General features: G+C 67.7%; 46 protein-coding genes, 1 tRNA gene and 5 pseudogenes (2 of these 52 running past the window's edge). 17 read left to right on the plus strand and 35 right to left on the minus strand.

The features are described from left to right. The 5 genes from PKO50_RS28990 to PKO50_RS29010 form a co-directional block, all read right to left on the minus strand. Positions 1 to 507 carry the 5' portion of an amidase gene (locus tag PKO50_RS28990; protein WP_275627949.1) on the minus strand. The gene continues 951 nt to the left of window position 1, outside the view, so 507 of the gene's 1,458 nt are visible here — the first part of the coding sequence; the start codon lies at positions 505 to 507; its stop codon lies beyond the left edge, outside the window. A gap of 155 nt (positions 508 to 662) precedes the next feature. Then, entirely contained in the window at positions 663 to 1,697 is a 1,035-nt protein-coding gene (locus PKO50_RS28995) for an extracellular solute-binding protein (protein ID WP_275627950.1), read from the minus strand. A 25-nt stretch (positions 1,698 to 1,722) separates the two neighbouring features. After that, positions 1,723 to 2,529: an ABC transporter permease gene (locus PKO50_RS29000; RefSeq protein ID WP_089391024.1), complete on the minus strand. Its 807-nt coding sequence runs from the start codon at positions 2,527 to 2,529 to the stop codon at positions 1,723 to 1,725. Next, positions 2,529 to 3,455 carry an ABC transporter permease gene (locus PKO50_RS29005; protein ID WP_089391025.1) on the minus strand — a complete coding sequence of 309 codons (927 nt, stop codon included), beginning with the start codon at positions 3,453 to 3,455 and terminating at the stop codon, positions 2,529 to 2,531. The genes PKO50_RS29000 and PKO50_RS29005 overlap by 1 nt, the downstream gene beginning before the upstream one ends. A 15-nt stretch (positions 3,456 to 3,470) precedes the next feature. Next, positions 3,471 to 4,589: an ABC transporter ATP-binding protein gene (locus PKO50_RS29010; RefSeq protein WP_275627951.1), complete on the minus strand. Its 1,119-nt coding sequence runs from the start codon at positions 4,587 to 4,589 to the stop codon at positions 3,471 to 3,473. Between the two features lie 215 nt (positions 4,590 to 4,804). Between PKO50_RS29010 and PKO50_RS29015 the strand changes: the two genes are divergently transcribed. Continuing rightward, positions 4,805 to 5,707 carry a LysR substrate-binding domain-containing protein gene (locus tag PKO50_RS29015; RefSeq protein WP_275627952.1) on the plus strand — a complete coding sequence of 301 codons (903 nt, stop codon included), beginning with the start codon at positions 4,805 to 4,807 and terminating at the stop codon, positions 5,705 to 5,707. 715 nt (positions 5,708 to 6,422) lie between these two features. Here PKO50_RS29015 and PKO50_RS29020 read toward each other — a convergent pair. From PKO50_RS29020 to trxA, 4 genes are all read right to left on the minus strand, one after another. Continuing rightward, entirely contained in the window at positions 6,423 to 7,391 is a 969-nt protein-coding gene (locus PKO50_RS29020) for a CDP-6-deoxy-delta-3,4-glucoseen reductase (RefSeq protein WP_275627953.1), read from the minus strand. 76 nt (positions 7,392 to 7,467) lie between these two features. After that, entirely contained in the window at positions 7,468 to 8,934 is a 1,467-nt protein-coding gene (gene ubiD / locus PKO50_RS29025; RefSeq protein ID WP_275627954.1) for a 4-hydroxy-3-polyprenylbenzoate decarboxylase, read from the minus strand. A 105-nt stretch (positions 8,935 to 9,039) separates the two neighbouring features. Further along, the gene (gene rho, locus PKO50_RS29030; protein WP_089391030.1) at positions 9,040 to 10,302 is read right to left on the minus strand and encodes a transcription termination factor Rho; all 1,263 of its coding nucleotides are present in this window, start codon (positions 10,300 to 10,302) and stop codon (positions 9,040 to 9,042) included. Positions 10,303 to 10,548: 246 nt separating this feature from the next. After that, on the minus strand, positions 10,549 to 10,875 hold the full coding sequence (gene trxA, locus PKO50_RS29035) for a thioredoxin TrxA (RefSeq protein ID WP_009615069.1): 327 nt from the start codon (positions 10,873 to 10,875) through the stop codon (positions 10,549 to 10,551). Between the two features lie 194 nt (positions 10,876 to 11,069). On the opposite strand from trxA, the gene ppx reads away from it, so the two are divergent. Next, entirely contained in the window at positions 11,070 to 12,572 is a 1,503-nt protein-coding gene (gene ppx / locus PKO50_RS29040; RefSeq protein ID WP_275627955.1) for an exopolyphosphatase, read from the plus strand. Between the two features lie 708 nt (positions 12,573 to 13,280). Here ppx and ppk1 read toward each other — a convergent pair. Together ppk1 and hemB are read right to left on the minus strand one after the other, a co-directional pair. Further along, positions 13,281 to 15,476 carry a polyphosphate kinase 1 gene (gene ppk1, locus PKO50_RS29045; RefSeq protein WP_109937082.1) on the minus strand — a complete coding sequence of 732 codons (2,196 nt, stop codon included), beginning with the start codon at positions 15,474 to 15,476 and terminating at the stop codon, positions 13,281 to 13,283. 22 nt (positions 15,477 to 15,498) lie between these two features. Next, a pseudogene (gene hemB / locus PKO50_RS29050) lies at positions 15,499 to 16,511 on the minus strand (porphobilinogen synthase). A 243-nt stretch (positions 16,512 to 16,754) separates the two neighbouring features. Between hemB and PKO50_RS29055 the strand changes: the two are divergent. After that, positions 16,755 to 17,318: a DedA family protein gene (locus PKO50_RS29055; protein ID WP_275630542.1), complete on the plus strand. Its 564-nt coding sequence runs from the start codon at positions 16,755 to 16,757 to the stop codon at positions 17,316 to 17,318. On the opposite strand, the gene PKO50_RS29060 is transcribed toward PKO50_RS29055, so the two are convergent. Further along, complete coding sequence (locus PKO50_RS29060; protein ID WP_275627956.1) at positions 17,319 to 18,557, minus strand: sterol desaturase family protein; 1,239 nt, start codon at positions 18,555 to 18,557, stop codon at positions 17,319 to 17,321. It lies immediately after the preceding gene. 140 nt (positions 18,558 to 18,697) lie between these two features. Between PKO50_RS29060 and elbB the strand changes: the two genes are divergently transcribed. Beyond that, the gene (gene elbB, locus PKO50_RS29065) at positions 18,698 to 19,351 is read left to right on the plus strand and encodes an isoprenoid biosynthesis glyoxalase ElbB (RefSeq protein WP_109932143.1); all 654 of its coding nucleotides are present in this window, start codon (positions 18,698 to 18,700) and stop codon (positions 19,349 to 19,351) included. Between the two features lie 98 nt (positions 19,352 to 19,449). On the opposite strand, the pseudogene PKO50_RS29070 reads toward elbB, so the two are convergent. The 6 genes and pseudogenes from PKO50_RS29070 to PKO50_RS29095 all read right to left on the minus strand — a co-directional run bounded on the left by PKO50_RS29070 (position 19,450) and on the right by PKO50_RS29095 (position 26,140). Next, positions 19,450 to 19,901: pseudogene (locus tag PKO50_RS29070) on the minus strand (YaiI/YqxD family protein). 68 nt (positions 19,902 to 19,969) lie between these two features. Then, entirely contained in the window at positions 19,970 to 21,865 is a 1,896-nt protein-coding gene (locus PKO50_RS29075) for a cytochrome c/FTR1 family iron permease (protein ID WP_275627957.1), read from the minus strand. Positions 21,866 to 21,942: 77 nt separating this feature from the next. After that, positions 21,943 to 22,572, minus strand: coding sequence for a LysE family transporter (locus PKO50_RS29080; RefSeq protein ID WP_275627958.1), 630 nt, complete (start codon positions 22,570 to 22,572; stop codon positions 21,943 to 21,945). Between the two features lie 299 nt (positions 22,573 to 22,871). Beyond that, a complete protein-coding gene (locus PKO50_RS29085) occupies positions 22,872 to 23,630 on the minus strand; it encodes a TerC family protein (protein ID WP_089391040.1) in 759 nt (252 codons plus the stop codon). Between the two features lie 36 nt (positions 23,631 to 23,666). Next, a complete protein-coding gene (locus PKO50_RS29090) occupies positions 23,667 to 24,227 on the minus strand; it encodes a mechanosensitive ion channel family protein (RefSeq protein ID WP_109932133.1) in 561 nt (186 codons plus the stop codon). Next, positions 24,227 to 26,140 (minus strand): ATP-binding cassette domain-containing protein, encoded by a 1,914-nt coding sequence (locus PKO50_RS29095; RefSeq protein ID WP_109932131.1) that lies wholly within the window; start codon positions 26,138 to 26,140, stop codon positions 24,227 to 24,229. The genes PKO50_RS29090 and PKO50_RS29095 overlap by 1 nt, the downstream gene beginning before the upstream one ends. Before the next feature lie 47 nt (positions 26,141 to 26,187). Here PKO50_RS29095 and PKO50_RS29100 point away from each other — a divergent pair, with 47 nt between their 5' ends. Then, the gene (locus PKO50_RS29100; protein WP_275627959.1) at positions 26,188 to 26,661 is read left to right on the plus strand and encodes a TIGR02444 family protein; all 474 of its coding nucleotides are present in this window, start codon (positions 26,188 to 26,190) and stop codon (positions 26,659 to 26,661) included. Here PKO50_RS29100 and PKO50_RS29105 read toward each other — a convergent pair. From PKO50_RS29105 to PKO50_RS29115, 3 genes are all read right to left on the minus strand, one after another. After that, positions 26,658 to 27,893, minus strand: a complete 1,236-nt coding sequence (locus PKO50_RS29105) for an AlgP family protein (protein ID WP_275627960.1) — start codon at positions 27,891 to 27,893, stop codon at positions 26,658 to 26,660. The genes PKO50_RS29100 and PKO50_RS29105 overlap by 4 nt on opposite strands. A gap of 322 nt (positions 27,894 to 28,215) precedes the next feature. Next, the gene (gene rsd / locus PKO50_RS29110; RefSeq protein WP_109932126.1) at positions 28,216 to 28,683 is read right to left on the minus strand and encodes a sigma D regulator; all 468 of its coding nucleotides are present in this window, start codon (positions 28,681 to 28,683) and stop codon (positions 28,216 to 28,218) included. Between the two features lie 246 nt (positions 28,684 to 28,929). Next, entirely contained in the window at positions 28,930 to 29,412 is a 483-nt protein-coding gene (locus tag PKO50_RS29115; protein WP_109932124.1) for a disulfide bond formation protein B, read from the minus strand. A 114-nt stretch (positions 29,413 to 29,526) separates the two neighbouring features. On the opposite strand from PKO50_RS29115, the gene PKO50_RS29120 reads away from it, so the two are divergent. Continuing rightward, a complete protein-coding gene (locus tag PKO50_RS29120) occupies positions 29,527 to 30,615 on the plus strand; it encodes a PQQ-dependent sugar dehydrogenase (protein WP_275627961.1) in 1,089 nt (362 codons plus the stop codon). Between the two features lie 63 nt (positions 30,616 to 30,678). Here PKO50_RS29120 and PKO50_RS29125 read toward each other — a convergent pair whose 3' ends face one another. From PKO50_RS29125 to PKO50_RS29150, 6 genes and pseudogenes are all read right to left on the minus strand, one after another. Beyond that, positions 30,679 to 31,917 (minus strand): heme biosynthesis HemY N-terminal domain-containing protein, encoded by a 1,239-nt coding sequence (locus PKO50_RS29125; RefSeq protein WP_109932120.1) that lies wholly within the window; start codon positions 31,915 to 31,917, stop codon positions 30,679 to 30,681. Further along, positions 31,914 to 33,029, minus strand: coding sequence for a uroporphyrinogen-III C-methyltransferase (locus PKO50_RS29130; RefSeq protein WP_109932118.1), 1,116 nt, complete (start codon positions 33,027 to 33,029; stop codon positions 31,914 to 31,916). The genes PKO50_RS29125 and PKO50_RS29130 overlap by 4 nt, the downstream gene beginning before the upstream one ends. Positions 33,030 to 33,051: 22 nt before the next feature. Then, positions 33,052 to 33,816, minus strand: coding sequence for a uroporphyrinogen-III synthase (locus PKO50_RS29135; protein WP_109932117.1), 765 nt, complete (start codon positions 33,814 to 33,816; stop codon positions 33,052 to 33,054). After that, a complete protein-coding gene (gene hemC / locus PKO50_RS29140; RefSeq protein WP_089391051.1) occupies positions 33,813 to 34,754 on the minus strand; it encodes a hydroxymethylbilane synthase in 942 nt (313 codons plus the stop codon). Before hemC ends, PKO50_RS29135 begins: the two co-directional genes overlap by 4 nt. Positions 34,755 to 35,042: 288 nt before the next feature. Next, positions 35,043 to 35,789 carry an alginate biosynthesis regulator AlgR gene (gene algR / locus PKO50_RS29145; RefSeq protein WP_043269670.1) on the minus strand — a complete coding sequence of 249 codons (747 nt, stop codon included), beginning with the start codon at positions 35,787 to 35,789 and terminating at the stop codon, positions 35,043 to 35,045. A 4-nt stretch (positions 35,790 to 35,793) separates the two neighbouring features. Next, positions 35,794 to 36,863: pseudogene (locus PKO50_RS29150) on the minus strand (sensor histidine kinase). Positions 36,864 to 37,095: 232 nt separating this feature from the next. Here PKO50_RS29150 and argH point away from each other — a divergent pair. Next, a complete protein-coding gene (gene argH, locus PKO50_RS29155) occupies positions 37,096 to 38,490 on the plus strand; it encodes an argininosuccinate lyase (protein WP_109932113.1) in 1,395 nt (464 codons plus the stop codon). A gap of 611 nt (positions 38,491 to 39,101) precedes the next feature. Here argH and PKO50_RS29160 read toward each other — a convergent pair. The 4 genes from PKO50_RS29160 to gabD all read right to left on the minus strand — a co-directional run bounded on the left by PKO50_RS29160 (position 39,102) and on the right by gabD (position 45,067). Then, positions 39,102 to 40,331, minus strand: coding sequence for an HDOD domain-containing protein (locus PKO50_RS29160; protein WP_275627962.1), 1,230 nt, complete (start codon positions 40,329 to 40,331; stop codon positions 39,102 to 39,104). A gap of 270 nt (positions 40,332 to 40,601) precedes the next feature. Beyond that, entirely contained in the window at positions 40,602 to 42,023 is a 1,422-nt protein-coding gene (locus PKO50_RS29165) for an IS1182 family transposase (protein ID WP_275627963.1), read from the minus strand. A 115-nt stretch (positions 42,024 to 42,138) separates the two neighbouring features. Continuing rightward, positions 42,139 to 43,419 carry a 4-aminobutyrate--2-oxoglutarate transaminase gene (gene gabT / locus PKO50_RS29170; protein WP_089391056.1) on the minus strand — a complete coding sequence of 427 codons (1,281 nt, stop codon included), beginning with the start codon at positions 43,417 to 43,419 and terminating at the stop codon, positions 42,139 to 42,141. 196 nt (positions 43,420 to 43,615) lie between these two features. Next, positions 43,616 to 45,067 carry an NADP-dependent succinate-semialdehyde dehydrogenase gene (gene gabD, locus PKO50_RS29175; RefSeq protein ID WP_275627964.1) on the minus strand — a complete coding sequence of 484 codons (1,452 nt, stop codon included), beginning with the start codon at positions 45,065 to 45,067 and terminating at the stop codon, positions 43,616 to 43,618. Positions 45,068 to 45,677: 610 nt separating this feature from the next. Here gabD and PKO50_RS29180 point away from each other — a divergent pair. Together PKO50_RS29180 and PKO50_RS29185 are read left to right on the plus strand one after the other, a co-directional pair. Further along, positions 45,678 to 45,754 (plus strand) — tRNA-Arg (locus PKO50_RS29180). Between the two features lie 168 nt (positions 45,755 to 45,922). Next, positions 45,923 to 47,424: pseudogene (locus tag PKO50_RS29185) on the plus strand (Fic family protein). 130 nt (positions 47,425 to 47,554) lie between these two features. Here the strand turns inward: PKO50_RS29185 and PKO50_RS29190 are convergent. The 3 genes from PKO50_RS29190 to yecR form a co-directional block, all read right to left on the minus strand. Continuing rightward, positions 47,555 to 48,199 carry an NAD-dependent DNA ligase gene (locus PKO50_RS29190; RefSeq protein WP_275630543.1) on the minus strand — a complete coding sequence of 215 codons (645 nt, stop codon included), beginning with the start codon at positions 48,197 to 48,199 and terminating at the stop codon, positions 47,555 to 47,557. Next, positions 48,192 to 48,593 carry a hypothetical protein gene (locus tag PKO50_RS29195; protein WP_275627965.1) on the minus strand — a complete coding sequence of 134 codons (402 nt, stop codon included), beginning with the start codon at positions 48,591 to 48,593 and terminating at the stop codon, positions 48,192 to 48,194. The genes PKO50_RS29190 and PKO50_RS29195 overlap by 8 nt, the downstream gene beginning before the upstream one ends. 100 nt (positions 48,594 to 48,693) lie before the next feature. Further along, positions 48,694 to 49,185, minus strand: a complete 492-nt coding sequence (gene yecR / locus PKO50_RS29200) for a YecR family lipoprotein (protein WP_275627966.1) — start codon at positions 49,183 to 49,185, stop codon at positions 48,694 to 48,696. Between the two features lie 221 nt (positions 49,186 to 49,406). Here yecR and PKO50_RS29205 point away from each other — a divergent pair, with 221 nt between their 5' ends. The 7 genes and pseudogenes from PKO50_RS29205 (at position 49,407) to PKO50_RS29235 (ending at position 54,774) form a co-directional block, all read left to right on the plus strand. After that, positions 49,407 to 49,997: an amino acid synthesis family protein gene (locus PKO50_RS29205; RefSeq protein ID WP_089391074.1), complete on the plus strand. Its 591-nt coding sequence runs from the start codon at positions 49,407 to 49,409 to the stop codon at positions 49,995 to 49,997. A 26-nt stretch (positions 49,998 to 50,023) separates the two neighbouring features. Continuing rightward, positions 50,024 to 50,857 (plus strand): alpha/beta fold hydrolase, encoded by an 834-nt coding sequence (locus tag PKO50_RS29210; RefSeq protein WP_109935094.1) that lies wholly within the window; start codon positions 50,024 to 50,026, stop codon positions 50,855 to 50,857. Beyond that, positions 50,854 to 52,335 carry an aldehyde dehydrogenase gene (locus PKO50_RS29215; RefSeq protein ID WP_089391076.1) on the plus strand — a complete coding sequence of 494 codons (1,482 nt, stop codon included), beginning with the start codon at positions 50,854 to 50,856 and terminating at the stop codon, positions 52,333 to 52,335. Before PKO50_RS29210 ends, PKO50_RS29215 begins: the two co-directional genes overlap by 4 nt. A 10-nt stretch (positions 52,336 to 52,345) precedes the next feature. Next, positions 52,346 to 52,830: pseudogene (locus PKO50_RS29220) on the plus strand (flavin reductase family protein). Between the two features lie 190 nt (positions 52,831 to 53,020). After that, on the plus strand, positions 53,021 to 53,410 hold the full coding sequence (locus tag PKO50_RS29225; RefSeq protein ID WP_089391078.1) for a carboxymuconolactone decarboxylase family protein: 390 nt from the start codon (positions 53,021 to 53,023) through the stop codon (positions 53,408 to 53,410). A 43-nt stretch (positions 53,411 to 53,453) separates the two neighbouring features. After that, a complete protein-coding gene (locus tag PKO50_RS29230) occupies positions 53,454 to 54,206 on the plus strand; it encodes a GntR family transcriptional regulator (RefSeq protein ID WP_089391079.1) in 753 nt (250 codons plus the stop codon). A gap of 4 nt (positions 54,207 to 54,210) precedes the next feature. Next, positions 54,211 to 54,774 (plus strand): NUDIX hydrolase, encoded by a 564-nt coding sequence (locus tag PKO50_RS29235; RefSeq protein WP_275627967.1) that lies wholly within the window; start codon positions 54,211 to 54,213, stop codon positions 54,772 to 54,774. Positions 54,775 to 54,964: 190 nt separating this feature from the next. Here the strand turns inward: PKO50_RS29235 and PKO50_RS29240 are convergent, their stop codons facing one another. After that, on the minus strand, positions 54,965 to 55,258 hold the full coding sequence (locus tag PKO50_RS29240) for a DUF1330 domain-containing protein (RefSeq protein WP_275627968.1): 294 nt from the start codon (positions 55,256 to 55,258) through the stop codon (positions 54,965 to 54,967). A gap of 77 nt (positions 55,259 to 55,335) precedes the next feature. On the opposite strand from PKO50_RS29240, the gene ribBA reads away from it, so the two are divergent. Further along, positions 55,336 to 56,073: the 5' portion of a bifunctional 3,4-dihydroxy-2-butanone-4-phosphate synthase/GTP cyclohydrolase II gene (gene ribBA / locus PKO50_RS29245; protein ID WP_275627969.1), read on the plus strand. It continues 393 nt past the right edge of the window; the window shows 738 of its 1,131 coding nt (coding positions 1-738); the start codon lies at positions 55,336 to 55,338; its stop codon lies beyond the right edge, outside the window.

A 56,073-nucleotide genomic window follows, 5' to 3' on the forward strand; every position in this document is an offset into this window, starting at 1 on the left:
GGCCGCCGCCGCGCCGCCGCTGCTGCCGCCGGCGGTGCGGGCCGGGTCGTAGGCGCAACCGGTGGAACCGAACAGCGGGTTGTAGCTCTGCGAGCCGAGGCCGAATTCCGGGGTGTTGCTCTTGCCGATGAGGATCGCCCCGGCGGCGCGGATGCGCTCGACCATGATGCCGTCGCGCTCGGGCACGTAGTCGCGGTACAGCGGCGAGCCGAGGGTGGTGCGGATGCCCTTGGTCAGCGACAGGTCCTTGATGGCGTGGGGCAGGCCGTGCATCCAGCCGCGGTACTCGCCGCGGGCCAGCTCGGCGTCGCGCGCGTCGGCCTGGGCCAGCAGCGCTTCGGCCGGTTGCAGGCTGACCAGGGCGTTGACCGCCGGGTTGAAGCGCTCGATGTGCGCCAGGTAGTCGCCCATCACCTCGCGGCAGGACACCTGGCGCAGGCGGATGAGCTGCGCCAGTTCGTGGGCCTGGAGCTGGACGAGGGGGCTGAGGTTGGGGTTCTGGCTCATGTGGCGCGGCCTTTTGTCTTCTGGGTTCCCGCGTTCGCGGGAATGACGGAACGATTCAGGGGATGGAGCTTTGACGGGACGAGCGAAGCCACGGCGCCTTCCGGCGCCCTGCCCCACCCCGTCACCCCCGCGAACGCGGGGGCCAGCGCCTTCGGTCAGCGCATCAGGTTGGTCCACAGCCGGTCGGCCAGGCGGATGGCGCCCTCGCCGCAGGTCTTGCTGAAGACCACCTTGGTGCCCTCGGGGATGTGCAGCTCGGGCGCATCCTTCAGGCTCGGGTCGAGGAAGGCGTCGGTGCCCTTGATCGGGCTCTGGTGCTTGAGGAAGTTCTGCGTCAGCGCCGAGTTCTCCGGCTGGCTCATGAAGGCGATGAACTGCCGGGCCGCCTCGGGGTTCTTGCTGCCCTTGGGGATCACCAGGTTATCCACCCAGGCCATCACGCCTTCCTTGGGGTACAGGTATTTCAGGCTCGGTTTCATCTCCCGGGCGCGCAGCGAGGAACCGCCCCAGAACAGCGACATCGAGGTTTCCCCGGAGGCGAGGTTCTCGCGCACCGAGCCGGCCTTGGAGCTGTAGGTCTTGACGAAGGGCTTCTGCGCCTTGAGCAGGTTCAGCACCTGCTGCACCTGTTTCGGGTCCTCGCTGCACAGCGGGATGCCCAGGTAGAGGCTGGCGGTGTCCATCACCTCGTTGACCGAGTCGAGCATGTTGATCTTGCCCTGCAGCTCCTGCGGCGGCTGGAACAGCAGCGAGTAGCTGTCGGCCGGGCCCTTGTAGGTGGCGGTGTCGTAGACCACGCTGGTGGTGCCCCAGATGAAGGGCACCGAGTAGCCGCCCTCCGGGTCCCAGGTGGGTTTGCGCAGGTTGTCGACGATGTTCGCGTAGTACGGCTGCTGGGCCGGGTCGAAGCGCTCCAGCAGGTTCTCGTGGACCAGGATCGGCACGAACTGGTGCGAGGGGATGGCCACGTCGTAGCCACTGCCGCCCTGCTTGAGCTTGGCCAGCAGGGTCTCGTTGGAGTCGTAGGAATCCACCGTGACCTTGATGCCGGTCTGCTTCTCGAACTTCTCCAGGATCTGCGGCGAGAAGTAGCCGCTCCAGCTGATGACGTTGACCTGGCCGGCGGCGTTGGCCGCGCCGGCCAGGCCCAGCGACAGGGTGGCGGCGATGACTGCGATCGACTTGCTCATGTTGACTCCCGTAGTGGCGTGGCGCTCAGGCTTTGGCTTTGCCGAGCAGGTAGGAAAGGCTGACGAAGAACACGGATACCCCGAGGATCAGCGTCGACACCGCGTTGACGTCGGGGGTGACGCCCATCCGCAGCAGGCCGAAGATGAAGATCGGCAAGGTGGTGGTGCCGGCCTGGGAGACCATCATCGAGATCACGAAGTTATCCAGCGAGACGATGAAGGCCAGCATCAGCCCGGAGAAGATCCCCGGCATCAGCAGCGGCAGGGTGACCTTGCGGAAGGTCCGCCAGGGCCCGGCGTAGAGGTCGGCGGCGGCCTGCTCCAGGGACAGGTCCATGTCCTCCAGGCGGGCGCGGATCGGCAGGTAGGCGAAGGGAATGCAGAACACCGTGTGGGCGATGATCAGGTTGCCATAGCCCAGCGACACGCCGAGGCTGGAGAACAGCGCCAGGGTGGCGACGCCGACCACGATCTCCGGCAGCACCAGCGGCAGCATGATGGTGCCCATGGACAGGCGCATGCCCTTGAACTTCGCCCCGCGCGAGGTGCCCAGCGCGGCCAGGGTGGCGATGGCGGTGGCGATCGCGCTGGCGCACACGGCGATCAGCAGGCTGTTGCCGGCCGCGCTGCGCAGCGCCTGGTTGGCGAAGGCGGCGCGGTACCAGTCGAGGCTGAAGCCGGTCCACACGGTGGCGGACTGGTTGGCGTTGAACGAGTAGATCACCAGCACCACGATGGGCGCGTAGAGGTACAGGTAGAACAGCAGGCTGAAACCGCCGAAGCCGGGGAAGTCCTGCACGCCGAGACGGCGCTTGCGCAACAGGGCCAGCATCACACACCTCCCCGGGCCACGCGCAGGCGCTCGGCGCGCATGGCGTAGAAGGTCAGGGCGAGCATCACCGCCGCCATCAGCACCAGCGACAGGGCGGCGCCGAAGGGCCAGTTACGGGCGTCGGCGAACTGCCGGAAGATCAGGTTACCGAGCATCATCTTGGTGCCGCCGCCGAGCAGCTCGGGGGCGATCATCGCGCCCAGGCAGGGCACGAAGGTGAGGATGGCGCCGGCCAGGATGCCCGGCCGGGCGATCGGCAGGACCACCTTGCGCAGGGTGCGCAGGCGCCCGGCGTAGAGGTCCTGGGCGGCTTCCAGCAGGCGCATGTCCATCTTCTCCAGGGTCGAATAGATCGGCAGCACCACGAAGGGCGCGTAGGTGTAGACCAGGCCCAGCAGCACCGCGCCGTCGCTGTACAGCAGCGGCAGCGGCTGGTGGATCAGGCCCAGGCCCATGAGGCCGTTGTTGATCACCCCGGTACCGCGCAGCAGGAGGATCCAGGCGTAGGTGCGGATCAGCAGGTTGGCCCAGAACGGCACGGTGATCAGGAAGATCAGCAGGCCGCGGCGGCTGGCCGGCTGCATGGCCAGCCACACCGCCACCGGGAAGCCCACCAGCAGGGTGATGGCGGTGGTGGCCGCGGCGATGCCCAGCGAGCGCAGTGCGATGACCAGGTAGGAATCGGCGAAGGCCAGGCTGTCGTCCAGCTGGCGCTCGAACAGCAGCGAGACGTAGGCGTCGCTGCTGAACACGTGGTTGACGCCGCCATAGGGGTTGGCCTGCATCAGCGAGTAGGCGACGACGATGAGGATCGGCACCACCAGGAACAGGCCGATGGCCAGCAGCGCCGGCGACACGCCGAGCAGGTTGCCCAGGGCCCGGCGCCGCTCCAGGGCGTTGCCGGGGCGTACGGTGAGGGAAGACATGGCGCGCTCCTCGGCTCAGTCCAGCAGGACGCTGGCGCTGTCGCGGTCGAACTGCAGGCCCAGGCGCTCGCCCGGGGCGAAGCGCTGGCTCTGCCCGGCGCTGTTGGGCGTGCGCACGCGCAGGCGGGTGCCGTCGGCGAGGCTGACCTGGTACTGCAGGTCGGTGCCCAGGTAGATCTGCTCGGCGAGGGTGCAGGGCGTGGCCTGCGGGTCCTCGGCGTCGACCAGGCGCAGGCGCTCGGGGCGGATCGACAGCGTCACCTCGGCGCCCGGGCGCAGGCCCTCGCGGCTCGCCGCGCGCAGCGTGCGGCCGCCGGGGATGCGGAACAGCGCCTGGCCGTCGGCGATCTCGTCGACCTGCGCCGGGAGGAAGTTGGTCTCGCCGATGAAGTCGGCGACGAAGCGGTTGCGCGGCTGCTCGTAGATGTCCGCCGGGCGCCCGACCTGCTGCACCTCGCCCTCGGCCAGCACGGCGATGCGGTCGGACATGGTCAGGGCTTCTTCCTGGTCGTGGGTGACGAAGATGAAGGTGATCCCGGTCTTGGCCTGGATCGCCTTGAGCTCCTCGCGCATGGCTTGGCGCAGCTTCAGGTCCAGGGCCGAGAGCGGCTCGTCGAGCAGCAGCACCTTGGGGTGCGGGGCCAGCGCGCGGGCCAGGGCCACGCGTTGCTGCTGGCCGCCGGAAAGCTGGGTGGGGCGGCGTTCGGCGAAGCGCTCCATCTGCACCAGGGCGAGCATCTCGCGCACCCGCTCGGCGACCGCCGCCTTGCCCAGGCGCTGGCCCATGGGGTGCGATTCCAGGCCGAAGGCCAGGTTCTGCGCGATGGTCATGTGCGGGAACAGCGCGTAGTGCTGGAACACCGTGTTGACCGGGCGATCGTAGGGCGCGCGGTCGGCGATGTTCTCGCCGTAGAGGAGGATCTCGCCGGCGGTGGGGAACTCGAAGCCGGCGATCATCCGCAGCAGGGTGGTCTTGCCGCAGCCGGAGGGCCCGAGCAGGGTGAAGAATTCGTTGTCGCGGATGTCCAGGTCGACGCTCTTCAGCGCCACCGGGCCGCTGTCCGGGTCGCCGTAGACCTTGCGCACCGATCGAATGGAGACGGCGGCCGTCTGCAGGCCGTGCAGGGCACTCATGGATGTACCTCCGGTTCCCTCCCCCGCTGGCGCTGGTGCGCACGGGGACTTGTATTTGTTGTGGCAGGAATGGGGAAAGCGCTGCAGCGTGTGCCGGTGACCGGCTGGTTTTATGGTGAGGCTGCTGGGGCCGAGTGTGGCCAGATTGCAGTTGAGCAAAAAGCTCAATTTTCTTACATTCGCTATTAAATAAATTAACAGCCTGCGAGCCGCCCATGTCCCTGCCCCGCCTGCCGCCGCTCAACGCCGTGCGCGCCTTCGAGGCGGCGGCGCGCCTGGGCAGCTACGTCGCCGCCTCGAAGGCGCTGCACGTGACCCAGCCGGCCATCGGCCGCCACGTGCGCCTGCTGGAGGACTGGCTGGGCGTGCAGCTGCTGGAGCGCACGCCGCGCGGGGTCAGCCTGACGCCCGCCGGCCAGCGCTACTACGCGAAGATAGCCACGGCGCTGCAGCAGATCGCCGAGGCCAGCCGCGAACTGGCCCCCGGCGGCTCGGCGCGCTGGCTGAAGATCCTGGTGGTGCCGGCCTTCGCCAAGCGCTGGCTGATGCCGCACCTGGAAGCCCTGCGCCAGCAGCGCCCGGGGCTGAAGGTGGCGATCGAGCCGAACCCGACCTTCACCGAGGTGGACGGCAACAGCGCCGACCTGGGCATCGTCTACGGCATGCCCGGGCAGTACCCGCAGAGCTGCGCCACCCTGCTCCACCCGCAGGTGTTCCCGGTGTGCTCGCCGGCCTACCTGGCGGCCCACGGCCCGCTGGGCAGCGCCGAAGAGCTGGTGCGCCACGAACTGATCCACGTCCACGACGGCGAATGGTGGAACGCCTGGTTCGCCGCCAACCAGTTGGACATCCGCGTCAGCCCCGACGTGCTCTACGTCAGCAACGACCACGCGCTGTCCATGGCCGAGGCCGGCGCCGGCATCGCCCTGGCCAACGACGTGCTGGTGCGCAGGGAGCTGGAGTCCGGCGCGCTGGTGCGGCCGCTGCCGAACCAGGTGCGCCTGGAGAGCTACCAGCTGCTGATCCCGCCGGGGCCGAGCAGCGCCGACATCGAGTGGTTCGGCGAGTGGCTGGCGCAAACCCTTGCCGCGGAGTTTCCTTCGGCATTGCCGTTGTAGGCGCGCCCTGCGCGCGGAATCGCGGGCAGGGCCCGCTCCTACAGGTTGCTGTGAGGCATGGCATCCCACCCGTAGGAGCGGAGCTTCTCCGCGATAACCGTCATCTCCGGCGCCATTCGCGGATGAGATCCGCTCCTACGGATTGCCCCAGCACCGTGCCCCATGTAGGAGCGCGCCCTGCGCGCAAATCGCGGGCAGGGCCCGCTCCTACAGGTTGCTGTGAGGTATGGCATTCCCACCCGTAGGAGCGGAGCTTCTCCGCGATAACCGTCATCTCCGGCGCCATTCGCGGATGAGATCCGCTCCTACGGATTGCCCCAGCACCGTGCCCCATGTAGGAGCGCGCCCTGCGCGCGAATCGCGGGCAGTGCCCGCTCCTACAGGTTGCTGTGAGGCATGGCATTCCCACCCGTAGGAGCGGAGCTTCTCCGCGATAACCGTCATCTCCGGCGCCATTCGCGGATGAGATCCTACGGATTGCCCCAGCACCGTGCCCCATGTAGGAGCGCGCCCTGCGCGCGAATCGCGGGCAGGGCCCGCTCCTACAGGTTGCTGTGAGGCATGGCATTCCCACCCGTAGGAGCGGAGCTTCTCCGCGATAACCGTCATCTCCGGTGCGATTCGCGGATGAGATCCGCTCCTACGGATTGCCCCAGCACCGTGCCCCATGTAGGAGCGCGCCCTGCGCGCGAATCGCGGGCAGGGCCCGCTTGCCTTAATCCCGTGGCGCGTAGGCGAACACGTCGGCGCGCATCTGGTGGGCGTCCATGCCGGCGGCCACCAGGGCGTCGAGGGTGGCGTAGACCATCGCCGGCGAGCCGCTGGCGTAGACCGTCAGGCGGCCCAGGTCGGGGAAGTCCTCGCACACCGCCTCGTGCAGCAGGCCGCAGCGGCCCTGCCAGCCGCACAGGTCGCTGACCACCTTGTGCAGGTGCAGGTTGGCCAGGCCCTTCCATTCGTCCCAGTGCGGCAGCGCGTAGAAGTCCTCGGGCCGGCGCACGCCCCAGTACAGGTGCACCGGATGGGCGAAGCCCTGGGCGCGGCAGTGCTCGATCAGGCTGTGCATCTGCGCCATGCCGGTGCCGGCGGCGATCAGCACCAGCGGGCCGTCGGGCAGCTCGGCCAGGTGGGCGTCGCCGAAGGGCAGCTGCACGCGGGCGATGCGCTCGCGCTGCAGTTGCCCGAGCAGTTCGATGGCGCTGTTCTCCCGCGCCAGGATGTGCAACTCCAGGTCGCGCCCCTCGTGGGGCGCCGAGGCCAGGGAGAAAGCCGAGCTGTTGCCGTCGCCCCGCTCTACCAGCAGGTACTGCCCGGCGTGGTAGCGCGGCGGCTTGCCGGCCGGGGCGCGCAGGCGCACGCGCCAGACGTCGCCGCCCACCGCCTCGCAGAGGGTCAGCTGGCAGGCCAGCTTGCGCACCGGCAGCTCGCCGGGGGCGAGCACGCCATCCCAGAGCAGCACGCAGTCTTCCAGCGGCTCGGCCAGGCAGGTGAACAGCTCGCCGTGGTCGCGCACCTCGCCGTCCTGGCGCACGCTGCCTTCCACCAGCAGCGCGGCGCAGACGTGGCAGTTGCCGTTGCGGCAGCTCTGCGGGCAGTCGAAGCCCAGGCGCCGCGCGCCGTCGAGGATGCGCTCGCCCGGGCGCAGTTCGAGCTGGGCGCCGGAGGGTTGCAGGGTCACACGCACGGCTTCGCCTCCCTGTCGCGAACCTGCGCGGCCGGACATTCGCGAGCAGGCTCGCTCCTACGAAGGGCGCCGTGCATCAGTCGATCCCCAGGCTGGCCCACAGCTCGTCGACGCGGCGCGTCACCGCCTCGTCCTTGACGATGGCGCGGCCCCACTCGCGGCTGGTCTCGCCGGGCCACTTGTGGGTGGCGTCCAGGCCCATCTTCGAGCCCAGGCCGGAGATCGGCGAGGCGAAGTCGAGGTAGTCGATCGGCGTGTTGTCGATCATCACGGTGTCGCGCTTGGGGTCCATGCGCGTGGTTATCGCCCAGATCACGTCGTTCCAGTCCCGCGCATCGATGTCATCGTCCGTGACTATGACGAACTTGGTGTACATGAACTGTCGCAGGAACGACCACACGCCCAGCATTACGCGCTTGGCGTGGCCGGGGTACTGCTTCTTCATGGTCACCACCGCCATGCGGTACGAGCAGCCTTCGGGCGGCAGGTAGAAGTCGGTGATCTCGGGGAACTGCTTCTGCAGGATGGGCACGAAGACTTCGTTCAGCGCCACCCCGAGGATCGCCGGCTCGTCCGGCGGGCGGCCGGTGTAGGTGCTGTGGTAGATCGGCTTGCGGCGGCGGGTGATGCGCTCGACGGTGAACACCGGGAAGCGGTCCACCTCGTTGTAGTAGCCGGTGTGGTCGCCGTAGGGGCCCTCGTCGGCCAGCTCGCCGGGGTGGATCACCCCTTCCAGGACGATCTCGGCGCTGGCCGGCACCTGCAGGTCGCTGCCGATGCACTTCACCAGCTCGGTGCGGTGGCCGCGCAGCAGGCCGGCGAAGGCGTATTCGGAGAGGGTGTCGGGCACCGGCGTCACGGCGCCGAGGATGGTCGCCGGGTCCGCGCCCAGGGCCACTGCCACCGGGTAGGGCCGGTCCGGGTGCTTCTGGCACCACTCGCGGTAGTCCAGGGCGCCGCCGCGGTGGCTGAGCCAGCGCATGATGACCTTGTTGCGGCCGATCACCTGCTGGCGGTAGATGCCCAGGTTCTGCCGTTCCTTGTTCGGCCCGCGGGTGACGGTCAGGCCCCAGGTGATCAGCGGCGCGACGTCGCCGGGCCAGCAGGTCTGCACCGGCAGCCTGCCCAGGTCGACGGCCTCGCCTTCCTCGATGACTTCCTGGCAGGGCGCGTCCTTGAGCACCTTGGGCGCCATGCTGATGACCTTCCTGAAGATCGGCAGCTTGCTCCAGGCATCCTTCAGGCCCTTGGGCGGCTCCGGCTCCTTGAGGAAGGCCAGCAGCTTGCCGATCTCACGCAGCTCGGAAACGTCCTCGGCGCCCATGCCCAGGGCCACGCGCTCGGGGGTGCCGAACAGGTTGCCGAGCACGGGCACGTCGAAGCCGGTGGGGTTCTCGAACAGCAGGGCCGGGCCCTTGGCGCGCAGGGTGCGGTCGCACACCTCGGTCATTTCCAGCACCGGGGACACCGGCACCTGGATGCGCTTGAGCTGGCCGCGCTGCTCCAGGGCGGCGATGAACTCGCGCAGGTCGCGATACTGCATGGAAGTCTCGATGGCGTAGGCGAAGATGCGACAGTTTAGCCTTTAACACCACTTCGCAGAAACACGAAGGCCGGGTTTCCCCGGCCTCGTGGCAGACAACGGCGCTTACTTGCTGCGCTTCATCGAGTCGAAGAACTCGTCGTTGGTCTTGGTCTGCTTGAGCTTGTCCAGCAGGAATTCCACCGCGGCGATCTCGTCCATGGGGTGCAGGATCTTGCGCAGGATCCACATGCGCTGCAGTTCTTCCTCGCCGGTCAGCAGTTCTTCGCGACGGGTGCCCGAGCGGTTGATGTTGATCGCCGGGAACACGCGTTTTTCCGAGATGCGACGGTCGAGGATCAGCTCCGAGTTACCGGTGCCCTTGAATTCCTCGTAGATCACCTCGTCCATCTTCGAGCCGGTTTCGATCAGCGCGGTGGCGAGGATGGTCAGCGAACCGCCTTCCTCGATGTTGCGCGCGGCGCCGAAGAAGCGCTTGGGCTTCTCCAGGGCGTGGGCGTCGACACCGCCGGTGAGCACCTTGCCGGAGCTGGGGATCACGGTGTTGTAGGCACGCGCCAGGCGGGTGATGGAGTCGAGCAGGATGATCACGTCCTTCTTGTGCTCGACCAGGCGCTTGGCCTTCTCGATCACCATCTCGGCGACCTGCACGTGGCGGGTCGGCGGTTCGTCGAAGGTGGAGGCGACCACTTCGCCGCGCACGGTGCGCTGCATCTCGGTCACTTCTTCCGGGCGCTCGTCGATCAGCAGGACGATCAGGTGGCACTCGGGGTTGTTGCGGGTGATGTTGGCCGCGATGTTCTGCAGCATGATGGTCTTGCCGGCCTTCGGCGGGGCGACGATCAGGCCGCGCTGGCCCTTGCCGATCGGCGCGCAGAGGTCGATCACCCGGCCGGTGAGGTCCTCGGTGGAGCCGTTGCCGGCCTCCATGGTCAGGCGCTTGGTCGGGAACAGCGGGGTCAGGTTCTCGAACAGGATCTTGTTCTTCGCGTTCTCCGGGCGATCGAAGTTGATCGAGTCGACCTTGAGCAGGGCGAAGTAGCGCTCACCTTCCTTCGGCGGGCGAATCTTGCCGACGATGGTGTCCCCGGTGCGCAGGTTGAAGCGGCGGATCTGGCTGGGCGAGACGTAGATGTCATCGGGGCCTGCCAGGTACGAGGAGTCGGCGGAGCGCAGGAAGCCGAAGCCATCCTGGAGAATCTCCAGCACGCCGTCGCCGGAGATTTCCTCGCCGCTTTTCGCGTGCTTCTTCAGCAGCGCGAAGATGATGTCCTGCTTGCGCGAACGGGCCATGTTTTCCAGGCCCATGGCATCGGACATTTCCAGCAATTCGGCAATCGGCTTTTGCTTGAGTTCGGTCAGATTCATAAGAAGGAGGTGTTAGATAGATATGAGAAAAGGGGAAACAAGCATGTGAGCTCGTTAATGCCGTGCCGCAGAGTGACGACAGGATCGCTTGGAAATTCGAATAGGAAGTGCGTCGGCGACGGCTTGCAGGGGACAACGTAAAACAACGTTGCAGGCCCGAATGTAACACCCGGGCCAGGGGGCGTCTAGGGGATGGAATGAAAAAAACCCCGCATCGTGCGGGGCTTTTCCGGGGGCTGTCTCGACTCAGATGTTGCTGTCGAGGAAGGCCGCCAGTTGCGACTTGGACAGCGCGCCGACCTTGGTGGCCTCGACGTTGCCGCCCTTGAACAGCATCAGCGTCGGAATGCCGCGCACGCCGTACTTCGGCGGGGTTTCCTGGTTCTCGTCGATGTTCAGCTTGCAGACTTTCAGCTTGCCCTGATAGTCCTTGGCGATCTCGTCCAGTACCGGCGCGATCATCTTGCACGGGCCGCACCACTCGGCCCAGTAGTCCACCAGCACAGGACCATCGGCCTTCAGCACGTCCTGCTCGAAGCTGGCATCGGTAACGCTGACGATATGTTCGCTCATGAAATCTCTCCGTGGGAATCGGATGCGAAAAAAAGTGGGCCCATCATAGCCCGCCTTGGCCGCCTTCCGAAAGGCGCAGGCGATTGAGTGTCGCTATCGCCGGCCCCGGCGAAACCGATCGACGGCCCGGCGTTCGTTGGCACCGGAGGGCTATCGTGGCAGGATGTCGGGGTTAACGAATGGACCTTTCCAAGATGCCCCATACCCCCGCCAAGACCTTCCCGCTGATCGCCGCCCTGGACCTGGGCTCCAACAGCTTCCACATGGTTCTGGCCAAGGCCGATCATGGCGAGATCCGCATCCTCGAGCGGCTCGGCGAGAAGGTCCAGCTGGCCGCCGGCATCGGCGAGGACCGCCTGCTCAACGAAGAATCCATGCAGCGCGGCCTGGACTGCCTGCGGCGCTTCGCCCAGCTGATCAACGGCATGCCGCCGGGCTCGGTGCGGGTGGTCGGCACCAACGCCCTGCGCGAGGCGCGCAACCGCAACGACTTCACCCGCCGCGCCGAGGAAATCCTCGGGCACCCGGTGGAGGTCATCTCCGGCCGCGAGGAAGCGCGCCTGATCTACCTGGGCGTGTCGCACACCCTGCCGGACACCGCCGGGCGCCGCCTGGTGGCCGACATCGGCGGCGGCAGCACCGAGTTCATCATCGGCCAGCGCTTCGAGTCGCAGCTGCGCGAGAGCCTGCAGATGGGCTGCGTCAGCTACACCCAGCGCTACTTCAAGGACGGCAAGATCACCCCGGCCCGCTACGCCCAGGCCTACACCTCGGCGCGCCTGGAACTGATGGGCATCGAGAACAGCCTGCGCCGCCTGGGCTGGGACGAGGCCCTGGGCGCCTCCGGCACCATCCGCGCGGTGGGCCTGGCGATCCAGTCCGGCGGCCACGGCAACGGCGAGATCAACCCCGAGGGCCTGGCCTGGCTCAAGCGCAAGGTGCTCAAGCTGGGCGACGTGGACAAGCTCGACCTGGACGGCATCAAGCCCGACCGCCGGCCGATCTTCCCGGCCGGCCTGGCCATCGTCGAAGCGCTGTTCGACGCCCTCGAACTCAAGCAGATGTCGCACTCCGAGGGCGCGCTGCGCGAAGGCGTGCTCTACGACCTGCTCGGCCGCCACCACCACGAGGACGTGCGCGAGCGCACCATCAGCGCGCTGATCGAGCGCTACCACGTCGACCTCGACCAGGCCGCGCGGGTCGAGGCCAAGGCGCTGCAGGCGCTGGAGCAGGTCGCCGAGGCCTGGGGCCTGCAGGACGACTGGCACCGCGAACTGCTCGGCTGGGCCGCGCGGGTCCACGAGCTGGGCCTGGACATTGCCCACTACCACTACCACAAGCACGGCGCCTACCTGGTCGAGCACTCGGACCTGGCCGGCTTCTCCCGCGAGGACCAGCAGGTGCTGGCGCTGCTGGTGCGTGGCCACCGCCGCAACATCCCGGCGGACAAGTTCAACGAGCAGGGCGAACAGGGCGACAAGCTGATCCGCCTGTGCATCGTGTTGCGCTTCGCCATCCTCTTCCACCATATCCGCGGCACCCAGCAAATGCCGGACGTCACCCTCAAGGTGGGTCCGAAGAGCCTGGAAGTGCGCTTCCCCAAGGGCTGGCTGGAAGCCAACCCGCTGACCCAGGCCGACTTCGAGCAGGAAGCCGGCTGGCTGCAGCGCGTGGGGTACCAACTGAGCGTGAGCTGAGGCCCCCACCCACGCCATTCCCCTGTAGGAGCGCGCCCTGCGCGCGATTCGCGGGCAGGGCCCGCTCCTACAAGAAGCCACACCAGCCTGGACCGTAGGAGCGAAGCTTCTCCACGATAGCCGCCCCCGGCGCGATTCGCGGATGAGATCCGCTCCTACGCCGCCCCACCCACGCCATTCCCCTGTAGGAGCGCGCCCTGCGCGCGATTCGCGGGCAGGGCCCGCTCCTACAAGAAGCCACACCAGCCTGGACCGTAGGAGCGGAGCTTCTCCGCGATAGCCGCCCCCCCGGCGCGATTCGCGGATGAGATCCGCTCCTACGCTGCCCCATCCACGCCATTCCCCTGTAGGAGCGCGCCCTGCGCGCGAATCGCGGGCAGGGCCCGCGCCTACAAGAAGCCATACCAGCCTGGACCGTAGGAGCGGAGCTTCTCCGCGATAGCCGCCCCCGGCGCGATTCGCGGATGAGGTCCGCTCCTACGCTGCCCCATCCACGCCATTCCCCTGTAGGAGCGCGCCCTGCGCGCGAATCGCGGGCAGGGCCCGCTCCTACAGGAAGCCATACCAGCCTGGACCGTAGGAGCGGAGCTTCTCCGCTATAGCCGCCCCTGGCGCGATTCGCGGATGAGATCCGCTCCTACTAGAAACATGCCCGCAGCAAAAAGCCCCGGCGCTCGCGCGGCGGGGCTTTCGTCTTTCGGCAGCCGCTCAGCGTCCGTTGATCACCGGCGTGCACAGCCGCTCCAGCAGCATGGCCTGGGCGTTGCGCGGGTTCTGGTTGCCGGTGGGGTTCAGGCGCTGGTAGCTGCCGTCGGGTTGCAGCACCCAGGCCTGGGTGTTGTCGGCCAGGTACAGCTCCAGCTCCTTCTTCACCCGCTGCACCAGCTTCTTGCCTTCCACCGGGAAGCAGGTCTCCACGCGCATGTCGAGGTTGCGCTCCATCCAGTCGGCGCTGGAGAGGTACAGCTTCTCGTCGCCGCCGTTGAGGAAGTAGTAGATGCGGCTGTGCTCGAGGAAGCGGCCGATGATGGAGCGCACGTGGATGTTGTGCGAGACCCCCGGCACACCCGGGCGCAGGCAGCACATGCCACGCACCACCAGGTCGACCTTCACCCCCGCCTGGCTGGCCTTGTACAGCGCGCGGATGACCTTCGGGTCGGTCAGCGAGTTGACCTTGGCCATGATGTGCGCCGGCTTGCCCTCGGCGGCCTGGGCCGCCTCGCGGTTGATCATCTCCAGCAGGTTCTTCTTCAGCGTGAAGGGCGCGTGCAGCAGCTTCTTCATGCGCAGCGTCTTGCCCATGCCGATCAGCTGGTTGAACAGCTTGTGCAGGTCCTCGCACAGCGCCACGTCGGCGGTGAGCAGGCTGTAGTCGGTGTACAGGCGAGCGTTGCCGGCGTGGTAGTTGCCGGTGCCCAGGTGCGCGTAGCGGCGCAGCTCGCCGTCCTCGCGGCGGAGGATGAGCATCATCTTGGCGTGGGTCTTGAAGCCGACCACGCCGTAGATCACCACCGCGCCGGCCTGCTGCAGGCGGCTGGCCAGCTGCAGGTTGGACTCCTCGTCGAAGCGCGCGCGCAGTTCGATCACCGCAGTGACCTCCTTGCCGTTGCGCGCCGCTTCCACCAGGGCGTCGACGATCTCCGAGTTGGCCCCGGAGCGGTACAGGGTCTGCTTGATGGCCAGCACGTTCGGATCCTTGGCGGCCTGGCGCAGCAGGTCGACCACCGGGGTGAAGGACTCGAAGGGGTGCATCAGCAGCACGTCCAGCTTGGCCAGCACGCCGAACATGTTCTCCTTCTTCTGCAGCAGCTTCGGAATGGTCGGGGTGAACGGCGGGTACTGCAGCTCCGGGTGGCTGGCAAGGCCGGTGACGCTGAACAGGCGGGTCAGGTTGACCGGGCCGCTGACCTTGTACAGCTCGCTCTCGGCCAGGCCGAACTGCTTGAGCAGGTAGTTGGACAGGTTCGCCGGGCAGGTGTCCACCACTTCCAGGCGCACGGCGTCGCCGTAGCGCCGCGAGAACAGCTCGCCGCGCAGCGCGCGGGCCAGGTCCTCGACGTCCTCGGCGTCCACCGAGAGGTCGGCGTTACGCGTCAGGCGGAACTGGTAGCAACCCTTGACCTTCATGCCGGAGAACAGGTCGTCGGCGTGGGCATGGATCATCGAGGAGAGGAACACGTAGTTGTCGCCCTCCCCGGCCACGTCCTCGGGCAGGCGGATGATCCGCGGCAGCGAGCGCGGCGCCGGGATGATCGCAAGGCCGGAGTCGCGGCCGAAGGCGTCCATCCCCTCGAGCTCCACCACGAAGTTCAGGCTCTTGTTCACCAGCAGCGGGAACGGGTGGGTCGGGTCGAGGCCGATGGGGGTGATGATCGGGGCGATCTCGTCGCGGAAGAAGCGCCGCACCCAGGCCTTGATCTTCGGCGTCCAGTAGCGCCGGCGGATGAAGCGCACGCCGTGCTTGGCCAGCTCCGGCAGCAGGATGTCGTTGAGGATGGCGTACTGCCGGCCGACCTGCTCGTGCACCTGCTCGCTGATCCGCGCCAGGGCCTGGTGCGGCAGCAGGCCGTCGGCGCCGGCCTGCTCGCGGGCGAAGGTGATCTGCTTCTTCAGCCCGGCGACGCGGATCTCGAAGAACTCGTCGAGGTTGCTGGAGAAGATCAGCAGGAACTTCAGGCGCTCGAGCAGCGGGTAGGACTCGTCCAGCGCCTGCTCCAGCACGCGGATGTTGAACTGCAGCTGCGACAGCTCGCGATGAATGTAGAGGGCACTGTCGTCGACGTTCACCGCCGGCGCGGCGGGCACCTCCACGACGGTTTCGGCCGCCTCGGGCAGCACCAGGGTTTCGGTGACGGTCACTTCGGTTTCGATCAGATCGGTTGCGTTCTGGCCTTCGGTATTCATCGCAAGTCTCGTCGCGGGGGCGTCAGCGCCCCCTTTTCAGTTGTTCTGCCGCACGTTTGGCGAAGTAGGTCAGGATGCCATCAGCGCCGGCGCGCTTGAAGGCCAGCAGCGATTCGAGAATCACCGCCTCGCTGAGCCAGCCATTCTCGATGGCCGCCATGTGCATCGCGTATTCGCCGCTGACCTGGTAGACGAAGGTCGGCGCGCGGAATTCGTCCTTGGCCCGGCGGACGATGTCCAGATAGGGCATGCCCGGCTTGACCATGATCATGTCGGCGCCTTCGGCGAGGTCGGCGGCGATCTCGTGCAGCGCCTCGTCGCTGTTGCCCGGGTCCATCTGGTAGGTGGCCTTGCTGCCCTTGCCGAGGTTGGCGGCGGAGCCGACCGCATCGCGGAACGGGCCGTAGTAGGCGCTGGCGTACTTGGCCGAGTAGGCCATGATGCGCACGTTGGTGTGCCCGGTAGATTCCAGCGCCTCGCGGATGGCGCCGACGCGGCCGTCCATCATGTCCGAGGGGCCACCACCTGGGCGCCGGCCTCGGCGTGGGACAGCGCCTGCCTGACCAGCACGTCCACCGACTCGTCGTTCATCACGTAGCCGTTCTCGTCGAGGATGCCGTCCTGGCCATGGCTGGTGAACGGGTCCAGGGCCACGTCGGTGATGATGCCCAGTTCCGGGAAGCGCTCGCGCAGGGCACGGGTGGCGCGCTGGGCGATGCCCTCGGGGTTGTAGGCCTCGGCGCCATCGAGGGACTTCTTCTCCAGCGGGGTGACCGGGAACAGCGCCAGCGCCGGGATGCCCAGCTCCACCAGTTGCTCGGCCTCCTGCAGCAGCAGGTCGATGGACAGGCGCTCGACGCCCGGCATCGAGGCGATGGCCTCGCGCTGGTTCTTGCCGTCGAGGACGAACACCGGAAGGATGAGGTCGTCGACGCTCAGCACGTTCTCGCGCACCAGGCGACGGGAAAACTCGTCGCGGCGGTTACGGCGCAGGCGGGTGAAGGGGAAGGCGCGTTCGGCGGAAATGAAGCTCACGGCGTACTCCAGGGCCCGGGCAGCAGGCACAGTGTGACAGTTATAGTCCGTGATTATGACCGATTGGTAACAAGGGGTAACAGTGACCCGGGGTCGCGGCAACCGGTCGCAGGGGCCCGAAGCCGCAGCATACGACCAAAGTAGGCGGCCTGGGCCATGCAAAGGCCAGCAAGCCGCCAGCAGGTGCCTTCCCCCGGACGACAACCGGGTTAGGCTGCGCGTTCATTTCGCTGCGTTGCCTCGATAATGCTCCAACAATTCCTGCAGGATTTCGGCTATCTGGCCCTGTTCCTCGGCACCTTCTTCGAGGGCGAGACGATTCTGGTGCTGGCCGGTTTCCTTGCCTTCCGTGGCTACATGCAGCTCGAATACGTGATCGCCGTGGCCTTCCTCGGCAGCTACGCCGGCGACCAGCTCTGGTACTTCCTCGGCCGCCGCCACGGGCGCAAGCTGCTGGCGCGCAAGCCGCGCTGGCAGAAGCTCGGCGACCGCGCCCTGGAGCACGTGCGGCGGCGCCCGGACCTGTGGGTGCTGAGCTTCCGCTTCGTCTACGGCCTGCGCACGGTGATGCCGGTGGCCATCGGCCTGTCCGGCTATCCGCCGGGCCGCTACCTGCTGCTCAACGGCCTCGGCGCCATCGTCTGGGCCAGCGTGCTCGGCTCGGCGGCGTACTACTTCGGCAGCGTGCTCGAAGGCGTGCTGGGCAACATCAAGAAGTACGAACTCATGGTCCTCGGCGGCCTGCTCGCCGTGGGCCTGCTGCTGTGGCTGCACCGGCGCATCAGGAACAGCCGCAACGGCGGCTGATCAGGCCGGCTGCGCCTGCCGCCCCTCGTGGCGCAGGCCCCACAGCGCCAGCAGGCTGAGGCCGGCATGGGCGCCCAGCAACGCCAACGCCCACCCCGGCAGCGCCAGGCCGGCCGCTGCGGCGGTAACCGCCACCCAGGGCGGGTTCAGCAGCAGGCGCAGCATTTCCAGCCTCGGCGCCCAGGCGCGGCTCTCCAGCCAGGCGCCGATGGCGAACAGGCCGCAGGCCATCCACGCCCACCCCAGCAGCAGCGCCGGCAGCGGCCAGCCCTCCCCCAACCCCAGCAACAAGGTGCCGCCGACCACGTAGCCGGCGAACTGCAGCGCCGCGTACCACTGCCGGCCGCGGGAGAGCGGCACCTCGAACTTGCGGAAGGTGGCCAGGTCGGGCTTCTGCAGCGGGTAGCGCGCCGCCACGTCGGCCGGGCGCCAGCCGGTGCGCATGAACCAGATGCGCAGCTTGTCCCACCAGCTGCCCGCCCGCCGCGCATCGTTCCACAGCGCGGCATACACCTGCAGGTTGGCCCACAGCGGGTTCCAGCTGGCCAGCGGCACGGTCACGCCGAACACCACCGGCTCCTCGTCCAGCTCTTCCTGGAAGGTACCGAACAGGCGGTCCCAGAGGATGAACACGCCACCGTAGTTGCGGTCCATGTAGACAGGGTTCTGCGCATGGTGCACCCGGTGGTTCGAAGGGCTGATGAAGACCCATTCGAACCAGCCCAGCTTGGGAATGTGCCGGGTGTGCACCCAGAACTGGTAGAGCAGGTTCAGCGCCGCCACCGTGAGGAACACCAGCGGCGGCACCCCGGCCACCGCCATCGGCAGATAGAAGATCCAGCCGAACAGGAAGCCCGTGCTGGTCTGCCGCAGCGCCGTGCTGAGGTTGTACTCCTCGCTCTGGTGGTGCACCGCGTGGGCCGCCCAGAGGATGCTGCGCTCGTGGCCCAGGCGGTGGTTCCAGTAGTAGCAGAAGTCGTAGAAGACGAAGGCGAACACCCAGACCCAGGCGCTTTGCGCCGACAATTCGAAGAGCGCCAGGTGCTGCCAGGCGAACACGTAGGTGACCAGGCCGATGCCCTTGGTCAGCAGGCCGCTGGTGGTGGACAGCACCCCGGCGCTGAGGCTGTTCAGGGCGTCGCCCAAGCGGTAGGTGGAGGTGCCGCGCCAGCGGTCGGCGAGCAGCTCCAGCGCGATCAGCAGAAAGAAGAACGGCACCGCGAAGAGGATGTAGTTCATGGCGCGACCGAATCGTTATGCTTATGGATACCGATCCTAGTCCTCTGGCGCCCGGGTACAACGGCCGCCGGTGACAACCCGGCCGGCATATGGCGACAGGCACGTCGCCACGCCGGCCACCCCGAACCAGGAGTACCTGCATGCACAAGAAAGTTGCCGTCATCCTCTCCGGCTGCGGCGTCTACGACGGCGCCGAGATCCACGAAAGCGTGATCACCCTGCTGCGCCTGGCCCAGCGCGGTGCGCAGGTGCAGTGCTTCGCCCCGGACATCGCCCAGCACCACGTGGTCAACCACCTGACCGGCGAGGAAATGCCCGAGAGCCGCAACGTGCTGGTGGAGTCCGCGCGCATCGCCCGTGGCGCCATCAGGGACGTGCGCGAGGCGAAGGCCGAGGACTTCGACGCGCTCATCGTTCCCGGCGGTTTCGGCGCGGCGAAGAACCTCAGCAACTTCGCCTTCGAGGGCGACCAGTGCGAGGTCGAGTCGGACGTGCTGGCCCTGGCCAAGGCCTTCGCCGCCGCGCACAAGCCGGTGGGTCTGATCTGCATCGCCCCGGCCATGGCCGAGCGCATCTACGGCCCGGGCATCGAATGCACCATCGGCTGCGACGCCGACACCGCCGCCGCCCTGACCCGCATGGGCGCCAAGCACGTCGAATGCCCGGTGGATGAGATAGTCGAGGACAGCCGCCACAAGCTGGTGACCACCCCGGCCTACATGCTGGCGCAGAACATCGCCGAGGCCGCCAGCGGGATCAACAAGTTGGTCGATCGGGTGCTTGAACTGGCCTGAGGCGGCTGCAGGCGGCAGGCTACAGGCTACAGGCAAGAGCGAAGGGCCGAGCGCTCCGTGCTTTTCGCCTGCAGCCTACAGCCTGTAGCCTGCCGCCCCTATCCCTTGTTCAACTTCGTCAGCAACCGATCCAACGCATTGGCGAAAGCCTGGCGGTCCTTGTCGCCATAGGGCGCCTGGCCGCCGCCCATCTGGCCCTGGTCGCGCAGGTCGGTGAGCAGGTTGCGCATGGCCAGGCGCTCGCCCATGTTCTTCGCGTCGAACTCGCGGCCGCGCGGGTCCAGGGCGTCCACGCCCTTCTTCACCAGGCGGTCGGCCAGCGGCACGTCGCTGCAGATCACCAGGTCGCCCGGCTCGGCCTGCTCCACCAGGTAGTCGTCGGCGGCGTCCATGCCGCTGGGCACCACCACCAGGCTGACGCAGGCGAACGGCGGCTTGGCCACCGGCTGGCCGGCGACCATCACCACTTCCAGCTTGCGCTTCAGGGCGAACTTCGCCACCAGTTCCTTCGCCGCGCGGGGCAGGCGTCGGCATCGATCCAGATACGCATCGGACTCGTTTCCCGAACATGACGACGGCCAGTATCGCACTGGCCGTCGGGGTTTGCCGCGCGCCGCCTCAGGGCAGCGCCGCGGCCTTGCGTTTTTCCGCCAGCAGGCTGCGCCCGTAGAGCACGGCCACCGCCAGCAGCGCCAGGGCCTGGGCCGACAGCGAATAGGCGTCGGCCTTGATGCCCAGCCAGTCGAAGTCGAAGAAGGGCACCGGGCGGGTGCCGATCACCCCGGCTTCCTGCAGGGCCACCACGCCATGCCCGGCGAACACCACCGAGAGCGCGCAGAGCAGCGCGGCGTTAACGGTGAAGAACAGCTTCAGCGGCAGCTTCGCCGAGCCGCGCAGGATCACCCAGGCCAGGCCGATCAGCAGCACCACCGCGCACCCGGCGCCGGCGATCACTGCGCTGTGCCCGGCCGGGCCGGCCTGCAGCCAGAGGGTTTCGTAGAACAGGATGACCTCGAACAGCTCGCGGTACACCGAGAAGAACGCCAGCACGGCGAAGCCGAAGCGCCCGCCGCCGCCCACCAGGCTGCTGCGGATGTAGTCCTGCCAGGCCGCGGCGTGGCGGCGGTCGTGCATCCACACGCCGAGCCAGAGCACCATCACGCAGGCGAACAGCGAGGTGAAGCCCTCCATCAGCTCGCGCTGGGCGCCGCCGATGTCGATCACGTAGGCCGCCAGCGCCCAGGTGGCGAAGCCGGCGACGAAGGCCAGGCCCCAGCCGACGTGCACGCCGCGGGTGGCGGCTTCCTGCCCGGTATTGCGCAGGAAGGCGAGGATGGCGGCGAGCACCAGGATCGCCTCGACGCCCTCGCGCAACAGGATCAGCAGGGCCGAGACGAAGCTGATGGTGCTGCTCAGGGAGTCGCCGCTCAATGCCTTGGCGGCTTCGCCCAGCTTGCCCTTGGCGCGCTCCAGCTGCTGCGCCACCTGGGCTTCCGGCAGGCCGTCGCGGAGCGTCTGGCGGTAGGCCATGAGCTCTTTCTCGGTGGCCTTGCGCAGGGTGGCGTCGACGTTGTCCAGCGAGCTTTCCACCAGCTCGAAGCCTTCCAGGTAGGCCGCCACGGACAGGTCGTAGGCCTGGTCGTGGTCGCCCTGGCGGTAGATGGCGAAGCTCTTGTCCAGGGTGGCGGCGGTGTAGTCGATCAGCTGCGCAGGGCCGCGGTGCTCCAGCGGCGGGTGCGCACGCAGGGCCCGGAAGCTCTGCGCGGCGGCGTCGCCATCGCGGGCGGCCACTTCGGCCGGGGTCTGGGTGGCCAGGCTGGCCAGCGGGTAGGCGTGGGTGCCGTCGGGCTGGGCGGCGGTGGCGCTCAGGCCGGCGACGTAGGCCGCCAGGTCCCAGCGCTGGCGCTCGTCCAGCTGGTCGGCGAAGGCCGGCATGTCGGTGCCGGCGACGCCCAGGCCGATCACCGTGCGCAGGTCGTAGAGGCTCAGCTGGTCCAGGCGCACGCGGGCCGTGAGGTCGGCCGGCGGCGGCTGCAGGCCGATGCCCGCCGGGCCGTCGCCCTTGCCGGTATCGCCGTGGCAGATGGAACACTGCTGGGCGAAGATCGGCGCGCCACGGGCCGGGTCGGGGGTGATGGCCGGGGTCTGCACCACCTGGTAGACATCCGCCAGGCGCGCTTCCAGGTGCCGCGCCTGCTGCGCCACCAGGGCGCCGGGCTGGCGCTGCTCGATGGCGCGGCGCAGGCCGGCCACCTCGCGTTCCAGGTCAGCCCGCTCGGGGCGCGCCGGCAAGGCCAGCAACAACGCCTGCAACTGGCCGGCGAACTCCAGCTGTTCCTGGTATTCGGTGGCGTCGACCACCTGCCCGGCGTTCACCGTCGGCGGGTAGTCGGCAGCCAGGTAGCTCAGCAGGTGCAGGGCCTGGGAAGGGTCGACCGGCGCGTCGGCCAGGGCCGTGAGGCTGGCGCCGCAAAGCAGCGGCAGCAGCCAGATGAGAAGCTTTGGAAGGCGCATGGCGGAAGGCGAATGAGAATGGAGGGCGCCAATACTACTCCGCCACCATTGCCCCGCCTAGGCGGCGCCCGTCGGCATCAGACCGGGGCGCGGCGGACGGTGGCCAGCAGCGCGGCGGCGCCGAGGAACAGGCTGGCGAAGGTGCGGTTCATCAGCCGCTGCTGGCGTGGCGAGCGCAGCGCGCGCAGGACCCGCGCGGCCAGCCCGGTGTAGCCGGCCATGACGATCAGGTCGACGCAGATCATGGTGGCGCCCATGATCACGTACTGGATGGCCATCGGCCGGTGCAGGTCGACGAACTGCGGCAGCACGGCGAGCATGAAGATCACCGCCTTGGGGTTGCTGGCGTTGACCAGGAAGCCGCGCAGCACCAGGCTCAGCGGGCGGCCGATGGGGCGCTCGGCGTCGGCCTGCATCACCTGCGGCGCGGTGCTCCACTGGCGCCAGGCGAGATAGGCCAGGTAGACCACGCCGAACCACTTGATGACGCTGAAGGCCAGCGCCGAGGTGGCCAGCAGCGCGCCGACGCCGGCGGCGACCACGGCGATCTGCAGGGCCAGGCCGATCTGCAGGCCCAGGGCGTTCCAGTAGCCGCGCCAGAAGCCGTACTGCAGGCCGCAGGACATCGAGGCGATGGCCCCGGCGCCGGGCGACAGGCTGATGATCCAGCAGGCGATGAAGAAGGCGAACCAGGTACTGGCGAGCATGGCGGACCTCGTGGCGAAAAATCTTGTTACGGGTAGCCAGTGTGCCCGAGTCGCGCGTTGCCGTGTAGGGCGGATAACCGTTCGCGGTTATCCGCCGTTTGACCTTGATCCCAGGCGCGCTTCGGGCTTGGTCACAGAGAATCTCTTTCCGGGTACTCCGAGCCCGTAGGATGGGTGGAGCGAAGCGATACCCATCGGCGTGACTCCGGCGTTCCCCTGCAGGAGCGCGCCCTGCGCGCGAATCGCGGGCAGGGCCCGCTCCTACAGGTATGGAGGAAGCCCGGCGCGGGGCATGCCAATCAGCTCGGCAGGTCCTTGCGCAGCTTCACCGGCTCTTCGCCGCGCTTGCGCGCCAGGGCGCCGCGCAGGCGGATGTTGAGCGCTTCCACCGCCAGCGAGAAGGCCATGGCGAAGTAGACGTAGCCCTTGGGCACGTGGACCTCGAAGGCCTCGGCCACCAGCACGGTGCCGACCACGATGAGGAAGGACAGCGCCAGCATCTTCAGAGACGGGTGCTGGTCGATGAAGGCGCTGATGGTGCCGGCGGCGAGCATCATCACGCCGACCGAGATGACGATGGCGGCGATCATCACCGGCACGTTCTGCACCAGGCCCACGGCGGTGATCACCGAGTCCAGGGAGAAGATGATGTCGATGATCGCGATCTGGATGATCACCGCCATGAAGCCACGGCTCTTGGCGCTGCCCTGCCCGCCTTCCTCGGCGCCTTCCAGGCTGTGGTAGATCTCCATGGTGCTCTTGAACAGCAGGAACAGGCCGCCGAAGAACAGGATCAGGTCGCGCCCGGAAACGCCCTGGCCGAACACCTCGAAGAGGTCGGCGGTCAGGCGCATCACCCAGGTGATCGACAGCAGCAGGAGGATCCGCGTGCCCATCGCCAGGGCCAGGCCGAAGAACCGTGCCTTGGGCTGCTGCGCCGCCGGCAGGCGGCTGACCAGGATGGAGATGAAGATGATGTTGTCGATGCCCAGGACGATCTCCAGGGCGGTCAGTGTCAGAAAGGCAACCCAGATTTCGGGGCTAGCGAGCCATTCCATAGTGCGTGGGTATCCGTGTGGGAACAGGGGTTGTCGTTATCTTCCGCTACTCAGCCCGGGCCCTTTCCAGCGCCGGATGGCCTTCTGGAAGAACAGGCTGTTGGGCACCTGCAGCAGCGCGCTGGTGCCGTCCTCGAAGGTTTCCTCGAGGGTGGTGTAGAGCAGGTTGATGGCGGTGACGCGGCCCTTCACGCCGACCTTGTCGGCCGACTCGATGACCTCCACCAGGTCACCCAGGCGGAACGGGCCGACGGTGAAGATCAGCACCGCGCAGAACAGGTTGGAGAGCACGCTCCAGATGGCGAAGAAGGCCACCGCGGCGACCGCGACGAAGCCGGTCAGCGCGGTCCACAGCACCTGGGCGGAAACCCCCAGGCGCTCCAGGACCATCATCAGCGCCGAGCCCATGATCAGCCAGCGCAGGCCGCCGCGCAGCGGCAGCAGCAGTTCGTGGGGCAGCGGGTAGCGCTGGGCCAGGCGGTTGAGGCCGCGCGCCACCAGGCGCTGCAGCACCCAGGCCAGGAGCAGGATGAGGATGATCTGCAGGCCGCGCAGCAACGGATCGCTCCAGGCGATGAGCAGCGGCAGGTCCTCCATCACTCGGCCCCTTCGAGCTGGGCCTGGAGGTTCTCCAGGGTTTCCAGGGCCACCAGCCAGGCTTCCTCGACCTCGGCCTCGCGCGTCTTGAGCGTCGCCTGCCGGGCCAGCAGGTCACGCAACTCGTCCTTGCGCGCGGCTTCGTAGAGGGCGCTGTCGCCGAGTTTCTCCTCGAGCGCGGCGAGCTTCTCGTGCAGGCCGCCAAGCTCCTTCTCCAGCTTGTCCGCCTCGCGCTTGTGCGGCGCCAGCTGCTGGCGCAGCGCGGCGGCGGCCTGGCGCTGGGCGCGCTTGTCGGTCTTCTCGGCGGACGCCGCGCCGGCATTGACGGCCGGCGCCTGGCGCGCGCGGAAGTCCACCAGCCAGCGGGCGTAGTCGTCGAGGTCGCCGTCGAAGTCCTGCACGCGGCCGTCGGCCACCAACAGGAACTGGTCGGTGGTGCTCTTGAGCAGGTGGCGATCGTGGGACACCACCACCACCGCCCCGGAGAACTCCTGCAGGGCCATGGTCAGGGCCAGGCGCATCTCCAGGTCGAGGTGGTTGGTCGGCTCGTCGAGCAGCAGCAGGTTGGGTTTCTGCCAGGCGATCAGGGCCAGCGCCAGGCGCGCCTTCTCGCCACCGGAGAAGTTCAGCACCGGCTCGTCGCAGCGCGCGCCGCGGAAGTCGAAGCCGCCGAGGAAGTCGCGCAGGGTCTGCTCGCGCTCGCCCGGGGCGATGCGCTGCAGGTGCAGCAGCGGGCTGGCCTTGGCGTCCAGCGAGTCGAGCTGGTGCTGGGCGAAGTAGCCGATGGCGAGGTTCTCGCCGCGCGCCAGGTGCCCGGCCAGCAGCGGCAGGTCGCCGGAAAGGGTCTTGATCAGGGTCGACTTGCCGGCGCCGTTGGGGCCCAGCAGGCCGATGCGCGCGCCGGGCACCAGTTGCAGCTTGACCTTCTCCAGCACCGTCTTGTCGCCATAGCCCAGGCGCGCCTCGGCGAGGTCGAGCAAGGGGCTGGAGATCCTGTCCGACTCGCGGAAGACGAAGTCGAAGGGCGAGTCGATGTGGGCCGGGGCCAGCTCCTCCAGGCGCTCCAGGGCCTTGATGCGGCTCTGGGCCTGGCGCGCCTTGGTGGCCTGGGCGCGGAAGCGGGCGATGTACTTTTCCATGTGGGCGCGTTGCGCCTGCTGCTTCTCGTAGGCCTGCTGCTGCTGCGCCAGGCGTTCGGCGCGGGTGCGCTCGAAGGCCGAGTAGCCGCCGCGGTAGAGGGTGAGCTTGCGCTGCTCCAGGTGCGCCACGTGGTCGACCACGGCATCGAGGAAGTCGCGGTCGTGGGAGATGAGGATGAGCGTGCCCGGGTAGCCCTTGAGCCACTCCTCGAGCCAGAGGATGGCGTCGAGGTCGAGGTGGTTGGTGGGTTCGTCGAGCAGCAGCAGTTCGGACGGGCACATCAGCGCCTGGGCCAGGTTCAGGCGCATCCGCCAGCCACCGGAGAAGTCGCCGACGCGGCGCTCCATCTGCTCGGCGGAGAAGCCCAGGCCGGCCAGCAGCTTGCGCGCCCGCGCGTCGGCGGTATAGCCGTCGGCGTTGTCCAGCTCGGTGTGCAGGCGGGCCACGGCGGCGCCGTCATGGGCAGCTTCGGCGCTGGCCAGCTGCGTCTGGATTTCGCGCAGGCGCACGTCGCCGTCGAGGACGTAGTCCACCGCCTGGCGTTCCAGGGTGTCCACTTCCTGGCGCATGTGCGCGATGCGCCAGTCGGCGGGAATCCGGTAGTCGCCGGCGTCCTGCCCGAGCTGGCCGCGCAGCAGCGCGAACAGGCTCGACTTGCCGGCGCCGTTGGCACCGATCAGGCCGACTTTCTGGCCGGCATGCAAGGTCAGTTCGGCACCTTCCAGCAAGCGCTGGGGGCCACGCTGTAGCGTAAGATTTTGTAGTCGAATCATGGCGGCGGAGTTTATCAGCTTCGCCGCGCAACCGCTGTGGGAGCCCTATGACAGAAGATATCTGGTCGTTCGCCCTGGACCTCTACGCGCAACCGGGCTGCGAGGCGGCCTGCCTGGCATTGCAGGAGGCCGGCGCCGACGTCTGCCTGCTGCTGGCCGGGACCTGGTTCGGCGCCCGTGGCGTGGCCTGTGGCGAACAACGCCTGGACGCCCTGGCGAGAGCCTCCGCCGGCTGGCAGAACGAGGTGGTCAGGCCCCTGCGTACGTTGCGCCAGCAATGGAAGGCCGGAGCAAGGGACGACGCCCATCTGGAAGCGTTGCGGGAAACCCTGAAAACACTGGAGCTGCGCGCCGAACGCCTGCAACTGGAGCGGCTGGCGGAAGCGGGACGGGACTGGGCCGAAGAAGACAGGGACGAACTGGACGCCTGGCTGCAGGGCTGCGCCGGCGAAGCGGGGAAGGCACGCCGCGGTGCGCTGCAACAGCTGCGCACCGCGGCGGCTTCGCGAGCGGCGCCTTAGGAAGCGCTGCTCGGAGTGGCGGCCGGAGCGCTCGGCGCTACCGGAGCCGGTGCTGCGCTGGCGACCGGAGCGGTCGACGCGGCCGGGGCAGCGGGAGCAGCAGCCGGGGCAGCAGCGGGCGCTGCAGGCTTGGCTGCGGCGGGTTTGGCAACAGCGGGCTTGGCGGCTGGTTTGGCGGCAGGCTTCGCAGCAGCGGGCTTGGCGGCCGGTTTGGCGGCAGGCTTCGCAGCAGCGGGCTTGGCAGCCGGTTTGGCGGCGGGCTTCGCAGCTACGGGCTTGGCAGCCGGTTTGGCGGCAGGCTTGGCAGCGGCGGGCTTGGCGGCCGGTTTGGCAGCAGCGGGCTTGGCAGCCGGCTTCGCGGCGGCAGCTTTAGCAGCCGGTTTCGCGGCGGGCTTGGCGGCAGCAGTTTTGGCAGCCGGCTTGGCGGCAGGCTTGGCAGCGGCAGCCTTGGCAACCGGTTTAGCGGCAGGCTTGGCAGCAGCAGCCTTGGCAGCCGGTTTAGCGGCAGGCTTGGCAGCAGCAGCCTTGGCAGCCGGTTTAGCGGCAGGCTTGGCAGCAGCAGCCTTGGCAGCCGGTTTAGCGGCAGGCTTGGCAGCAGCAGCTTTGGCAGCCGGTTTAGCAGCAGGCTTGGCAGCGGCAGTTTTGGCAGCCGGTTTAGCGGCGGGCTTGGCAGCGGCAGCTTTAGCAGCCGGCTTGGCGGCGGGCTTCGCAGCAGCAGCTTTGGCAGCCGGCTTGGCGGCAACGGCCTTGGCAGCCGGTTTGGCAGCGGGCTTCGCAGCGGCAGCCTTGGCCACCGGCTTGGCGGCGACGGGCTTGGCGGCGGCAACCGGCTTGCGGGCGGCCAGGGACTTGCCGACCGCTTCCTTCACCTTGCTCACGCCCTGGGCCAGCTTCAGGCTTTCCTGGACGTCGCGCTTGAGGCTGGCGATGTAGGTACGGGTTTCCGCCTGGCGGCCCTTCAGGGTTTCCAGCACCTCTTCCAGCTCCGCGATGCCGGCCTTGGCCTTGGCTTGTGCCTTGGCCTTCCCGGACTTGCCCGCTTCCTGCAGCTTGGTGCGTGCCTTGTGCAGTTTGTCCTGCGCCTTGGCGCGTTGTTTTTCCAGCTTGGCGTGCAGTTTCTCGGAGTCCACCAGGGCCTGCTTGCAGGCGGTCTCCAGATGCTCGATCAGACTGTGGGAAAGTTGCTGCAGCAGATGCAAGGGAGTAGTGACAGGTTTCTTGTTGGCCGACATGACGTGCCTCCTGGCGTACGTGGTTGCGCCCATACTAGACCCGCACAGCCCCTCTCGCCAACGCCCCCATAAAGCTGAAACCCGCGCCAGGCACAATCTGCAGCCGTTTTTCCACAGGCTGGGCAACCCGCCTCGGGCGCGCCTCCCCCATCGACGCCCTCGTCAACGCCGCCGCATGCCGCCGCAACGAAGCCCCCGGAGGCGAACTCCAGAAGAGCCAGAAGCCGCATGGCTCGGGGCTTTCAGCCGCCCCAGCGGGTTTTTCCAGGCATGAAAAAAGGCGCGTCCGCAAGGACCGCGCCCCTTTGCTCGCCGCTGGGAATCAGGCGCCGACCGTGCGCTGCTCGTGGGCGTTGTGCAGCACCTCGATCAGGCAATCCTCAAGCTCGAAGCGCTCGTGCAATTCCTGGCGCAGGGCTTTCAGCTCGCTGGTCAGGCAGGTGCCTTCGCGGCAGTCGCCGTTGTCGCAACGGTCGTTGAAGTTCAGCGCGGACGCGGTGATGGTTTCCAGGCGCGGGTAGATCTGCTTGGCCAGTTCCAGGCCGCGCGCATCGCCGAAGGCCTTGGCCTCGTCCATCAGTTGTTCGTAGACCTCGAAGTGGCCGGCGGAGACGTAGTCGACCAGACGCTGGCAGAAGTTCTCCAGCCCCTCGCCATTGACCGCGGGCGCCTGGGTGCCGGATAGCGAATCGAAGGCCTGGATGAGTTCCTGGCGGTCACGCAACCAGCGGTCGATCAGCTGGTGGACGCCTCCCCAACGTTCCTGGGCATTGCGGCAGCTCTCGAGCATCTTGTCCTCGCTTCCCTCGGCCTGTCCCGGCGGGTTCCACCCCGGGACAATTCTCTGTCGAATGCGTGCACTCGCCGGCCTTCTACCGCTCTGATGGCGGGATTCCGGCGGTGCGGAAGACCAGAGTATGCCCGTGGGATGTCGGCTTCAAGACACCTTTCGCGGGAAAATTCATACGAGCGTTTAATCGGCAGGCCGCGGCGGCGCTGGCTTCGCGCCGCGGTGGGTTATGGCGCCCCGCGGCAATCAGCCGCGACGCAGGAACTGGTAGACGGCGAACAGGGCGAAGCCGACGAAGGCCAGCAGGCTCCACTCCGGAATGCTCAGGCTCAGCAGCGTCCAGGTCACTTCGGCGCAGTCGGCCGAGCCGTGGAACATGGTCCAGAGGATGTCCGCGTAGGGCATGGTCTGCATCATGTAGTCCAGCGGCGGCAGGCACGACGGCAGCTGGTCCGGCGGCAGGGTCTGCAGCCAGATCTGCCGGCCCGCGGTACCGGCGCCGGCCAGCGAGCAGAGCAGCACCAGCACCGCGTAGGTGCGCCGGCCGCGGCCGTGCAGGGCGGCGATCAGCGAGAACAGCCCGGCGCCGGCGAAGAAGATGCGCTGCATGATGCACAGCGGGCAGGGCTCCAGGCCGACCATGTACTGCAGGTAGAAGCCGGCGCCGAGCATGGCGGCGCAAGCGAGGAAGGCGAGGAAGAACAGGGAACGCGGGCTGGCCAGGTTCATGGCGGCTCCAGTGGCACGGCATTTTCGGAAAGGCCGCTACGGTAGAGGAAATTCCGCAGGCCTTTCAAGGCGGCGGGCTAGACTGGGCCGGACAGCCATCAGGGAATTCCTACCATGCGTCGACAGTTGATCCTACTCGCCGCGCTGCTGCTCGTCCCCCTCCCCGGCGCATTCGCCGCCTCGGTGGTGGAGCGGCTCAAGGTACCCGAGGGGTTCCGCATCGAGGTGCTCAGCGACCAGGTCCCCAACGCCCGCGCCATGGCCCTGGGCGACGGGGGCACGCTCTTCATCGGCAGCCGCGAGGCTGGAAAGGTGTACGCCCTGCGCCCCGGCGAGCGGCGTCCGCAAGTGATCGCCAGCGGCCTGAAGATGCCCAGCGGCGTGGCCTTCCACCGGGGCGACCTGTACGTATCGGCTGTCAGCCGCCTCTACGTGCTGCGCGACATCGAGACGCACCTGGACGCACCGCCGGAACCCGAGGCGCTGCCCCCCGAGTTCCCCACGGAAACCCACCACGGCTGGAAATTCATCGCCTTCGGCCCCGACGGCAAGCTCTACGTGCCGGTGGGCGCGCCCTGCAACATCTGCCGCCCGGACCGCGAGCGCTACGCCAACCTGCAACGCATGGCGGTGGACGGCAGCCAGCGCGAGGTGGTGGCCTACGGCGTGCGCAACACCGTGGGCTTCGACTGGGATGCCCAGGGCCGGCTGTGGTTCACCGACAACGGCCGCGACCTGCTCGGCGACGACCAGCCCGACGACGAACTGAACCGCGTGACCAGGGCCGGCGACGACTTCGGCTATCCGGACTGCCACGCCGGGCGCATCGCCGACGCGGAATTCGCCCAGCGCCCCTGCTCGGCCTTCGTGGCGCCGGTGGCCGGCCTCGGCGCCCACGTGGCGGCCCTGGGCATGCGCTTCTACAGCGGCGAGCAGTTCCCCGCCGAATACCGCGGCAACGTCTTCATCGCCGAGCACGGCTCGTGGAACCGCAGCCGCAAGGTCGGCTACCGGGTGGTGCGGGTGGAGCTGAACGCCGACGGCTCGCTCAAGCGCCAGAGCCTGTTCGCCGAGGGCTGGCTGCAGGCCGGCGAGGAAGTGCTCGGGCGGCCCGCCGACGTGCTGGTGGCCAGGGACGGTTCGCTGCTGGTGAGCGACGACATGGCCGGGGCGATCTACCGCATCCGCTACGTCGGCAAGTAGGCGGTCGCTGTCAGCTACAAACGAAAGCGGCGCCCCAGGGCGCCGCGTTTCATCCGAACCTTCCTACACCTTCGCAGGCAACTGGACGGCACTGCCCACAGGCGCGCCGAACAGGCCCAGGCCTTCCTGGAACAGCCTGTTGCTGCGCTCGGTCTCCCCCAGGTGCGCCAGCAGGCGCGCCAGCTCGGCGCAGGTCTCGGCGCTGTGCTGGCGGGCCAGGCTGGCCTCCAGGTAGTCGCGGGCCTTGCCCCAGAGCTTGTCGGCCAGGCACAGGCGGCCCAGGGACAAGAGCAGGACGGGGTCGTCGGGGTATTTCTTCAGCCAGGCCTCGGCGTTCTGCAGCTGGCGCGCCGGGTCGCTGCCGCGGGCCTTGCCGTAGAGCAGCATCAGGCGCTCGTCGTAGCCTTCCTTGAGGGCCTGGCGCAGGACCTTCTCCGCCTCCTCGGGCGCGCCCAGGCGCAGCAGCTGCTGGGCGTAGGCGGCGACCAGCAGCGGCTGGGCGCGCAGGTTGGCCGGCAGGTTCTGCCAGGTCTGGGTGAGCGGCTGCAGGGCCGTCTCGCCCTGCCCCAGGCCCTGCTCGCCGGCGGCTTCCAGGGCGGCGATCCAGGCGCGGCGTTCCAGGTCGCTGAGCTGGGCGTTCTCCAGCACGCGTTCCTTGCGCAGCTCCGGCAGCAGGGCCAGCAGCGGGCGCCAGTCCTGCAGGCTGACGTAGAGCTGCTGGAGCAGGCGCAGCACCGTGGGGTGGCGCGGGTGTTCCTCGTGCAGCTTCACCAGCACCGCGCGGGCCGGCTCGAAGGCACCGCGGTTGATCAGCAGTTGCGCGCGCGTCAGGCCCACGGCCAGGGCCGTGCCGGGCTGGCGTTCGAGGGCGCGGTCGAGTACCTGGTCGCACTCCTCGAAGCGCCCCAGTTCGTTGGCCGCGCGGGCCGCGCCCAGGTAACTGGGCAGGCTGCGCTCGTTCAGTTCGGCGGCGCGCCGCAGGTGGCGCAGGGCCGGGGCCCAGTGGCCTTCGGCGAGGTCGCGCTGGCCGTGTTCCTCGGCCATCTCGGCGCGGCGCCGGCGGTTGAAGCGCGACCAGGGGTTGACCACCCGCCCGGACACGCCGAGCAGGCGCAGCACCAGGCGTACCGCCAGGTACAGCAGCCACACCAGCGCCAGCAGGGCGAGGAAGGTCCACAGGCTGGATTCGTAGCGGAAGCTCTTGTAGGCGATCAGCACGTAGCCCGACTGCTCGGCGATGGCCAGGCCGACCAGGGTGGCGGCCACCACCAGGGCCAGGACCAGCAGGTAGACGCGGCTCATTGGCTGCCCTCCGCCTGGGGCGCGGCGGGCGCCTGCTGCTGGTCGGCGGCGGCCTGGTCGCGGCGCACCACGTAGGCCTGCAGGGCGCTCAGCGCCGGGTTCAGGTCCGGCGCCTGGACGGCCACCGGCTGCTGCGCCAGCTCGTCGATGCGCAGGCCCAGGGCGCGGCTGTCGGCGAGGTCGGCGTTGAAGAAGTCGCCGAGGATCTGCCGCGCCTGCTTCAGGGCCTGCTCGTAGACTTCCTGGCGCCCGTTGAGCGCGGCCCACTGCGCCTGCTCCAGGGCCAGGCTGAGGGCCAGGCGCACGCGCGTCAGCTGTTGCCCGGAAAGCAGCGGGCGCACGTCCTGGCCGGCGTTGAAGTCGATGCGCACGTAGCGCGAGATGCGCTCCCACCACTGGTCCAGGGTGCTGCTGCCGTCGCCCCAGGCGGTGGTCGAGGCCTTGCCCGGGCCTTCCTTGAAGCTCGGCTCCAGCGGCTGCAGCTGGGCGGCCTGCTCGCGCAGCGCGCCGAGCTGCAGGAACAGCCCGGTGCGGTCCGGCTGCGGCAGGCTGCGCAGGGCTTCGAGGCTCTTGGCCAGTTGCGCGCGGGCGGCGAAGGCGCCCGGGTCATTCTGCGCGCGGAGGATGTCGTCGGCGCCCTGCACCAGTTGGGTGGCGCTGTCGATGTCCTGCAGCGCGGAGAGGCGCAGCGAGGCGAGGCGCATCAGGTGCTCGGCCTCGGCCAGGCGCCACTGCTGGCGGCTCTGCCCGAGGACCTGCTTGAACTGCTGGGCCAGTTGCTGCTGGTCGCCCTGCAGCTCGACCACCAGGCGCCGGCGGGCTTCCAGCTCGTCCGCGCTGGGCAGCGCGTCCAGGCGCTTGTCCAGCGCGCCGTTGTGGTTCAGCAGGTTCTGGGCCTGGCTGCGAGCTTCCTCCAGCTGCTGCGCGCGGGCCTGGTCGCGGGCCTGCAGCTGCTGCGTCTGCCACAGCCCCCAGCCACCGACGCCGAGGCCGGCGACGCCGACCAGCAGGGCGAGCAGGGCCAGGCCATTGCCGGACCTGGCCGGGACGGGCGGGGTCGGCTCGACGGGAGTGCTTTGCGGGGTGTCTTGGGGAGTGACGGCTTCGCTCACAGGTCCATCCTTCGCTCGGAAATTATTCTTCGTCGGCGCCCCTGAGCGCCTCCAGCAGGGCCGCGGCATTCGCCCCGCGGCAATCGATCACGCGTCGCGCACCGGCGTCGCGGGCCAGTTCGGCGACCCGCGGGCTGGGCACGAACAAGGGTAGCCCGGCCAGTTGCGGCCAGTCCTCCCCGGCCACTCGCAGCAGGTGCTCCAGGCCCTGGCCACTGCTCACCACCAAGCCGTTCAGCGCCTCCTCGCACACCCGCCGCGCCAGTTCGCCCGCCGGGTAGGCCGGCAGGACGCGGCGGTAGAGTTCCAGATAATCCACGGCCACACCTTGGCCGCGCAGGCGCTCGGCGAGGAATTCTCGGCCACCTTCGCCACGCAGGATCAGCACCCGCGGCCCCGGCACCTCCAGGGCCTGCGCCAGGGCCGGCAGCGCCAGCAGCGCCTCGCTGTTGTCGCCGTGCTCCGGGTAGTGCACGCGCAGACCGTAGTCATCGAGGATAGCCGCGGTGGCCGCGCCGACCGCGAACCAGCCCTGGCGCGCCGGCGGCTGCGGCCAGAAGCGGTCGATGCGCTCTACGCCCAGGCGCGCGGCGGGCTTGCTGACCACCACCACGGCGCAGTAGCGGTCCAGGTCGAGCAGCAGGCTGCGCTGCTCGGGGGTTTCTTCCAGGGGCTCGATGGCCAGCAACGGCAGGCTGGCGCTGGCCACGCCGTGTTCGGCCAGGCTGGCGGCCAGGGCCTCGCACTCTTCCTGCGGCCGCGTCAGCAGCAGGCGCCAGTGGCTCACTGCGGGCCGGCCTCGCCATACACGGCGGCGAGGATGTCGGCCGCGCCTTGCCCCAGCAGGTCTTCGGCGACTTTCACGCCCAGCGCCTCGGCCTCGGCCAGCGGCGCGCGGGCCTCGGCGCGCAGCAGCTGCGCGCCGTCGGGCTGGCCGACCAGGCCGCGCAGCCACAGCTGCTCGCCCTCGCGCACGGCGTAGCAGGCGATGGGCACCTGGCAGCCGCCGTTGAGGCGCTTGTTCAACGCGCGCTCGGCGGTCACCCGCAGCGCGGTGTCGGCGTGATGCAGCGGCGCCAGCAGCGCGTGGATCTCGGTATCGGCGCTGCGGCATTCGATGCCCACGGCACCCTGGCCACCGGCCGGCAGGCTGTCCTCCACGCCGATGGCGGAGCGGATGCGCGCCTCGAAGCCGAGGCGGATCAGGCCGGCGGCGGCGAGGATGATGGCGTCGTACTCACCGGCGTCGAGCTTGGCCAGGCGGGTGTTGACGTTGCCGCGCAGGAAGCGGATCTGCAGGTCCGGGCGGCTGGCCAGCAGCTGCGCCTGGCGGCGCAGGCTGGAGGTGCCGACCACGCTGCCGGCGGGCAGCTCGGCGAGGCTGGCGTAGGTGTTGGAGACGAAGGCGTCGCGCGGGTCCTCGCGCTCGCAGATGCAGTACAGGCCCAGGCCCTCGGGGAAGTCCATGGGCACGTCCTTCATGGAGTGCACGGCGATGTCGGCCGCGCCCTCCAGCAGGGCGGTCTCCAGTTCCTTCACGAACAGGCCCTTGCCGCCGATCTTCGCCAGCGGGGCATCGAGCAGCTTGTCGCCGCGGCTGGTCATCGGCAGCAGACTCACGCGCAGGCCGGGGTGGGCCTGCTCAAGGCGGCTCTTGACGTACTCGGCCTGCCACAGGGCCAATGCGCTCTGACGGGTGGCGATTCGGATTTCGCGGGACGACATGGGCAATTCCGGGACAAGGGACTGCGGGGGATGATAACAGGCTTCAGCGCCCAGGCTTTCCCCCTGCGACGCCAAGACAGGCTTTCAGCCCACCCCGCTCGGGCCATCCCCGGGATCAGGGTTCACTGGCAAGCCCGCGCCTACATCACCGCTGTAGGCGCGAGCTTGCTCGCGAACAAACGGTGCCATGCGGTTCGCGAGCAAGCTCGCTCCTACGAAGAGCAACTCGGCGCGGCCTGCAAGCCAGCTGCGCCTACGCCTCCCGCCTGCAGCTTGCAGCTTGCAGCTTCACAAGTTATGCATCAACCGCCGCACCCCGGCGACATGCCGCCGGCTCACGGTCAGGGCGTCGCCGTCCAGGCCCTTGAGGTAAAGCTGAAAATGCCCCAGCGGGGTGCGCTGCAGGCGCTCGATGCGCTCGCGCGAGACCAGGGCGTTGCGGTGGATGCGCACGAAACGCTCGCCGAACTCGTCTTCCAGGGCCTTCAGCGGCTCGTCCAGCAGCACTTCGCCGCCGGCGTGGCGCAGGGTCACGTACTTGTGGTCGGCGATGAAGAAGATCACGTCCTCCAGGGGGATCAGCTCGATGCCCTTGCGCGTCCGCGCGCTGATGTGGCTGCGCGGGCCGGGGCCGCCGGCGGCCGGCGGCCTGGTCAGCGCCGCCAGCTGGATGCGGTTGGGCCTGGAGGCCTTCTTCAGGGCCTCGGCCAGGTCCTCTGCGCGCACCGGCTTGACCAGGTAGCCGACCGCGCTGACCTGGAAGGCCTCCAGGGCGAATTCATCGTGGGCGGTGCAGAAGATCACCGCCGGGGGGGCTTCGCGCTCGCACAGCTTGGCGGCGACCTGGAGCCCGTCCAGGCCGGGCATGCGGATATCCAGCAGGACGATATCCGGCTTCAGGCTGTCGATCAGCGCCAGCGCTTCTTCGCCGTTGCTGGCGGAGGGTTCGAGGACGCGGTAGCCGTCCAGTTGCCCCACCAGCCGGGCCAGGCGCTCGCGCGCCAGGGGTTCGTCATCGACGATCAGGACATTCATAAGCTCAGGCTTCCTGCATGAGACGCGCACATGGATAGCGTAGACAGGTGTAGTGCCGTCCGTCACGGCGTTCGACGCTGAGACTCGCTTTTGGCCCGAAAAGTGCCGCAATTCTCGCCGCGATATTCTGCAGCGCCTGCTTGGTCCCCTTCGTGGGCAGCGTCTGCGTCGACTCGTCGTAGGGGTTGCTCACGCACAACTGGAACACACCGTCACGATAGTCCGCCTCAACTTTCACCAGGCCGCCTTCGATGCGCGGCTGGATACCGTAGATCAATGAATTCTCCAACAGTGGCTGCAGGGTCAACTGCGGGATGGGCACGCCATCGGGCACGCCGCTCACCTGCCAGTCCAGTTGCAGCCGGTCGCCCAGGCGATACTGCTCTATGGAAAGATAGCGCCTGGCCAACTCCAGTTCCTCCCCCAGGAAATTAAAGTCCCCGGCTTGGCCAGGCTGGCGCGGAACAGGTCCGACAGGTTCAGCACCGCCTGCTCGGCCTTGCCCGGGTCCAGCTCGATCAGGCTGGCGATGCTGTTCAGGCTGTTGAACAGGAAGTGCGGGCGGATGCGCGCCTGCAACGACTCGATGCGTGCGCGCAGCTCGGCCTGTTCCTGCCTGCGCCATTGGCTCTGCAAGTAAAAGTAGCGTAGCAACAAGGCCGACATGATGAGGGCGATCAAGGCATGGCGCAGGTACAGGTTGACCTCGCCCTTGATCGACAGCGGCCCGCCGAGCGCGTAGTAGTCGGCCACCGCGGTGCAGCCGAGGGTGAGCAGCACCACCAGCAGGCAGCTGGCCAGCCCCGAGCCCCATGCCGGCCAGCGCGCCAGCAGCGGCCGCAGGCGGCACAGCAGGCCCGCCGAGAGCAGCACTATCCACTGCACGAAGAGCGAGGCTAGGGCCAGGCGCACCCAGTTGAAGCTGGGCGTCATCGGCTCGGCCAGCACCAGTACCAGCACCAGCAGCTCGGCCAGCAGGACCAGGCTGAACAGCGCCTCGCTCTGGCACAGTTCGGGGATGAAGAAATCGTCGTGGGTTGCCGGCTGGGCGCCGGTCTTGGCTTGGTTTGGCATCGCCGAAGTTTCCGCAAGCCTCCGCGCCTCGGCAAGCGGATCGCAGCCCGCCGGGCGAATTCGAGCACCGAAATGTCGACTGCGCCGCGCCCGGCCGGGGCGGCCACCCTGGTTCCCCCCGCCACACCCGTCGAAGCGCACGCCGTTTTTGACCTTCAGCCTGCTATTATCGTCGGACTTTGCCCTTCCTGCAGGCGCTGCACGCGCCTGCCTGTTTCCGCGAGAGAGATCCATGAGCGTAGAGAAGACCAACCAGTCCTGGGGCGGCCGCTTCAGCGAACCCGTCGACGCCTTCGTCGCCCGCTTCACCGCCTCCGTCGACTTCGACAAGCGCCTCTACCACCACGACATCATGGGCTCCATCGCCCACGCCAGCATGCTGGCCCGGGCCGGCGTGCTGACCGACGCCGAGCGCGACGCCATCATCGACGGCCTGAAGCAGATCCAGGCCGAGATCGAGGCCGGCAGCTTCGACTGGCGCGTCGACCTGGAAGACGTGCACATGAACATCGAGGCGCGCCTGACCGACCGCATCGGCGTCACCGGCAAGAAGCTGCACACCGGCCGCAGCCGCAACGACCAGGTGGCCACCGACATCCGCCTGTGGCTGCGCGACGAGATCGACACCATCCTCGCCGAGATCACCCGCCTGCAGCAGGGCCTGCTGGGCCTGGCCGAAGCCGAGGCGGACACCATCATGCCCGGCTTCACCCACCTGCAGACCGCCCAGCCGGTGACCTTCGGCCACCACCTGCTGGCCTGGTTCGAGATGCTCAGCCGCGACTACGAGCGCCTGGTGGATTGCCGCAAGCGCGTCAACCGCATGCCCCTGGGCAGCGCCGCGCTGGCCGGCACCACCTACCCGATCCAGCGGGAAATCACCTGCGAACTGCTGGGATTCGAAGCGATCTCCGGCAACTCGCTGGACGGCGTGTCCGACCGTGACTTCGCCATCGAATTCTGCGCCGCCGCCTCCCTGGCGATGATGCACCTGTCGCGCTTCTCCGAGGAGCTGGTGCTCTGGACCAGCGCGCAGTTCCAGTTCATCGACCTGCCCGACCGCTTCTGCACCGGCTCCTCGATCATGCCGCAGAAGAAGAACCCGGACGTGCCGGAACTGGTACGCGGCAAGTCCGGCCGGGTGTTCGGCCACCTCACCGGCCTGCTGACGCTGATGAAGGGCCAGCCGCTGGCGTACAACAAGGACAACCAGGAAGACAAGGAACCGCTGTTCGACGCCGCCGACACCCTGCGCGACAGCCTGCGCGCCTTCGCCGACATGGTCCCGGCCATCAAGCCCAAGCGCGAGATCATGCGCGAGGCGGCCCGCCGCGGCTTCTCCACCGCCACGGACCTCGCCGACTACCTGGTGCGCAAGGGCCTGCCCTTCCGCGACTGCCACGAGATCGTCGGCCACGCGGTGAAATACGGCGTGGACAGCGGCAAGGACCTTGCCGAGATGAGCCTGGACGAGCTGCGCCAGTTCAGCGACCAGATCGCCGACGACGTGTTCGCCGTGCTGACCCTGGAAGGCTCGGTGAACGCCCGCGACCACATCGGCGGCACCGCCCCGGCCCAGGTTCGCGCCGCCGTGGCGCGTGGCAAGGAGCTGCTGGCCAAGCGTTGAAGCGTTAGCGCGTCAGCCACAAAGGAACGCCGCTTCCCTACTCGGGAAGCGGCGTTTTTTATTGTCCGCGAGCGGTCCATGCCTTGCTGTGAACGGTAGGAGCGGGCCCTGCCCGCGATTTCGCGCGCAGGGCGCGCTCCTACAATGAAATGGCGCGGGTGGGGCAGCGTAGGAGCGGATCTCATCCGCGAATCACGCCGGAACGTCCGGCTATCGCGGAAAAGTTCCGCTCCTACAGTAGTAACGCCATGCCTCGGGGCAGACTGTAGGAGCGGGCCCTGCCCGCGATTTCGCGCGCAGGGCGCTGCTCCTACAAGGAAATGGTGCGGGTGGGGCAGCGTAGGAGCGGATCTCATCCGCGAATCACGCCGGAACGTCCGGCTATCGCGGAAAAGTTCCGCTCCTACAGTAGTAACGCCATGCCTCGGGGCAGACTGTAGGAGCTGGCCCTGCCCGCGACTTCGCGCGCAGGGCGCGCTCCTACAAGGAAATGGCGTGGGTGGGGCAGCGTAGGAGCGGATTTCATCCGCGAATCGCGCCGGAACGTCCGGCTATCGCGGAAAAGTTCCGCTCCTACGAAGAGCACCTCGCGCAGCCGGAAACAGCTGATCCTACGAAGCGCTTGGCTCCTCGGCGTCACAGAACTTCTGCAGCAACTGCAATTCCACCGGCCCCAGCCCAAGCATCCGCAGCGCCTTCTCCTCCTTCAGCAGCCCGGACTGGGACGCCGGCAGGCGTGCCGCCCTGGCCGCCAGGTTGAGCACCAGCGCCTTGCGCGAGAACACCCCGCTGCCCATGCCGTAGCACGCGGCGACCAGCCCGCGCAGCTCCAGCGGCAGGCGCCAGCGCGCGCGCAGCGTGGAGCCGAAACTGGCGCCGAAGGCCTTGAGGCTGTCGTCGATCTCCTGGTCCTCCAGCGCCCCGCCGCGCCGGCACCATTCCTCCAGGGTGCGCAGCACCGCGAGGTCGCCCAGGCAATGCAGCAGGCCAGCGGTGTAGCAGCGCGGCGCGTCGACGTCGAGGCTCTCGGCCAGGGCCTGGGCGGCATCGGCGGTGCGCTGGGAAAGCGCCCAGAATGCCGCGGCGCGCTCCTTCAGGCGCGGCTCGGCGAGTTGCGCGGCGTGCTCCAGGCTGAGCCCCAGCACCAGGTTGCAGGCCTGGGCCAGGCCGAGGCGGGCCAGCGCCTGGGCGAGGGTCAGGCAGGGCATGCCGACGTGCCGCGCGGCGCTGTTGGCCGCGGCGATCAGGCAGGCGGTGATCTGCGGGTCGCGGCCGAATTCTTCTTCCATCTGCTCCAGGCTGACCCCTTCGCAGCTCAGGCAACGGCTCGCCGCCTCGCCCACCGCAGCCAGCAGGGGTGCGCCCTCGGCGGCGTCACGTGCCTCGGCGAGGAACTCGGCCAGGCTGCCGGTAAGCCCCCGGGGCACGGCGCAACTGACTTCCTGACCCGGCTCCAGCAGCAGGCTGCGCAGGCGCTGGCGCAGGTCCTCGGCATTGAACGGCTTGACCAGGTAGGCGCTGGGCGCCAGCGGCAGCACCGCGCGCACGCTGGCCGCATCGGCCTTGGCGCTGATCAGGATGAAGTCCGGCGCACCCGCCCCACGGCGGCTGCGGCGCAGGTGGCGGAGCAGGTCGATGCCATCGGTGCCGGCCAGTTCCTGCTCGGCCAGTACCAGGCCGAAGGCGCGCAATCGGCAGGCCTGGATGGCCTGGTCGCCGTCCTCGCAATATTCGACGGCCGCGTCGCAACGCACGCTCAGTACCAGTTGGCCGAGCAATTCGCGGTTCCAGGGGTCGGCGGCGGCGACCAGAACGGTCGGCGCGGCGCTGAGTGCTGTCATGGAGATCCTCTCGCAGATGCGCGCGCACCTTAACCGAGTCGCAAGGCGCCTGCCAGAGGGAGGCCCGGACGGCATCGCGCGCAGGACAGGATAGCTGATGCGGCGGCGCTCTCCGATACGACCAAGGGGGTAGATGCGGCACGGCGACGCAGGCGGAGCGAAACCCCGGAAAAAGAAAAGGCCCGCTTGCCAGACTGTGTGAAAACACGCTGAGAGCAAGGCCAAGCCAACGCCCCGACTGGTTCGGGGCGTTGGCTTTTCTGGGGAACATCAGGCCATCAATTCGATCAAGCGACGAGCACCGAGTACCTGGATCGCACGCTTGAGGTTGTAGGCCTGCACGGCCAGGGCCATTTCCGTGCTGGCGCCCCCTAACTGCCGTAGCAGGAAGCGGCCGTTGCCAAATATCCACTGCTTCAGGTTGCCGAAGGGGTGTTCAACGATGGATCGGCGCTTGGTCATCATGTCCGGTCGGGCCTTCAGGCGTTGCTGCATACGCTCGAAAGCCGACTCATGGGCGTGACGGGTGAGATGACGGCGCTTGCTGTTCGTACAGCGCGACTGCAAAGGGCAAGCGCAGCAATCGCCGCTGATCGCGTAAATCCTCTCCATGCCGCGTACCTGCTTGAGGAGGAGCCACTGGCCTGCCGGGCACTGGTAGCGGTCGTGCTCCGCGTCGTAGGTAAAGACGCTGCGATCGAACAGTTCCATGCCCTTGCCGTGGTTGTTGATACCACGGTTCAGCGGCACATACGCGGTGATGCCCGCCTCTTCGCAAGCCTGGAACTGCTCGCCATTGGAGTAACCGGCGTCTGCCGTGACCGTCAGCTGTGCCTGCGCCAGCACCGCTTGGCTGGCTTCGGCCATCGGCTGCAGTTGGCGAGTGTCATTGCCGTCCCGGGTCACCTCGTGGTGCAGCACTAGGCAATGCTTGTCATCGACGGCGCTTTGCACGTTGTAGGCGACCCGCGCCCCCTGCTGGGTTCGCATCAACTGGGCATCGGACTCGCCGATCACGAATTGCTCCAGCCCCTGGGCCTGCATCAGGACCTGGCAGGTCAGGTTGTCAGCATGCCGAGCCTGCAACTGTTCGAGGGCGGTCTTGACGGCCCCCCGGTCGATCCCTTCGCCGGCTTCGGCGCGGTCGGCTTCATCCAGATCGCTCAGATAACGAGCGATCTCGGCCTCCAGTCTGGCTTGCTGACGCTTGAGCCGCGCCAGGCTCAAGTGCTTGCGTCGTGAAGCCACCGCCTGAAACTTGCTGCCATCGATAGCCACCAATTGACCACCGATCAACCCGACCTGACGGCAGAACTGCACAAAGGCACGGCAGGTTGCCTGGAACGCCATACCGTTGTCTTTACGGAAATCGGCAATGGTCTTGAAGTCCGGTACCAATTGGCCCAGCAACCACATCACTTCGACATTGCGCTGGCACTCGGCCTCCAGTCGGCGCGAGGAGCGGATTCGATGGAAGTAGCCATACAGGTACAGCTTGAGCAAGTCGGCCGGATCATAGGCCGGACGTCCAACCTTGCTAGCTCGCGCCTTGCTGAAGCCCAGTCTGTGCAAATCCAGCCGCGCCACGTAGGCCTCGATCACGCGGACCAGATGTTCTTCGGGAACCAGTTCATCCAGACACACTGGAAACAAGCTGCCCTGATCACGCCCTTCACCGCGGATATAGCCCATAAACGACAATGCCCGTATCGATCGATACGGGCATTGTCTTGGGCTTGCACTCAGACTGCTAGGTTTTCACACAGTCTGTTGCGCGGGCCTCTTCCGGTACTGCCGAACGAGCCTGTCAGGCCAGTTCGTCGAAGCACTCGGCCAGGATGGCCAGGCCCTTCTGCAGCTGGGCGTCCGGGATGGTTACCGGCATCAGGAAGCGGATCACGTTGTAGTAGGTGCCGCAGGAGAGCAGGATCAGGCCCTTCTCGCGAGCACGCACGACGATCTTGCTGACCAGCTCGGCGGCCGGCTTGTTCACGTCGCCGCCTTCGAACAGCTCGATGGCGACCATCGAACCCAAGCCACGGACGTCGCCGATCACCTTGTGCTTGGCCTGGATGTCGCGCAGGCCGGCCTTCAGGGTTTCGCCAACGGCTTGCGAACGCTCCAGCAGCTTCTCTTCGTCGAACACCTTCAGCACGGCCAGGGCCGCGGCGCAGGCGATCGGGCTGCCGGCGTAGGTGCCGCCCAGGCCACCGGGGGCGATAGCGTCCATGATCTCGGCCTTGCCGACAACGCCGGAGATCGGGAAGCCGCCGCCGACGGACTTGGCGAAGGTGGTCAGGTCCGGGACGATGCCCAGCTGCTCGGTGGCGAAGAAGGTGCCGGTGCGGCCAGCGCCGGTCTGCACTTCGTCGGCGATCAGCAGGATGCCGTGCTCGTCGCACAGGGCGCGCAGGCGCTGCATGAACGGCTTGGAGTTGACGTAGAAGCCACCCTCGCCCTGTACCGGCTCGATGATGATGGCGGCGATGTCACGCGGCTGCGCGTCGTTCTTGAAGATGCGCTCGATGCTGGCGATCGACTCGTCTTCGCTGATGCCGTGCAGTTCGCACGGAGCCAGGGCGCGGAAGATGCCGCCCGGCATCAGGCCCATGCCGGCGGAGTACGGAACCACCTTGCCGGTCAGGCCCAGGGTCATCATGGTGCGGCCGTGGTAGGCGCCGGTGAAGGCGATCACGCCGGCACGGCCGGTGGCGGCACGGGCGATCTTCACGGCGTTCTCGACCGCTTCGGAGCCGGAGGTGACCAGCAGGGTCTTCTTCGGGAAGTTGCCCGGAACGCGCTTGGCGATCTCTTCGGCCAGCTCGATGTAGGGCTCGTAGGCCAGCACCTGGAAGCAGGTGTGGGACAGCTTGGTCAATTGCTCCTGAACGGCGGCGACCACTTTCGGGTGCAGGTGGCCGGTGTTCAGTACTGCGATGCCGCCGGCGAAGTCGATGTATTCGCGACCCTCGACGTCCCACACGGTGGCGTTCTCGGCGCGCTCGGCGACGACCGGGTGGATCTGGCCCACGCCGCGCGGAACGGCGGCCTGACGGCGTTGCAGCAGGGATTCGTTGGTTTTGCTCATAGCTTCCTCAGTGGCCGCTCATCGGGCGGCCGGGTCAAAGGATGAAGACGGGGAGAAGCCACTCGCGACAGCATACGATGATCGACTGTCGCGGCACTTGCGGCCCGCCGGGTGGGTTGTCCGGTGCCACCACCGGAAAACGCCGACGCGTGAGTGGCTGCCGGCTCTTGCCTGCCACCCGCGCGCCCACGGGAAATCAGATGCCGCCCAGGCAGAGGTACTTGACCTCGAGGTAGTCCTCGATGCCGTACTTCGAACCCTCGCGACCCAGGCCCGAGGCCTTGATGCCGCCGAAGGGGGCGACCTCGTTGGAGATCAGGCCGGTGTTGATGCCCACCATACCGTATTCCAGGGCCTCGGCCACGCGGAACACGCGGCCCAGGTCACGGGCGTAGAAGTAGGAGGCCAGGCCGAACTCGGTGTCGTTGGACATGGCGATGACGTCGGCCTCGTCCTTGAAGCGGAACACCGGGGCCAGCGGGCCGAAGGTCTCGTCCTTGGAGACGAGCGCGTTCTTCGGCACGTCGACCAGGATGGTCGGCTCGAAGAAGGTACCGCCCAGGGCGTGCGGCTTGCCGCCGGCGACGACCTTGGCGCCCTTGCCCACGGCATCGGCGATGTGTTCTTCGACCTTGGCCACGGCCTTGGAATCGATCAGCGGGCCGGTGGTCACGCCCTGCTCCAGGCCGTTGCCGATGTTCAGCTTGGCCACGGCAGCCTTCAGTTTCTCGACGAAGGCGTCGTACACGCCGTCCTGCACGTACAGGCGGTTGGCGCAGACGCAGGTCTGGCCGTTGTTGCGGTACTTGGAGATCAGCGCGCCTTCGACGGCGGCGTCCAGGTCGGCATCGTCGAAAACGATGAAGGGCGCGTTGCCGCCCAGCTCCAGGGAGACCTTCTTGATGTCCTTGGCGCATTCGGCCATCAGCTGGCGGCCGATCTCGGTCGAGCCGGTGAAGGTCAGCTTGCGCACGATCGGGTTGCCGGTCAGCTCGCCGCCGACTTCGCCGGCGCTGCCGGTGACCACGCTGAACACGCCTTTGGGGATACCGGCGCGCTCGGCCAGCTCGGCCAGGGCCAGGGCGGAGTACGGGGTCTGCGAAGCGGGCTTCAGCACCATGGTGCAGCCGGCGGCCAGGGCCGGGCCGGCCTTGCGGGTGATCATCGCCGAGGGGAAGTTCCACGGGGTGATGGCCGCGGTGACGCCGATCGGCTGCTTGATGACGATGATGCGCTTGTCCGGCTGGTGGCCGGGAATGGTGTCGCCATAGATGCGCTTGGCTTCCTCGCCGAACCACTCGAGGAAGGAGGCGGCGTAGGCGATCTCGCCCTTGGCCTCGGCCAGCGGCTTGCCCTGCTCGATGGTCATCAGGCGGGCCAGGTCATCCTGGTTCTGGATCATCAGCTCGAACCAGCGGCGCAGCTTGTTGGCGCGCTCCTTGGCGGTCAGCGCGCGCCAGGCCGGCAGGGCCTTCTCGGCAGCCTCGATGGCGCGGCGGGTTTCGGCGGCGCCCATCTTCGGCACAGTGCCGATGATCTCGTTGGTGGCCGGGTTGTTGACCTTGATGGTCTGACCGCTGTCGGCGTCCACCCAGGAACCGTCGATATAGGCCTGTTGGCGGAACAGCTTGGCATCATTGAGTTGCATGACCAGTCTCCTTCGAGGAAAGCCATAAGCAGCGGGTCTACCTCGACTACACCCGCCTGCTCTTGTTGTCCGGGAAGCATTGGAGGGGCGCTCGCCCCACCCGTTCCATCGTCCCGCCGCGCCGCCCGCCTGGCGGACGGCACCGGCGCTAGCGCACGGTCACCGATCGTCGCGCACGGGCGCGCGAAAACGGACCACGGCGGTAGCCGTAGCCGGTCGGATCAACCGGGAGGTCCATGGACGGGATACGCTGCGGAAACGCCACCACTGCAGGAATCGGCTGCTGCACGGCATCGCGTGCATTCGCCAGGCAGTACGGAAGTCGGTCATCCCACTGGCACGAGGCCGGGTACTGTGACGCCAATTCCCCTGTCTCCTGTTGTTGTGGTGGGCGTTTGAAATGTCAAACGCATCCTAGGGCCCCATCCCCCAAAGGGCAAGGGGTCGTTCGAAAAAACCAACGAAAGTACATGCCACCCGGCGCCTCCAGGCCAGCCCCGGCCGACGGGCGGCAGGCCATTCGCGAAATCGCCGGCGCACCTGCCAAGCGATGGACGCAGCCCGATCAGATGCGTATGATTGCCGCCTGCCGCGCCAGGCGCGGCCATACGCATCCGTAGCTCAGCTGGATAGAGTACTGCCCTCCGAAGGCAGGGGTCGTGGGTTCGAATCCCGCCGGATGCGCCATATACGAAGGCCCAGGTGAATACCTGGGCCTTTTTGTTTTGGGCTGTACTGAAATAGTCGGGCCTGCTTGGAAGCCTCCCCCTGGCATTCGTAAAATTTTGTCTATCCAGGCCCCTGCATTTCAAATAATGTTCATGCAGTTAAAAAATCTCTAGCCAGGAGCACAGAATGGAGAGCCAGTTCGTCGGCTATGCCTTTCTGGTCGAAGCCCTGAAGCTGAAAGTCTTCCCGATTCAGCGTCCTGCAGCGATCAGGCCTGTCACACGGATCGAACCGTTGGGCCGCGAACTCGCAGTTCCCCAACGCCTCGCCCCGCCGCCAGGCGATTGCTGTGCCCACGTACTGTTCGCCCTGAAGCACGAGGGAATCAACCTGGGCGTACTGGCCCAGGCCTTACCGCAGATTCCAGCCGCCACCATGCTGGCCGAGCTTCGCAAGGCACCCAGCGGCGCCTATATCCGCAAGGCCTGCTACCTCTGGGAGGCCTTCAGCGGAACCCGGCTACCCCATGATGCGAGTCCGAAAGGCGCAACAACCCCGTTGTTCGACCCAGCCCGCTACGTCACCGGCCCTGCGCAGCGCAATGCCCGCTGGCGGGTGGACTTCAATGGCCTCGGCACGCTCCATTACTGCGCAACGGTCGAGCGTATACCCGAGATCAAGGCGCTGCTGGAACTGGACATTCTCGGCAAGTCGCGGGAGTTCATCGGATCGCTGCCGGCAGGCATGATGGACAGGGCCCTGAGCTGGGCCTACCTGCACGAAACCCAGGACTCGTTCGCCATCGAGCGCGAAGCCCCCAGCGCGGACAAGGCCGAGCGCTTCGTCCAGCTCCTGCGGCAAGCCCATGAGCGTCAACCGCTGACCGAGGACTACCTGGTCGCTCTGCAGAACAGCACGATCAGCAATCCCTTCAACCGGGCGGCCGCCTTTCGCCACGAACAGAACCACCTGAGCAACGGTCTGCGTGGCGCTGCAGGCGTGACCTATGTTCCCCACCTCCCGAGCTCTGCCGAGACCTGATGGGCGAACTGATGCAGTTCGCCAACGAAGCCCCCATGCGAATCGATCCACTGGTCGCTGCCGGCATCATCTCGTTCGGCTTCGTCTTCCTGCACCCCTTCATGGATGGCAACGGACGCCTGTCCCGCTTCCTGATCCATCAGGCGCTATGCCGAAGCGGCGCCATGAGCCACGGCCTGCTGCTACCCGTCTCGGTGGCGATGAAGCGCGAGGAACAGCGCTATCTCGAAGCACTGCAAAGCTTCTCGCGCCCCGCCCGCGAATTCTGGCGGGTACTGTGGCTCGATGCGGATGACCTGAGCTTCGAGTTCACCGGAAATGAGGGGATTTACCGCTACTGGGACGCGACACCGTGCGTAGCTTTCACCCTGGAGATGGCCAGGCAGGCGCTGGAAGTCGAACTCCATGAAGAAACCGAATTCCTCCAGGCCTACGACCTGGTATTCAAGGCCGTCGACGCACACTACGACGTTCGAGGCAGCGACCTGGCGCAACTGGTGATGATGTGCCTGAGCAACAACGGCATCGTCTCGCGCAATCGCCGCAAGCAGTTCCAGTACAGCGTCCCGGAAGAGGTGTTTGATTTCATCGAGGAGCAGGCTCGGGAAGTTCTGGCTGAGCAGGCAGCGAGACTGAGCGCCAGCTAGCCTGCCGATAGATTGGATCCACGACGAAGCCCGCCTTGTGCGGGCTTCGTTGTTTCTAACGGGGCAAGAACCGACAGCCCAATTCGACGGGCATCAACCCGGTCACTCGGCAGATCGAGCAACAGCCGTCTTAACCGAACAGTGCCGCCTGCCAGTGCTTCTCGCTGACGATGGCCAATGAGCAACCATTCTCCCGCAACTCCACCGCCTTCTTGATCTTGGTGCCATAGGTACTGTGGAGCCATTGCTCGTTCCCTATTTCCCCAACGACCAGGTAGTGGATCTTCTTGCTCACACCGGGTGCGATCTGGCCTCCGCGCTCGACAACCAACGCCTCGCAGTCCTTGCGCGGGCCGTACGCCATGACACCTGTGAACAGAAACAGCCGCCCACTCCATACGAGTTCGGGGACGGGATGATCGAGGGGCAGTGCATTCGAAGGAACGAAAGCGTTGTCGCTCGCCCTGGGCCTGGCTGCGCTCAAACCGGCGAAGCTACGGAGGATTCCCAGCAACTCCGCGGCCTCATCAGCATCCAGCACGCCATCGGAGAGCATGTCCGATAGCCGGCGATACAACAGGTTGATCACCGGATCCTCGAGATGCACGAGATTGGCCGAGATCCAGTTTTCCAGGAACTCGGCCTCCTGCTGGTTGATATGCCCGTCCGCAGTAATGCCGGCAGCCAGCCCCAGCAGAGCATCCGCAGAACGCCGGTCGATCCGCGCTTCATGGAAAAAGCGGCTGCCTTCGAACTCTCGATGTAGATCAACCATTGGCATCCTCTGCTTCGTCACTGCTCCCGGGGCCGGCCAGTTTCGCCAGGTCGGAGGTGAACACCACCGTCATGCCCGTTGCCGAACAGACCAGAGAGAGTTCCTCGGCAAGATCGATGCGCAGGTCTTCGCCACGCAGGCCCTGCCACTCGGCGAGGTACCTGTAGGACCCGAACTTCTCCGGCTTCTTGAGCCGTTTCACGAAGCCGCCCTTCCACCCCAGGGGTGGCAATCCACCTGCCAGGCAGGCTTCAGCCAATTGCGGCTCGACCGCGGCACGCCTCCGGCCGACCTCCCAGCACTGGATCAACCCTCGGTCGGTTCCCTTCCAGGTCTCGTTCCAATCCAGGCCCGAGCGCAGGGGCTCGCTGATTGCGCGTTCGATGACGTTCACGTTGAAGGCTCCTAGTCCATGACACCTGGCCAGGCAGCGCTTTGGATTCGAGAAGCCAAAAGCCAAGCACTTGCCTGACAGCTCGGAGTGAATGAAAGGCTCACTGCCCCATGATCTGCCGGTAGCGGCGCTGGTATTCCTCGTAGCTCAGGCCTGTTTCCGTGTTGAGCTTATTGAGCTGCTGTTGCTGCCACTGGTCCTTGTTCAGCGAGCCACTGGCCTGACTGGAAGCCACCGGCGCCTGCTGCGGAGCCACCTGGCTGACCTGGGCATCGAGGTTGCCGATGCACTGGTACTTGATGACCACCTGCCCAGCCGCGCAATTGCCCCAACCATCCCACTGGTTGCAGTTCTGCGTCTTGCCGCCGAACGCTTCCGCGTCCCGATAGCCCCAGACCGCGCATTTCCGCTGGGCAAGCCCCTGCGCCTGATCCATGTTGACCACTGGCTGCTCGAACTGCTGGAAGTCATAGGCCATGTCGACCGTCCCGTCGGCACGGCTGCCGCCGGTGGCGTAGAAGTTCTTCTTGACGGCACAACCACTGCTTGCAGCGATGGCCAGTACGAGGATGGCGAGGGAAAGCGGGCGCATGGCGACCTCCTTGTCATGATTGACAGCATTCTGCCATCAGCCTGAATCCCCCGTCATCCCGCTTGCCGATTCGACTCCCGCTCCGGCATCCCTTCTTTTCGGCGCCACCCGCCACAACCATCCGTCGCCCGACCCGCCCACCCCCACCCCCTGCCTCTTGCACTTCCAATATTATGGTATACCATCAGACCAAATCGCACAGAGACACCCAAGGAGTGCCCATGAGCTTCGAAATCCGCAAGATCGTCAGCTACGTCGAGGAAACCTTCATCGAGGGCGGCAAGGCTGCCGAGAAGCCGGTGACCATGGCCGGGCTGGCCGTGGTGATCAGGAACCCCTGGCTGGGCCGTGGCTTCGTCGAGGACCTCAAGCCGGAGATCCGCGCCAACTGCTCCGACCTGGGCGCGCTGATGGTCGAGCGCCTGACCGCGCTGATCGGTGGCGCCGGCAGGATCGAAGCCTACGGCAAGGCCGCCGTGGTCGGCGCCGATGGCGAGATCGAGCATGCCTCGGCGGTGATCCACACCCTGCGCTTCGGCAACCACTACCGCAAGGCGGTGGACGCCAAGAGCTACCTGAGCTTCACCAACAAGCGCGGCGGCCCGGGCACCTCGATCCAGATCCCGATGATGCACAAGGACGACGAGGGCCTGCGTTCGCACTACATCACCCTGGAGATGCAGATCGAGGACGCGCCGCGCGCCGACGAGATCGTCGTGGTCCTGGGCGCCGCCGACGGCGGCCGCCTGCACCCGCGCATCGGCAACCGCTACATCGACCTGGAAGAGCTGGCCGCCGAGCAGGCCCAGTGATTCCGCGGCCAGTGCAGGAGCGTTCCATGATTCGGCTCACCGCTGAACACACACCGGCCGGCACCAGCTACCTGGCGACCGGCCAGGGCCAACCCGTGGTACTGATCCACGGCGTAGGCCTGAACAAGGAAATGTGGGGCGGGCAGATCGTCGGCCTGGCCCCGCATTACCGGGTCATCGCCTACGACATGCTCGGCCACGGCGCCAGCCCGCGCCCCGAACCGGGCACCGGGCTGGTCGGCTACGCCGCGCAGCTGCGCGAGCTGCTCGACCACCTGCAGATCCCCCAGGCCACGGTCATCGGCTTCTCCATGGGTGGCCTGGTGGCGCGCGCCTTCGCCCTGCACCATCCGCAGCAGCTGCAGGGCCTGGTGATCCTCAACAGTGTGTTCAACCGCAGCGCCGAACAGCGCGCCGGCGTCATCGAGCGCACCCGCCAGGCCGCCGAGCACGGCCCCGACGCCAATGCCGAGGCCGCGCTGTCGCGCTGGTTCAGCCGCGAGTACCAGGCGGCCAACCCGGCGCAGATCGCCGCCATCCGCCAGACCCTGGCGAGCAACGACCCGCAGGGCTACCTGACCACCTACGAGCTGTTCGCCACCCAGGACATGTACCGCACCGAGGACCTGGGCAGCATCCGCGTGCCGACCCTGGTCGCCACCGGCGAGCTGGACCCCGGCTCGACCCCGGAGATGGCCCGGCAGCTGGCCGCGCGCATTCCCGGCGCGCAGGTGGCCATACTCGATGAACAACGCCACATGATGCCGGTGGAGTCGCCGCGCCTGGTCAACCAGGTGCTGCTGGACTTCCTGCACCAGGCCCTGAGCCTGCCGAACCAGACCGAGGGGATAGTCGCATGACACTCGCCCGCTTCCAGATGTGCATCGACGGCCAATGGCTCGATGCGCTTTCCGGCAAGACCTTCGAAAGCCTCGACCCGTCCAGCGCGCAGCCCTGGGCGCTGCTGCCCGATGCCGCCGAGGAAGACGTCGAGCGCGCCGTGCAGGCCGCGCAGAAGGCCTTCGAGAATCCCGCCTGGCGCAAACTCAGCGCCACCGCCCGCGGCAAGCTGCTGCGCCGCCTGGGCGACCTGATCGCCGAGAACAGGGAGCACCTGGCCCAGCTGGAGAGCCGCGACAACGGCAAGCTGATCCGCGAGACCCGCGGCCAGGTCGGCTACCTGCCGGAGTTCTTCCATTACACCGCGGGCCTGGCCGACAAGCTCGAAGGCGGCACCCTGCCGATCGACAAGCCGGACATGTTCGCCTACACCGTGCACGAGCCGCTGGGCGTGGTGGCCGGGATCATCCCCTGGAACAGCCCGCTGTACCTCACCGCGATCAAGCTGGCCCCGGCCCTGGCCGCCGGCAACACCATCGTGCTCAAGCCCTCGGAACACGCCTCGGCGACCATCCTCGAGCTGGCCCGCCTGGCCCTGGAGGCCGGCTTCCCGGCCGGCGTGGTCAACGTGGTCACCGGCTTCGGCCCGAGCACCGGCGCGGCCCTGACGCGCCACCCGCTGGTGCGCAAGATCGCCTTCACCGGCGGCGCCGCCACCGCCCGCCACGTGGTGCGCAGCAGCGCGGAGAACTTCGCCAAGCTGTCGCTGGAACTGGGCGGCAAGTCGCCGAACATCATCTTCGCCGACGCCGACCTGGACAGCGCCATCAACGGCGTGGTGGCCGGCATCTACGCCGCCACCGGGCAGAGCTGCGTGGCCGGCTCGCGGCTGCTGGTGCAGCGCGAGATCTACGACGAGTTCGTCGCCCGCCTGATCGAGCGCGCCAGGCGCATCCGCATCGGCAACCCACAGGAAGACGCCAGCGAGATGGGCCCCATGGCCACCGCGCAGCAACTGGCGGTGGTCGAGGGCCTGGTGGCCGCGGCCAAGGCCGAGGGCGCGCGCCTGCTGATGGGCGGCAAGCGCCCCGAGGGCCAGGGCGAGGGCTGGTACTACGAGCCGACGCTGTTCGCCTGCGACAGCCACTCCATGCGCATCATGCAGGAGGAAGTGTTCGGCCCGGTGGCCTCGGTCATCCCCTTCGATGACGAGGCCGAGGCGCTGGCCCTGGCCAACGACTCGCAGTACGGCCTGGCCGCCGGCATCTGGACCCGCGACCTGGGCCGCGCCCACCGCCTGGCGCGCGACGTGCGCTCGGGGATCATCTGGGTCAACACCTACCGCGCGGTCTCGGCCATGGCGCCGATCGGCGGCTTCCACCAGAGCGGCTACGGCCGCGAGAGCGGCATCGACTCGGTGCTGGCCTACACCGAACTGAAGACGGTGTGGATCAACCTCTCGCAGGCGCCCATGCCCGACCCCTTCGTGATGCGCTGAGGTACAGACCATGATCGAACCCGGAATCTACAAGGAAGTCATGGGCTCCTTCCCCTCGGGGTGACCGTGGTCACCACCCTGGACGCCGCGGGCGGCATCGTCGGCATCACCGCCAGCGCCTTCAGCGCGCTGTCGATCGACCCGGCGCTGGTGCTGTTCTGCCCCAACTACGCCTCGGACACCTACCCGATCCTGCGCGACAGCAAGCAGTTCGCCATCCACCTGCTGTGCGCCGACCAGCAGGCCGAGGCCTATGCCTTCGCCGGCAAGGGCAAGGACAAGGCCAAGGGCATCGACTGGTACCTGAGCGAGCGGGGCAACCCGCTGCTGCGCAAGGCCACGGCGATCATCGAGTGCGAGCTGTGGCGCGAGTATGACGGCGGCGACCACGCCATCATCGTCGGCGCGGTGAAGAACCTGATCCTGCCCGAGCAGGCGGTGACGCCCATGGTCTACCACCGCGGCAAGCTCGGCGCCCTGCCGCAGCTGGCCTGATCGTCACGCCCCGTGGGAGCGAGCCTGCTCGCTCCTACAGGTAGCGGAGAAACACTGACGCAGGGTGGCGTTGAGCGAAGCGATACCCATCACCACGGCCGCATGAGTTTCGCAAGCTCGACCCCTCCTGCGAGAAGCACCTCGGAGCAGCCGGCAGACAGTTGCTCCTACATGAAAGCAGGAGCATGCGATGAGCAACGAGAAATACGACAAGGGCCTGGCCATCCGCACCCAGGTGCTGGGCGAGGCCTACGTGAACAGGTCGCTGGCCGCCGCCGACGAGTTCAGCAAGCCGCTGCAGGAACTGGTCACCGAGTACTGCTGGGGCCACGTCTGGGGCCGCGAGGGTTTGTCGCTGAAAGAACGCAGCATGATAAACTTGGCGATGATTTCGGCCCTCAACCGGCCGCACGAACTGAAGCTGCACATCCGCGGCGCCCTGCGCAACGGGCTCAGCCGCGAGCAGATCCGCGAAATCCTGCTCCAGGTCGGCATCTACTGCGGCGTCCCGGCGGCGGTCGACAGCTTCCGCCTGGCCCGCGAGGCCTTCGCCGAGGCCGATGCCGAGACCCAGGGCTAGGCCGCTTCACCCCCTACGGACAGCCATAACCAGAGCGGACCACATGAAACGCTTGCCCCTCGACGATAGCTTCAAGGTCAACCGCAACCCCGTGACCCTGCGCGAGATTGTGCTGGACAAGCTGCGCGGCGCCATCCTCAACTTCCAGTTGCTGCCGGGCGACCGCCTGGTGGAGCGCGACCTCTGCGACCGCCTCGGCGTCAGCCGCACCTCGGTGCGCGAGGCCCTGCGCCACCTGGAGTCCGAGGGGCTGGTGGAGTTCGCCGACGCCAAGGGCCCGCGGGTGGCCATCATCACCCTGGAAGACGCCTGCGACATCTACGAGCTGCGCTGCGTGCTCGAGGGCATGATCGTCCAGCTGTTCACCCTGAACGCCAAGGCCAAGGACATCCGCGCCCTGGAGCGCGCCCTCGAGGAGAACCGCAAGGCCCTGGAGGAAGGCGACCTGCAGCAGGTGCTGGATTCGGTGCAGGGCTTCTACGACGTGCTGCTGGAAGGCTCGGGCAACCGCATCGCCGCCACCCAGCTGCGCCAGCTGCAGGCGCGCATCAGCTACCTGCGCGCCACCTCGGTGTCCCAGGCCAACCGCCGCGGGGCGAGCAACCAGGAGATGGAGAAGATAGTCGCGGCGATCAAGAGCGGCGACCCGGCGGCCGCGCACCAGGCCTCGGTGGACCACGTGCGCGCCGCGGCCAAGGTGGCGCTGGACTACCTGAAGTCCAAGCAGGAAGAGGGTGGCAAGGTCCGCGAGATCGCCACCCCCATCGTCCTCAAAGAGCCGCGCATAGGACGCTGACGCCATGCCCGCCCCGCGCTTCTGCCCGCAGTGCGGCGGCGACCGGATGGAGCGCCGCCAGCCGCAGGGGGACACCCACGAGCGCCTGCTGTGCGGCGCCTGCGGCTACATCCACTACGAGAACCCCAAGGTCATCGCCGGCTGCATCATCGAGCGCGACGGCCAGTACCTGCTGTGCCAGCGCGCCATCCCGCCGCGCCCCGGCACCTGGACGCTGCCGGCCGGCTTCATGGAAAGCGGCGAGACCACCGAGCAGGCGGCCCTGCGCGAGGTCTGGGAAGAGAGCGGCGTGCGCGCCGAGATCCTCTCGCCCTACTCCATCTTCAGCGTGCCGAAGATCAGCGAGGTGTACATCATCTTCCGCGCCCAGGCGCTGGAGATCACCGACGCCTATGGCCCGGAGACTCTGGACCGGCGCTTCTTCGCGCCTGAAGACATTCCCTGGGAGCAGATCTACTACCCGGCGATCCGGCAGATTCTCGAGCGCTACATAGAAGAACGCCAGGCCGGGGTGTACGGCATCTACATGGGCAACGACGACAGCGGGAAGATTCACTTCATTCGCTGAGCTTCCTCTTTTGTAGGAGCGAGCTTGCTCGCGAACGGAGTTTCCCGGCCGCACTGGTGTTTGAGGGTGATCTCGTCCCCTCTCCCTGAAGGGAGAGGGCTGGGGAGAGGGAGCGGAGCCAACCGCAAACACCATAGTTACCGGGTGGCACCGTTCGCGAGCAAGCTCGCTCCTACGAAAGACCCCTCCCTCAGAGCTCAACCCCCTCGACGATGATCACCTCCGCCTTCGCCGCCCCCTGCCGTTGCGCCCAGGCCTCCTGGTATTCCTTCGAGCGGTAGCAGGCCAGCGCCTGGTCGTAGGAGTCGAACTCGATCACCACGCTGCGCTGCGGCGTCGGGCGGCCCTCCAGGGCCTCGGAGCGGCCGCCGCGGGCGAGGATGCGGCCGCCGTACAGGGCGAAGGCCGCTGGCGCGCGGCGGGTGTATTGGCTGTACTGCTCGGGGTCGGTGACGTCCACGTGGGCGATCCAGTAGGCCTTCATGGCAACCTCTTGGTGACAGTGATTTTGTGTATGATGGTATACCAAAATAATCTTCCCGCCATACCCCGGAGCCGGCCATGCCGTTCAATACCACCGAAGAAATCATCGAGGACTTCCGCCAGGGCCGCATGGTGCTGCTGGTGGACGACGAGGACCGCGAGAACGAGGGCGACCTGCTGCTGGCCGCCGAGTTCTGCACGCCCGAGGCCATCAACTTCATGGCCCGCGAGGCGCGCGGGCTGATCTGCCTCACCCTCACCGAGGAGCACTGCCTGCGCCTCGGCCTGGAGCAGATGGTGCCGAACAACGCCAGCCCCTACTCCACCGCCTTCACCGTCTCCATCGAGGCAGCCACCGGGGTGACCACCGGCATCTCCGCCGCCGACCGCGCGCGCACCGTGCAGGCCGCGGTGGCGCCGGGGGCCAGCGCGGCGGACATCGTCCAGCCCGGGCACATCTTCCCGCTGCGTGCCCGCGAGGGCGGCGTGCTCACCCGCGCCGGGCACACCGAGGCCGGCTGCGACCTGGCGCGCCTGGCCGGGCTGACCCCGGCGGCGGTCATAGTCGAAGTGATGAACGACGACGGCAGCATGGCCCGCCGCCCCGAGCTGGAAGCCTTCGCCACGCAGCACGGGATCAGGATCGGCACCATCGCCGACCTCATCCACTACCGCCTGAGCACCGAGCACACCGTGCGGCGCATCGGCGAGCGCGAGCTGCCCACGGTGCACGGCAGCTTCCGCCTGGTGACCTTCGAGGACCGCATCGAGGGCGGCGTGCACATGGCCATGGTGATGGGCGACATCGACCCCGCC

Source organism: Pseudomonas sp. 273, from assembly GCF_029201425.1.
Classification (GTDB): Bacteria; Pseudomonadota; Gammaproteobacteria; order Pseudomonadales; family Pseudomonadaceae; genus Pseudomonas; species Pseudomonas delhiensis.

What these genes read in the sequence shown, in the direction of transcription:
- PKO50_RS28995 (WP_275627950.1), bottom strand. Translation starts at nt 1,697, where the DNA reads ATGAGCAAGTCGATCGCAGTCATCGCCGCCACCCTGTCGCTGGGCCTG.
- PKO50_RS29000 (WP_089391024.1), bottom strand. Translation starts at nt 2,529, where the DNA reads ATGCTGGCCCTGTTGCGCAAGCGCCGTCTCGGCGTGCAGGACTTCCCC.
- PKO50_RS29005 (WP_089391025.1), bottom strand. Translation starts at nt 3,455, where the DNA reads ATGTCTTCCCTCACCGTACGCCCCGGCAACGCCCTGGAGCGGCGCCGG.
- PKO50_RS29010 (WP_275627951.1), bottom strand. Translation starts at nt 4,589, where the DNA reads ATGAGTGCCCTGCACGGCCTGCAGACGGCCGCCGTCTCCATTCGATCG.
- PKO50_RS29015 (WP_275627952.1), top strand. Translation starts at nt 4,805, where the DNA reads ATGTCCCTGCCCCGCCTGCCGCCGCTCAACGCCGTGCGCGCCTTCGAG.
- ubiD (WP_275627954.1), bottom strand. Translation starts at nt 8,934, where the DNA reads ATGCAGTATCGCGACCTGCGCGAGTTCATCGCCGCCCTGGAGCAGCGC.
- rho (WP_089391030.1), bottom strand. Translation starts at nt 10,302, where the DNA reads ATGAATCTGACCGAACTCAAGCAAAAGCCGATTGCCGAATTGCTGGAA.
- trxA (WP_009615069.1), bottom strand. Translation starts at nt 10,875, where the DNA reads ATGAGCGAACATATCGTCAGCGTTACCGATGCCAGCTTCGAGCAGGAC.
- ppx (WP_275627955.1), top strand. Translation starts at nt 11,070, where the DNA reads ATGCCCCATACCCCCGCCAAGACCTTCCCGCTGATCGCCGCCCTGGAC.
- ppk1 (WP_109937082.1), bottom strand. Translation starts at nt 15,476, where the DNA reads ATGAATACCGAAGGCCAGAACGCAACCGATCTGATCGAAACCGAAGTG.
- PKO50_RS29060 (WP_275627956.1), bottom strand. Translation starts at nt 18,557, where the DNA reads ATGAACTACATCCTCTTCGCGGTGCCGTTCTTCTTTCTGCTGATCGCG.
- elbB (WP_109932143.1), top strand. Translation starts at nt 18,698, where the DNA reads ATGCACAAGAAAGTTGCCGTCATCCTCTCCGGCTGCGGCGTCTACGAC.
- PKO50_RS29075 (WP_275627957.1), bottom strand. Translation starts at nt 21,865, where the DNA reads ATGCGCCTTCCAAAGCTTCTCATCTGGCTGCTGCCGCTGCTTTGCGGC.
- PKO50_RS29080 (WP_275627958.1), bottom strand. Translation starts at nt 22,572, where the DNA reads ATGCTCGCCAGTACCTGGTTCGCCTTCTTCATCGCCTGCTGGATCATC.
- PKO50_RS29085 (WP_089391040.1), bottom strand. Translation starts at nt 23,630, where the DNA reads ATGGAATGGCTCGCTAGCCCCGAAATCTGGGTTGCCTTTCTGACACTG.
- PKO50_RS29090 (WP_109932133.1), bottom strand. Translation starts at nt 24,227, where the DNA reads ATGGAGGACCTGCCGCTGCTCATCGCCTGGAGCGATCCGTTGCTGCGC.
- PKO50_RS29095 (WP_109932131.1), bottom strand. Translation starts at nt 26,140, where the DNA reads ATGATTCGACTACAAAATCTTACGCTACAGCGTGGCCCCCAGCGCTTG.
- PKO50_RS29100 (WP_275627959.1), top strand. Translation starts at nt 26,188, where the DNA reads ATGACAGAAGATATCTGGTCGTTCGCCCTGGACCTCTACGCGCAACCG.
- PKO50_RS29105 (WP_275627960.1), bottom strand. Translation starts at nt 27,893, where the DNA reads ATGTCGGCCAACAAGAAACCTGTCACTACTCCCTTGCATCTGCTGCAG.
- rsd (WP_109932126.1), bottom strand. Translation starts at nt 28,683, where the DNA reads ATGCTCGAGAGCTGCCGCAATGCCCAGGAACGTTGGGGAGGCGTCCAC.
- PKO50_RS29115 (WP_109932124.1), bottom strand. Translation starts at nt 29,412, where the DNA reads ATGAACCTGGCCAGCCCGCGTTCCCTGTTCTTCCTCGCCTTCCTCGCT.
- PKO50_RS29120 (WP_275627961.1), top strand. Translation starts at nt 29,527, where the DNA reads ATGCGTCGACAGTTGATCCTACTCGCCGCGCTGCTGCTCGTCCCCCTC.
- PKO50_RS29125 (WP_109932120.1), bottom strand. Translation starts at nt 31,917, where the DNA reads ATGAGCCGCGTCTACCTGCTGGTCCTGGCCCTGGTGGTGGCCGCCACC.
- hemC (WP_089391051.1), bottom strand. Translation starts at nt 34,754, where the DNA reads ATGTCGTCCCGCGAAATCCGAATCGCCACCCGTCAGAGCGCATTGGCC.
- algR (WP_043269670.1), bottom strand. Translation starts at nt 35,789, where the DNA reads ATGAATGTCCTGATCGTCGATGACGAACCCCTGGCGCGCGAGCGCCTG.
- argH (WP_109932113.1), top strand. Translation starts at nt 37,096, where the DNA reads ATGAGCGTAGAGAAGACCAACCAGTCCTGGGGCGGCCGCTTCAGCGAA.
- PKO50_RS29160 (WP_275627962.1), bottom strand. Translation starts at nt 40,331, where the DNA reads ATGACAGCACTCAGCGCCGCGCCGACCGTTCTGGTCGCCGCCGCCGAC.
- PKO50_RS29165 (WP_275627963.1), bottom strand. Translation starts at nt 42,023, where the DNA reads ATGGGCTATATCCGCGGTGAAGGGCGTGATCAGGGCAGCTTGTTTCCA.
- gabT (WP_089391056.1), bottom strand. Translation starts at nt 43,419, where the DNA reads ATGAGCAAAACCAACGAATCCCTGCTGCAACGCCGTCAGGCCGCCGTT.
- gabD (WP_275627964.1), bottom strand. Translation starts at nt 45,067, where the DNA reads ATGCAACTCAATGATGCCAAGCTGTTCCGCCAACAGGCCTATATCGAC.
- PKO50_RS29190 (WP_275630543.1), bottom strand. Translation starts at nt 48,199, where the DNA reads ATGGTTGATCTACATCGAGAGTTCGAAGGCAGCCGCTTTTTCCATGAA.
- yecR (WP_275627966.1), bottom strand. Translation starts at nt 49,185, where the DNA reads ATGCGCCCGCTTTCCCTCGCCATCCTCGTACTGGCCATCGCTGCAAGC.
- PKO50_RS29205 (WP_089391074.1), top strand. Translation starts at nt 49,407, where the DNA reads ATGAGCTTCGAAATCCGCAAGATCGTCAGCTACGTCGAGGAAACCTTC.
- PKO50_RS29210 (WP_109935094.1), top strand. Translation starts at nt 50,024, where the DNA reads ATGATTCGGCTCACCGCTGAACACACACCGGCCGGCACCAGCTACCTG.
- PKO50_RS29215 (WP_089391076.1), top strand. Translation starts at nt 50,854, where the DNA reads ATGACACTCGCCCGCTTCCAGATGTGCATCGACGGCCAATGGCTCGAT.
- PKO50_RS29225 (WP_089391078.1), top strand. Translation starts at nt 53,021, where the DNA reads ATGAGCAACGAGAAATACGACAAGGGCCTGGCCATCCGCACCCAGGTG.
- PKO50_RS29230 (WP_089391079.1), top strand. Translation starts at nt 53,454, where the DNA reads ATGAAACGCTTGCCCCTCGACGATAGCTTCAAGGTCAACCGCAACCCC.
- PKO50_RS29235 (WP_275627967.1), top strand. Translation starts at nt 54,211, where the DNA reads ATGCCCGCCCCGCGCTTCTGCCCGCAGTGCGGCGGCGACCGGATGGAG.
- PKO50_RS29240 (WP_275627968.1), bottom strand. Translation starts at nt 55,258, where the DNA reads ATGAAGGCCTACTGGATCGCCCACGTGGACGTCACCGACCCCGAGCAG.